General features: G+C 58.3%; 48 protein-coding genes and 1 pseudogene. 14 read left to right on the top strand and 35 right to left on the bottom strand.

What is annotated here, in order from left to right:
• Positions 1-140 precede the first annotated feature (140 nt).
• From ACVWZJ_RS09060 to psbE, 6 genes are all read right to left on the bottom strand, one after another.
• Positions 141-254 carry a photosystem I reaction center subunit VIII gene (locus tag ACVWZJ_RS09060; protein WP_011433114.1) on the bottom strand — a complete coding sequence of 38 codons (114 nt, stop codon included), beginning with the start codon at positions 252-254 and terminating at the stop codon, positions 141-143.
• Positions 255-292: 38 nt separating this feature from the next.
• Positions 293-763, bottom strand: coding sequence for a photosystem I reaction center protein subunit XI (locus tag ACVWZJ_RS09055; RefSeq protein ID WP_011433113.1), 471 nt, complete (start codon positions 761-763; stop codon positions 293-295).
• Between the two features lie 526 nt (positions 764-1,289).
• Positions 1,290-1,409, bottom strand: coding sequence for a photosystem II reaction center protein J (locus ACVWZJ_RS09050; protein WP_011433112.1), 120 nt, complete (start codon positions 1,407-1,409; stop codon positions 1,290-1,292).
• Positions 1,410-1,552: 143 nt separating this feature from the next.
• Positions 1,553-1,678, bottom strand: a complete 126-nt coding sequence (locus ACVWZJ_RS09045; protein WP_011433111.1) for a photosystem II reaction center protein L — start codon at positions 1,676-1,678, stop codon at positions 1,553-1,555.
• Positions 1,679-1,683: 5 nt separating this feature from the next.
• Positions 1,684-1,815: a cytochrome b559 subunit beta gene (gene psbF, locus ACVWZJ_RS09040; RefSeq protein WP_011433110.1), complete on the bottom strand. Its 132-nt coding sequence runs from the start codon at positions 1,813-1,815 to the stop codon at positions 1,684-1,686.
• 76 nt (positions 1,816-1,891) lie between these two features.
• Positions 1,892-2,137: a cytochrome b559 subunit alpha gene (psbE, locus tag ACVWZJ_RS09035; RefSeq protein ID WP_011433109.1), complete on the bottom strand. Its 246-nt coding sequence runs from the start codon at positions 2,135-2,137 to the stop codon at positions 1,892-1,894.
• A 309-nt stretch (positions 2,138-2,446) separates the two neighbouring features.
• Between psbE and ACVWZJ_RS09030 the strand changes: the two genes are divergently transcribed.
• Positions 2,447-4,132, top strand: coding sequence for an S-layer homology domain-containing protein (locus ACVWZJ_RS09030; protein ID WP_011433108.1), 1,686 nt, complete (start codon positions 2,447-2,449; stop codon positions 4,130-4,132).
• 18 nt (positions 4,133-4,150) lie between these two features.
• On the opposite strand, the gene ACVWZJ_RS09025 is transcribed toward ACVWZJ_RS09030, so the two are convergent.
• Entirely contained in the window at positions 4,151-5,878 is a 1,728-nt protein-coding gene (locus ACVWZJ_RS09025) for a Ppx/GppA phosphatase family protein (RefSeq protein ID WP_011433107.1), read from the bottom strand.
• A 192-nt stretch (positions 5,879-6,070) separates the two neighbouring features.
• Here ACVWZJ_RS09025 and thrS point away from each other — a divergent pair, with 192 nt between their 5' ends.
• Positions 6,071-7,882 (top strand): threonine--tRNA ligase, encoded by a 1,812-nt coding sequence (gene thrS / locus ACVWZJ_RS09020; protein WP_011433106.1) that lies wholly within the window; start codon positions 6,071-6,073, stop codon positions 7,880-7,882.
• A gap of 491 nt (positions 7,883-8,373) precedes the next feature.
• Positions 8,374-8,622: pseudogene (locus ACVWZJ_RS09015) on the top strand (sugar ABC transporter ATP-binding protein); the annotation flags it as partial.
• Here ACVWZJ_RS09015 and malQ read toward each other — a convergent pair.
• The 10 genes from malQ to ACVWZJ_RS08965 form a co-directional block, all read right to left on the bottom strand.
• The gene (malQ, locus tag ACVWZJ_RS09010) at positions 8,619-10,220 is read right to left on the bottom strand and encodes a 4-alpha-glucanotransferase (RefSeq protein ID WP_041436456.1); all 1,602 of its coding nucleotides are present in this window, start codon (positions 10,218-10,220) and stop codon (positions 8,619-8,621) included. The pseudogene ACVWZJ_RS09015 and the gene malQ overlap by 4 nt on opposite strands.
• Positions 10,221-10,375: 155 nt before the next feature.
• Positions 10,376-11,248, bottom strand: coding sequence for a polysaccharide deacetylase family protein (locus tag ACVWZJ_RS09005; RefSeq protein ID WP_011433102.1), 873 nt, complete (start codon positions 11,246-11,248; stop codon positions 10,376-10,378).
• 40 nt (positions 11,249-11,288) lie between these two features.
• Positions 11,289-11,906 (bottom strand): orotate phosphoribosyltransferase, encoded by a 618-nt coding sequence (gene pyrE / locus ACVWZJ_RS09000; RefSeq protein ID WP_011433101.1) that lies wholly within the window; start codon positions 11,904-11,906, stop codon positions 11,289-11,291.
• Between the two features lie 195 nt (positions 11,907-12,101).
• On the bottom strand, positions 12,102-12,647 hold the full coding sequence (locus ACVWZJ_RS08995) for a GTP-binding protein (protein WP_457395853.1): 546 nt from the start codon (positions 12,645-12,647) through the stop codon (positions 12,102-12,104).
• 248 nt (positions 12,648-12,895) lie between these two features.
• Positions 12,896-13,447, bottom strand: a complete 552-nt coding sequence (locus tag ACVWZJ_RS08990) for a protoglobin domain-containing protein (RefSeq protein WP_414356696.1) — start codon at positions 13,445-13,447, stop codon at positions 12,896-12,898.
• A 55-nt stretch (positions 13,448-13,502) separates the two neighbouring features.
• Positions 13,503-13,871 (bottom strand): roadblock/LC7 domain-containing protein, encoded by a 369-nt coding sequence (locus tag ACVWZJ_RS08985; protein ID WP_011433098.1) that lies wholly within the window; start codon positions 13,869-13,871, stop codon positions 13,503-13,505.
• A gap of 80 nt (positions 13,872-13,951) precedes the next feature.
• Complete coding sequence (locus ACVWZJ_RS08980) at positions 13,952-14,836, bottom strand: DUF4388 domain-containing protein (RefSeq protein ID WP_457395850.1); 885 nt, start codon at positions 14,834-14,836, stop codon at positions 13,952-13,954.
• Between the two features lie 386 nt (positions 14,837-15,222).
• Positions 15,223-16,104 carry a DUF4388 domain-containing protein gene (locus tag ACVWZJ_RS08975; RefSeq protein ID WP_457395848.1) on the bottom strand — a complete coding sequence of 294 codons (882 nt, stop codon included), beginning with the start codon at positions 16,102-16,104 and terminating at the stop codon, positions 15,223-15,225.
• A 278-nt stretch (positions 16,105-16,382) separates the two neighbouring features.
• Positions 16,383-18,986 carry a heavy metal translocating P-type ATPase gene (locus ACVWZJ_RS08970; protein WP_457395846.1) on the bottom strand — a complete coding sequence of 868 codons (2,604 nt, stop codon included), beginning with the start codon at positions 18,984-18,986 and terminating at the stop codon, positions 16,383-16,385.
• 168 nt (positions 18,987-19,154) lie between these two features.
• Positions 19,155-20,150, bottom strand: coding sequence for an aldo/keto reductase (locus ACVWZJ_RS08965; protein ID WP_457395844.1), 996 nt, complete (start codon positions 20,148-20,150; stop codon positions 19,155-19,157).
• A gap of 230 nt (positions 20,151-20,380) precedes the next feature.
• On the opposite strand from ACVWZJ_RS08965, the gene ACVWZJ_RS08960 reads away from it, so the two are divergent.
• Together ACVWZJ_RS08960 and ACVWZJ_RS08955 are read left to right on the top strand one after the other, a co-directional pair.
• Positions 20,381-20,908: a hypothetical protein gene (locus tag ACVWZJ_RS08960; protein ID WP_414329187.1), complete on the top strand. Its 528-nt coding sequence runs from the start codon at positions 20,381-20,383 to the stop codon at positions 20,906-20,908.
• A gap of 46 nt (positions 20,909-20,954) precedes the next feature.
• Positions 20,955-22,589: a CTP synthase gene (locus ACVWZJ_RS08955; protein ID WP_457395842.1), complete on the top strand. Its 1,635-nt coding sequence runs from the start codon at positions 20,955-20,957 to the stop codon at positions 22,587-22,589.
• Positions 22,590-22,710: 121 nt separating this feature from the next.
• On the opposite strand, the gene ACVWZJ_RS08950 is transcribed toward ACVWZJ_RS08955, so the two are convergent.
• Positions 22,711-23,652, bottom strand: coding sequence for a sigma-70 family RNA polymerase sigma factor (locus ACVWZJ_RS08950; RefSeq protein WP_457395840.1), 942 nt, complete (start codon positions 23,650-23,652; stop codon positions 22,711-22,713).
• A 289-nt stretch (positions 23,653-23,941) separates the two neighbouring features.
• Between ACVWZJ_RS08950 and ACVWZJ_RS08945 the strand changes: the two genes are divergently transcribed.
• From ACVWZJ_RS08945 to ACVWZJ_RS08925, 5 genes are all read left to right on the top strand, one after another.
• Complete coding sequence (locus ACVWZJ_RS08945; protein ID WP_041437321.1) at positions 23,942-24,127, top strand: DUF2256 domain-containing protein; 186 nt, start codon at positions 23,942-23,944, stop codon at positions 24,125-24,127.
• Positions 24,128-24,176: 49 nt separating this feature from the next.
• Positions 24,177-24,653: a phosphate-starvation-inducible PsiE family protein gene (locus tag ACVWZJ_RS08940; RefSeq protein WP_457395838.1), complete on the top strand. Its 477-nt coding sequence runs from the start codon at positions 24,177-24,179 to the stop codon at positions 24,651-24,653.
• 221 nt (positions 24,654-24,874) lie between these two features.
• Positions 24,875-25,354 carry a peptidylprolyl isomerase gene (locus ACVWZJ_RS08935; RefSeq protein WP_414356714.1) on the top strand — a complete coding sequence of 160 codons (480 nt, stop codon included), beginning with the start codon at positions 24,875-24,877 and terminating at the stop codon, positions 25,352-25,354.
• 110 nt (positions 25,355-25,464) lie between these two features.
• Positions 25,465-26,739 (top strand): gas vesicle protein GvpJ, encoded by a 1,275-nt coding sequence (gvpJ, locus tag ACVWZJ_RS08930; RefSeq protein WP_457395836.1) that lies wholly within the window; start codon positions 25,465-25,467, stop codon positions 26,737-26,739.
• 123 nt (positions 26,740-26,862) lie between these two features.
• The gene (locus tag ACVWZJ_RS08925) at positions 26,863-28,446 is read left to right on the top strand and encodes an NAD(P)H-quinone oxidoreductase subunit N (protein ID WP_457395865.1); all 1,584 of its coding nucleotides are present in this window, start codon (positions 26,863-26,865) and stop codon (positions 28,444-28,446) included.
• A gap of 11 nt (positions 28,447-28,457) precedes the next feature.
• Here the strand turns inward: ACVWZJ_RS08925 and ACVWZJ_RS08920 are convergent, their stop codons facing one another.
• The 14 genes from ACVWZJ_RS08920 to ACVWZJ_RS08855 form a co-directional block, all read right to left on the bottom strand.
• Entirely contained in the window at positions 28,458-28,703 is a 246-nt protein-coding gene (locus ACVWZJ_RS08920; RefSeq protein WP_202943694.1) for an alanyl-tRNA editing protein, read from the bottom strand.
• Positions 28,704-28,710: 7 nt separating this feature from the next.
• Positions 28,711-29,166 (bottom strand): alanyl-tRNA editing protein, encoded by a 456-nt coding sequence (locus ACVWZJ_RS08915; protein ID WP_202943693.1) that lies wholly within the window; start codon positions 29,164-29,166, stop codon positions 28,711-28,713.
• Between the two features lie 60 nt (positions 29,167-29,226).
• Entirely contained in the window at positions 29,227-30,039 is an 813-nt protein-coding gene (gene phnE / locus ACVWZJ_RS08910; RefSeq protein ID WP_011433084.1) for a phosphonate ABC transporter, permease protein PhnE, read from the bottom strand.
• The gene (phnE, locus tag ACVWZJ_RS08905; RefSeq protein WP_457384349.1) at positions 30,039-30,848 is read right to left on the bottom strand and encodes a phosphonate ABC transporter, permease protein PhnE; all 810 of its coding nucleotides are present in this window, start codon (positions 30,846-30,848) and stop codon (positions 30,039-30,041) included. The genes phnE (ACVWZJ_RS08910) and phnE (ACVWZJ_RS08905) overlap by 1 nt, the downstream gene beginning before the upstream one ends.
• Before the next feature lie 14 nt (positions 30,849-30,862).
• The gene (gene phnC, locus ACVWZJ_RS08900; RefSeq protein WP_457387128.1) at positions 30,863-31,717 is read right to left on the bottom strand and encodes a phosphonate ABC transporter ATP-binding protein; all 855 of its coding nucleotides are present in this window, start codon (positions 31,715-31,717) and stop codon (positions 30,863-30,865) included.
• Positions 31,718-31,858: 141 nt separating this feature from the next.
• Positions 31,859-32,836 carry a phosphate/phosphite/phosphonate ABC transporter substrate-binding protein gene (phnD, locus tag ACVWZJ_RS08895; RefSeq protein WP_457395833.1) on the bottom strand — a complete coding sequence of 326 codons (978 nt, stop codon included), beginning with the start codon at positions 32,834-32,836 and terminating at the stop codon, positions 31,859-31,861.
• 349 nt (positions 32,837-33,185) lie between these two features.
• Positions 33,186-34,142 (bottom strand): phosphate/phosphite/phosphonate ABC transporter substrate-binding protein, encoded by a 957-nt coding sequence (gene phnD / locus ACVWZJ_RS08890; protein WP_457395863.1) that lies wholly within the window; start codon positions 34,140-34,142, stop codon positions 33,186-33,188.
• Between the two features lie 257 nt (positions 34,143-34,399).
• Entirely contained in the window at positions 34,400-35,545 is a 1,146-nt protein-coding gene (locus tag ACVWZJ_RS08885; protein ID WP_457395861.1) for an ABC transporter substrate-binding protein, read from the bottom strand.
• 298 nt (positions 35,546-35,843) lie between these two features.
• Entirely contained in the window at positions 35,844-36,413 is a 570-nt protein-coding gene (locus ACVWZJ_RS08880; protein ID WP_011433078.1) for a photosystem I assembly protein Ycf4, read from the bottom strand.
• A 303-nt stretch (positions 36,414-36,716) separates the two neighbouring features.
• On the bottom strand, positions 36,717-37,790 hold the full coding sequence (locus ACVWZJ_RS08875; protein WP_457387123.1) for an S-layer homology domain-containing protein: 1,074 nt from the start codon (positions 37,788-37,790) through the stop codon (positions 36,717-36,719).
• Between the two features lie 35 nt (positions 37,791-37,825).
• The gene (locus tag ACVWZJ_RS08870) at positions 37,826-38,140 is read right to left on the bottom strand and encodes a DUF3181 family protein (RefSeq protein WP_414357902.1); all 315 of its coding nucleotides are present in this window, start codon (positions 38,138-38,140) and stop codon (positions 37,826-37,828) included.
• Positions 38,141-38,203: 63 nt separating this feature from the next.
• Positions 38,204-38,833 (bottom strand): hypothetical protein, encoded by a 630-nt coding sequence (locus ACVWZJ_RS08865; protein ID WP_457395831.1) that lies wholly within the window; start codon positions 38,831-38,833, stop codon positions 38,204-38,206.
• Between the two features lie 35 nt (positions 38,834-38,868).
• Positions 38,869-39,477 carry an anti-sigma factor family protein gene (locus ACVWZJ_RS08860; protein ID WP_457395829.1) on the bottom strand — a complete coding sequence of 203 codons (609 nt, stop codon included), beginning with the start codon at positions 39,475-39,477 and terminating at the stop codon, positions 38,869-38,871.
• 2 nt (positions 39,478-39,479) lie between these two features.
• Positions 39,480-40,142 carry a sigma-70 family RNA polymerase sigma factor gene (locus tag ACVWZJ_RS08855; protein WP_457395859.1) on the bottom strand — a complete coding sequence of 221 codons (663 nt, stop codon included), beginning with the start codon at positions 40,140-40,142 and terminating at the stop codon, positions 39,480-39,482.
• A gap of 273 nt (positions 40,143-40,415) precedes the next feature.
• Between ACVWZJ_RS08855 and ACVWZJ_RS08850 the strand changes: the two genes are divergently transcribed.
• The 4 genes from ACVWZJ_RS08850 to ACVWZJ_RS08835 all read left to right on the top strand — a co-directional run bounded on the left by ACVWZJ_RS08850 (position 40,416) and on the right by ACVWZJ_RS08835 (position 44,964).
• Positions 40,416-41,123: a Crp/Fnr family transcriptional regulator gene (locus tag ACVWZJ_RS08850; RefSeq protein WP_414382146.1), complete on the top strand. Its 708-nt coding sequence runs from the start codon at positions 40,416-40,418 to the stop codon at positions 41,121-41,123.
• A gap of 19 nt (positions 41,124-41,142) precedes the next feature.
• Positions 41,143-41,637 (top strand): DUF427 domain-containing protein, encoded by a 495-nt coding sequence (locus tag ACVWZJ_RS08845; protein WP_011433071.1) that lies wholly within the window; start codon positions 41,143-41,145, stop codon positions 41,635-41,637.
• A gap of 128 nt (positions 41,638-41,765) precedes the next feature.
• Complete coding sequence (locus tag ACVWZJ_RS08840; RefSeq protein WP_457395827.1) at positions 41,766-43,865, top strand: SH3 domain-containing protein; 2,100 nt, start codon at positions 41,766-41,768, stop codon at positions 43,863-43,865.
• A 115-nt stretch (positions 43,866-43,980) separates the two neighbouring features.
• On the top strand, positions 43,981-44,964 hold the full coding sequence (locus ACVWZJ_RS08835) for an energy-coupling factor transporter transmembrane component T family protein (protein ID WP_414349697.1): 984 nt from the start codon (positions 43,981-43,983) through the stop codon (positions 44,962-44,964).
• Between the two features lie 24 nt (positions 44,965-44,988).
• Here ACVWZJ_RS08835 and ACVWZJ_RS08830 read toward each other — a convergent pair whose 3' ends face one another.
• The 3 genes from ACVWZJ_RS08830 to ACVWZJ_RS08820 all read right to left on the bottom strand — a co-directional run bounded on the left by ACVWZJ_RS08830 (position 44,989) and on the right by ACVWZJ_RS08820 (position 51,372).
• Entirely contained in the window at positions 44,989-47,931 is a 2,943-nt protein-coding gene (locus tag ACVWZJ_RS08830; protein WP_457395825.1) for a GAF domain-containing protein, read from the bottom strand.
• Between the two features lie 356 nt (positions 47,932-48,287).
• Entirely contained in the window at positions 48,288-48,863 is a 576-nt protein-coding gene (locus tag ACVWZJ_RS08825) for an NADPH-dependent FMN reductase (protein ID WP_457395857.1), read from the bottom strand.
• A 187-nt stretch (positions 48,864-49,050) separates the two neighbouring features.
• Complete coding sequence (locus ACVWZJ_RS08820) at positions 49,051-51,372, bottom strand: spermidine synthase (protein WP_457395823.1); 2,322 nt, start codon at positions 51,370-51,372, stop codon at positions 49,051-49,053.
• Between the last annotated feature and the right edge of the window lie 278 nt (positions 51,373-51,650).

Genomic DNA, 51,650 nt, shown 5'->3' with positions numbered 1-51,650 from the left:
CAGGACTTGGGTCATGGTTCTATCATAACTTCCGCATTCCTCCCGACACTGACCCTACGGGTACAGTGCGGGGCTCCTGCGATTTCTAGCTGAAATAATTGAAATTAATCAGCACTAGTGAGTATCAAAGCACTCCGGGACTAGTCCCGCTCAATGTACAAAAAAAGCACTGCCATGCCCACTGCAGGAAGCAGCCAACCAACAATGGGGATAAAAATCCAAGGAAGATAAGCAGCAGCGTAAGAACCGGTCATGATTTTGCTCCTCTCAAGTGACTTGACAAACTTGACAACTAATTCACCAGCCCTCGAAAGATGGCGTCGATCCCGGCAAAGTTCTCCAGCAGGAAATAGGCAGCGAACACGCCACCCATACCTCCCAAGAAAAATCCTGCCGTCAGATCCCCCCAACCCCGAGCTGTAGCCAGAGGAGCGGCCCCCGGTGTTTCTGGCTTGTTTCCGAAGGTAACGCTGCCATAGGCCGACATGCAGGCGGTTCCCAGCAGCACAATCGCCATCGCCGTAACCAGCCCGCCTAAGTTAGCTGCCTCAGGGTAATCCCGCAGCGGCCCCAGCACAATTTCTGGCCCTACCAAGAAATAGCCATGGGCCAGCCCAATTTCTAGACCCCGCAACAGCGGCGATAAGCCAGGACGGTTGATGGGGAGATTGTTGATGAACAGACGGGTGACAGGAGAATCGCTGATGGGCGTCGAAAGATGCCCCTCGCAGGGATCGTCGTTAAAGGTGCGAATGTAATCCATGTCCGAATGTCCTGCCTGGAATTTTGCGATTCATTCTACGGGGCCTAAGTTACCCTCTCGGCAACCACCACCCGGATCGTTAAAAAAGTTCATGCTCGCTTAACACAGAGATAGCTCTTCTAAATAAGTTTGAGACATAAGTTTGAGACATTCCCTCGCAGAACCTGTCCTCAGCAATTCGCGCTCTTGCCCATGATCCCTGACCTGCTAACGCGAACTTCACCCTCTCCAGGGGGAGAAGAGAGAAGTCCAGATTCACCGCCTGGTTGTAACCAGTGGTGAGGAATAGCGGCAGCTTTTTCGGACTGTGTATTGAGTATTAAGTTGAGTATTAAGGTCTGCAATGAAGTGGGATCCCTGCTGGGCAAGGGATCGATATTGCGCTGTGGTAGGTAGCCCCGAAAAAAGTGGTAGATACACTGGCCATGGGTCAACAAAGCCTAACTGAATTCGGCTAGGTCGTAAAAACAATGGGACCCTTTACCCCTACCTATTGGGGGCTACTACCAGACCGAAAACCTCAAACCTACAGACTAGAGCCTAGGCCCACATAGGAGCCATAGAAAAAGAGCCCAACTACCGTGATCACACCCAAACCGGCAACCACAGCCACTATCCACAAAGGGATCCTTGCTTGACTGGTCATAGCAACTGGTCTCCAAAAGAACTAAAGACGGAACTAGCAGCAATTACATTTTCGGTAATAAGGGAACAAAAGCTGGCCAAAAGCCAACTGTATCCCTTGCCAGCCCCTTTCAACTCTAAGAAGAGCAGAGTGGGATCCTGGCCTCAGTTGAGAAAATAGCTGGAGAACAACAGCCCAACCACAAACACCAGCAGCAAACCCAAGTAAAGGGAAGTGCGGTTTAGCTCGACAGGTTGGGAGTTGGGATTCCTTTCGGGTTGATCAGCCATTGGGTTCACCGTTGAATAAACTGCATTGCAGCAATGGCTCCCAAGAAGAAAACCGTTGGGATCGCCAAGGTATGCACCGCCAGCCAACGGACGGTAAAAACAGGGTAAAAAACGGGTTCATCAGATTTAGTGGCCATAGATATCACCCTACGCAAAAAGCTCAATCAACTTACAAATTGCAACAACGAATAGTCCACTTACCCACGGGCACTCCTAGCGAGTCAGCCTCTCCAACTCCTCCAGAGCATTGAAGCGATCGCTGACGATCGGCAACTCCTGGCGTTCTGCCGTGAAATACTCATTGGGGCGTGGGGTGCCAAAAATATCATAGGCCAGGCCGGTGCTCACAAAAAGCCAGCCTGCCAAAAACAAAGCGGGAATGGTCAGGGCGTGAATAACCCAGTAGCGGACACTGGTAATGATATCGACAAAAGGTCGCTCTCCGGTGCTGCCAGCCATGAAACTCCTCCCTAGGGTAGGGGCAAAAGTGCTTTCTGAACTTTCTGAGTCTATAACACAATGATAAGGATTTGGATGCACAACTACAAGTTACGAGACCCTTGCTTAGGCCCTTTGCTGTCAAGCCGGATCCCGTCTTGCATAGGTAAAATCTCCTAAGGGATCCCTGCGGCGAACCTTCTTACCCGAGTTTTCAGAGTCTCACTGCCAAAGGGCGCAATCCCAAGGGGCATCGAGGGCTTGAGGATGGGGCGGAAGTTTGAGATAAGCTGGCCCTGAGGGGATGTTGTTGGAACAGGAGTGACAGCTATGCGGTGCTCGTGGCCCCTAGCTCTGAGCTTGTGTTGGACGCTGGGCTGGTCGGGTGTCAGCTTGCCGGCTTGGTCCCAAGGGGTGGAGCAGCAAGCCTCGCTGGCCTGGACCGACCCCTACGTGGCGGCTCTGGAACGTCAGACAGATGTGGTGATCACCCAAGAACCCCTGTCAGCCACCCTGACCCGTCTGGAATTGGCCCAGTGGCTGACGGAGTTTTTCGGCTACATTCCCAATCCCAACCAGGTGCAGGAGATTCGCGACCTGGAGCCCAACACCCCCGACTATTGGACTGCCCAAGCCGTGCTGCAGGCGGGGGCCATGCGCCTATACGAGGGCAACGAGTTTCGCCCGCAAGGGGATATCACCCACCTGGAAGCCCTGGCCATTTTGGTGCGGGCTCTGCAATTGCCTGCTCCCACCCAGGCCGACATTGAGCGCTGGATGGCTCTGTACACCGATGCGGCTGATGTGCCGGAGGTAGGGCGGGCTTTTGTGGCCATGGCAGGCGAGGCGGGGCTGCTGGTGAATGTGCCGGATCCGGCCCGTCTTCAGCCCAATCGGGTGCTGAGGCGAGCAGAAGGGGCAGTGTTGTTGCATCAGGCCCTGGTATATCGCGGTCAGCTTCCGCCCTTGCCACCCCCTGTGGCCCAGTTGCGTCCCTCCCCAGCCCGGGTGGCCGAGACTGTCCAACCCGAAATCTTCCAAACGCGGATCACTCCCGAGGGAGGAAGTGTTCCTGCAGGGGGAACCTTGACCATTGAAGCGCAGGCCACTCCCAACGGCAGGGCTACGGTTGATATCGGCGGCGTGGTTCAGGGTCTGCCGATGCAGGAGGTGCAGCCCGGCTACTACCGCGCAGTTTATAGCCTTGGTCCTCAGGATGCCGTCTTTGGCCCCGACATCAGTATTCAGTTGACCCTCAATGGCGTCAGTACCCGCGTTCAACGGCGGCTACCTCAACTGGCCTTGGGCAATGTTGCTCCTCCGCCAGTGGAATCAGTATTTCCGCCCCCAGCTCCTCTGCCGCAGCCAGCCCCTCTGACTGCAGCCAGCAATCGCTATCCGCGCATTGAGGCCATTCGCTTGGATCCCCAGCGCGACTTGGTGGAAGGGGACATTCTCACCATTGCCATTTGGGGGGAATCTGGAGGGATCGCCCAGTTTGATCTGGGGAATCTGGCCCTGAACCAGCCGATGCGGGAGGTACGACCCAACCACTACGAAGGCACCTACGTGGTAGCCCCCACCCACCAGGCCAACAATCCCACCTTGAGGATTGTGCTCACCAAGGACGGCCTCAGCCAGGAACATCGGGAGATTTTTCCTTTTTCCATCGATGGCTCCAGAGGAACCCGCTCCACCATTCAGCCGGTTTCCGCACCCGTCGCCACGGGACTGCCCCAGATTTTCAGTGTCACCACCAACAGCACCAATCTGCGCATGGGAGAAATTCTCAAAGTCACCATGCGAGGGGATCCGGGGGGGCGGGCTGCTTTTCGGATTATTGGGATAACGCCCGAAGTTGAAATGCGGGAGGTGGCGCCGGGCCTATACGAAACCCAGCAGCAGTTGCCCTTCAACATGCAGCCGGTCAACAACGGCATCATCGAGGTGATTTTGCAAAGAGGGGGCCAAAAGACCACCCAAACCAGCCCCTCGCCCATTACCATCGCCCCTTAGCTAGGATCCCCGAGAAGGCTAAACTGCTGCCTCAAAGGGATCGGCGCTGCGCTGGATCTGCGTAGAGAGCTTGGGGATTACCTGCAGGTTGAACTGTTGCTCGAAGACTTTTTTCTTCTCGTTTAAGCTCCACAACTCTAGGGCACAGTCGTCCTTGGGATGCCTGGGATCCAAAATCAACTCCATGCGGCGGGGGCCTTCTCCCAGGAGCTGAAAACGGCAGTGCAGGGCTTGAATGGCCTGCAGGCGGCGGCGATCCAAAGCACAGGCTATGCGCAGCAGGGGGCTCAGTTCCAGCACCACTTGGCGATCCCGCTCGTCGCTGAGGCGCTGGAAGTTCTCGTGCTTCTTCTTGGGGGGCGACTTGCGGTGGTAGCGGGCCAAGTTGGCGATCACCTCCACCTCTTCTTCGTTGAAGCCCAAGAGTTCTCCATGGCGGATCAGGTAGTAGGAGTGCTTGTGGTGGGCGGCATGGCTGATGAAGTGGCCGCAGTTGTGCAGCATGGCCGCCGCCCAGAGAAGAGCCCGCTCCCGGGATCCCCAGCCATGCAGGATGCCGCGGGTTTGATCGAAAAGGCTGAGGGCAAACTCGGCCACCCGCTCGGCATAGGGGATCTCCACCTGGTATTTTTCCGCCAGCTTGAGCACACTGCGCCGCCGCACCGAGCTGTGGTAGCGCAGCCGATCCTCAATCAGCCCTTGGCCGATCATCCAGTCCACGATCAGCCCTTCCCGCAGAGCCCGTTCGCAAAACTGGATCCGCTCCACCCCCAGCAGGGTCATCACTTCTTCCAAGATGACCGCCCCGGCTAGGATGATCTCCCCCCGCCTTTCCCCCAGGCCGGGCAGCTTTTGCCGTTCGGCCACCGTGAGGGAGCGCAGCTCTTTGATGTAGCCGCGCAGGGCTTCCAGGCTGAACTCATACCCCTGCAGGCGATGGGGGAGAGCGCCCAACCGACGGCGGGCATCCAACTGGGCCAGGCACTCGACGGTGCCAGAGGTGCCCACCAAAGGCAGGGATCCCTGTTGTTGTGAAGAGGCAAGGATCCGCTTCATCTGCTCGATGGGGGATTCCAGCATGCCGCGGATGTGCTGGCGCAGGGCTTGCAGTTCGCCAGAAGTGGGCGGGTCGTGGTGCAAAAAAGCCTGGGTCAGACGCACTGCCCCTACCTTGACGCTGCGCAGAAACTCCGGCTCTTGGCCATTGCCCAAAATCAGCTCGGTGGAGCCGCCACCAATATCCACCACCGCGTGCAGCCGGTTGTGGAACTCCATCGCCGAGAGCACCCCCAGGTAGATGCGGCGGGCCTCTTCCTGCCCCGAGATTAACTCCACCCGCAGGCCCAGCTCCCGTTCAATCCGCTTCAAAAACTCCAGCCCATTGGGGGCCTCGCGCACAGCACTGGTAGCCACGGCAACAATATCCTGCACCTGAAAGCTCTCAGCAATGCGGCAAAACCGCTCCAGAGCCGTCCGGGCCCGTTCCATAGCTGCAGGCGTGAGGGCGCCCGTCTGGCTGCAAAACTCCCCCAGCCGGACGGTGGCTTTTTCGCGGGAGATGATGGTGAAGCTGGGGATACGGGGATTGATGCGCACCACCACCATGTGGAGAGAGTTGCTGCCCACATCGATGGCCGCCAGAACGGGGGCAGCCCAAGATTCAGGACGAGAAGCCGGGCCGGTTTCGGAAACTGGGGGAGCAGAGGCGACAGGGCATTCCGTGAAGTTGGTGGGCGAAGAGATCATGGCTCGGGTGTGGGGGTCAACCCCTTTAGGATACTGTGTACTTTCCCCCCTTGTTCCGGGCCGAGTCGTGAGGTGAGGTTCGCGGTTGACTCGGCAAACAGGGGAATTGATTAGCTGGGGATCCCTGCCGCTCTCGCCCCAGCCTAAGATAGGGACACAGTATTTGATTTGTTTGTTTCAAAGTAGGTTCCGATGTCTCAGCCAGCCGAATCACCTCAGAAGGCCAACAGCACCCTCAAACTGCTGCGCACTCACGAGTCTCCCAAACTGGAGCGCATCCGCCACACCACTTCCCATGTCCTGGCTATGGCGGTGCAAAAGCTGTTTCCCAAGGCCCAGGTGACCATCGGCCCCACAACCGACTACGGCTTCTACTACGATTTTGACCATCCCGAGCCCTTCACGCCGGAAGATCTGGATCGCATCAAAAAAGAGATGCAGGCAATCATCAAAAAGGGCCTGCCGGTGATCCGCGAGGAGGTGAGCCGTGAAGAGGCCAGGCGCCGCATCGAAGCCCTCGGAGAACCCTACAAGCTGGAGATCTTAGACAGCATTCCCGAAGGGGAGGTCATCAGCATTTACCACTTGGGGAATGAATGGTGGGATCTCTGTGCCGGTCCCCACGTGGAAAACACCCAAGAGCTCAACCCCAAAGCTTTCGATCTGCTCAGCGTGGCCGGCGCTTATTGGCGGGGGGATGAAACCAAGCCGCAGCTCCAACGCATCTACGGCACCGCCTGGGAAACTCCAGAGGAGCTGAAGGAATACAAGCGGCGGCTGGAGGAGGCCAAACGGCGGGATCACCGCAAGCTGGGCAAAGAACTGGGTCTCTTCCTGTTTTCCGATGAAGTGGGTCCGGGCTTGCCCCTTTGGACTCCGAAAGGAACTACCCTACGCTGGGTGCTGGAGGATTTTCTCAAGCAGGAGCAGCTCAAGCGGGGCTACCTGCCGGTGGTTACCCCTCATATTGCCCGTGTGGACTTGTTCAAGATCTCCGGCCACTGGCAAAAGTATCGGGAAGATATGTTTCCCATGATGGCGGAGAATGAGCAGGCGCGTGCGGCTGAACAGGGCTTTGTCATGAAGCCGATGAACTGTCCTTTTCACATCCAAATCTATAAATCAGAGCTGAGATCCTACCGCGATTTGCCGCTGCGCTATGCCGAGTTCGGCACCGTCTATCGCTACGAACAATCGGGGGAATTGGGGGGCTTGACCCGCGTTCGCGGCTTTACGGTGGACGACGCCCACTTGTTCGTTCGTCCCGATCAGTTGGAAGAAGAGTTTCTCAAGGTTGTCGATCTCATTCTGGTGGTTTTCGACAAGCTCAAACTCAAAGATTTTCGCGCCCGCCTCAGCTTCCGCGATCCCAAGTCTGACAAATATCTGGGATCCCCTGAGGACTGGGACAGGGCCGAGAATGCCATCCGTCGCGCTGTAGAGAAGCTCTCGATGCCTCATTTTGAAGGGATCGGCGAAGCAGCCTTCTATGGGCCAAAGCTGGATTTTATTTTCCGCGACGCCCTGGATCGGGAGTGGCAACTGGGCACGGTGCAGGTGGATTACCAAAACCCACAGCGCTTTGATCTGCAATACGTAGCTGAGGACGGATCCCGGCAACGCCCGGTGATGATCCACCGCGCTCCCTTTGGCTCGCTGGAGCGGCTGATTGGGATCCTCATCGAAGAATACGCTGGGGATTTTCCCTTCTGGCTGGCCCCGGAACAGGTGCGCATTTTGCCCGTTTCCGATCAGTATCTGGGCTACGCCACCCAAGTGCGGGATCAGCTGCGAGAGCAGGGGATCCGCGTCCACATCGATGCCGACAGCGATCGTTTGCCCAAAAAAATCCGCAATGCCGAGAAGGCCCGGATCCCCTTCATGCTGATCGTGGGGGAACAGGAACAAGCGGCAGGAACGGTGAGCGTGCGCCAGCGCCATGGACAGGAGCTGGGATCCCTGACGGTGGCAGACTTCCTGGATCAGGTGCAGGCGCTCAACTAGCCGGTTGCGGCAATGGAGGGCAGTGGAGTTTTCAGAACTTGAGGATCCCAGATGCCGGGGAGCTCAAGAAAGGGCCTGAATGTCCCTTTCTAAAGAAAAGCCAGCCGACGGCCGTGTTGACGGCCCGCCGCTATTCTGGCGGCAATGCCCAGAAGATCGTTGTGGGGCGGGAGCATGACTCTAGTCAATAATAAGCTCAACTATACTGAAAATAATGTATAATATGTTCAGTACGGATTACTACCAGTTGATCTTTCTGTTTACTTTCGAGTCTGCCAACATGGTAGCCAAAGCAAAGCAGAAAATTGGTAGTAAGACGACACGGAAACTGCGCTTTGGGTATTCTACTCAAAGCTTTGCGGGATACCGCCATTCTGTTTGGACTCCGTCCCGCTAACGCGAATGGAAACAAACAGAATGCTATCGCTGCATAGTTGAACAGTGATGTTCAGCAGTGTTCAGCGTAAATGTATCAGCTTTCCTGTGGATCCAAGGTGCTGGTGGCTGCCCAGCCGACGCGGGGGGTGGATGTGGGGGCCATCGAGGCCATTCATCGCCGCATCCTGCAGGCACGGGATCAGGGCATGGGGGTGCTGCTGGTATCGGCGGATTTGAATGAGGTGATCAGCTTGTCGGATCGCATTTTGGTGATCCATGAGGGCCGCCTGGTAGGAGAACTCAGGCCTGAAGAGGCCACCGAAGAGCGGATCGGGCTGCTGATGGGCGGGATCCAGCATTAGACGAGGCTGGGGGCAGCTTGAGAAGACCCTGCCGCCCGTTCTTGGGCTAGGGCTGCTCGCCGTTGCTCCAACTCTTGAGGAGAGATGCGCCCATAGGTCACGCTCATCTCGGCCAGCCGCTGGATCATGTCCTGCCGCAGCATGTCCTCGCGGTAGCGCCAGGCCCAGTTGTTCTCGGTGGTGCCGGGGAAGTTCATGCGCGCCTCTGCCCCCAGCCCCATCACATCCTGCAGGGGAATGATGGCCAGGTCGGCTACGGAAGAAAGGGCCAAGCGGATCAGATCCCAATGGATGCCCCCGGATCCCTGGCAGCCCAAATAGCGCAGCAGGTTTTGTTTTTCCCACTCCGAGCGATCCGGGTCATGAAACCAGCCCACCACCGTGTTGTTGTCGTGGGTGCCGGTGTAAACGACAAAGTTGCGCTCATAGGCATGGGGCAAATAGGGGTTATCGGGCCCAGAGCCGAAGGCAAAGAGCAACACCTTCATGCCGGGCAAGCCAAATTGATCCCGCAGTTGCAACACCTCCGGCGTAATGTTTCCCAGATCTTCGGCAATCACCGGGATTTCCCCCAACTTGTCGGCCAGGGCCTGAAAGAAATCTGCTCCCGGCCCTTTTTGCCACTCCCCTTCCACAGCCGTTTCCGCATCGCCCGGAATGGCCCAGTAGCTCTCGAAGCCGCGAAAGTGGTCGATGCGCACACAATCCACTTGCTTGAGAATGGCCTGCATGCGTTTGATCCACCAGTCGTAGCCACGGGCCTTGAGCACTTCCCAGTTGTAGAGGGGGTTGCCCCAGCGCTGCCCGGTGGGGCTGAAATAGTCCGGCGGCACACCGGCTACTTGTAAAGGCCGTCCCTGTTCATCCAGGTGAAACAGCTCCCGGTTGGCCCACACGTCGGCACTGTTGGGGGCAACGTAGATGGGCACATCCCCGATGAGCTGCACTTGATGCCGATGAGCATACTCCCTTAGGGATCCCCACTGCTGGGCAAACAGATACTGCCAAAACATCTGCTCGGTAATGGCATCGGCATAGCGATCGCGAGCCTCTTGCAAAGCCGGCGGATCCCGTCGCACCAAGGCCGGATCCCATTGGTTCCACTCTTGCTCGCCGTACACATCCTTGAGGGCCATGAACAGGGCATAGTCGGGCAACCAATCGGCTTCGGCAGCACAATAGGCTTGGAAAGCTTCCCAATCGGGGCCGGAAGCTTTTTCTTTGAAGGTTGCCCAGGCGCGGTGCAGCAGGCCCAGCTTGAAGGGGATCACGGTTTCGTAGTCCACCCGCTCGGCAGACCCGGCTTGGATCGTTGGCCATTGGGGCAGGTCCTGCCAACTGTCGGGCTCTAGCCAGCCGGCTTTTACCAACAGCTCCGGGCTGATGAGCAGCGGGTTGCCGGCAATGGAGGAAAAGCTCATGTAGGGGGAGTTGCCCCAGCCGGTCGGCCCAAGAGGAAGAACCTGCCAGAGGCGTTGGCCGCTCTCCACCAGAAAGTCCACAAAGCGATAAGCCGATGGCCCCAGATCGCCGATACCAAATGGCCCCGGTAGCGAGGTGGGGTGCAGGAGGATCCCACTGAGTCTGCCCATGCGCATGGCCAAGCCCTTTTGCCCTAGGTGGTTTCACCGCCTATGCTGTCACTTCTGGAGCCACGGTGGACAGCTCCAGACAAGACAAAATTAGAACAAAGTTAAAAAATGAGCAGGATCCAAGGCCAAGACGCGCTTTTCCCTCTGGCCAGGGGATCCCGTCAGGCCACCTCGGGGGCAGGGCAGGCTTGGGCGTACCAGTTGTAGAGACCATCGCCGGTGGTGAGCCAAGTATGAGGGCGAGATTGGATGTGCTGCAAGGCTTTTTTCAGGGATCCCATCCGCAGAGGCTGCCCGACAATAAAGGGGTGCAGGCCGATGGCCATGATGCGAGGGGAGCGTTCCCCATCTTGCCAGAGTTGATCAAACTGGTCGATGAGGGCCTGGGCAAAGGCTTCTGCCGACAGGCGGGCGCTCAGACAGAGGCTGATGTCGTTGGCCTCCAGGGTGTAGGGGATCCCCAAGAGGGGGCCGGCGGCAGTTGGGAACCAGTAGGGTTGGTCGTCGTTTACCCAGTCGGTGGTGTAGCGGATCCCGGCAGCCTTGAGCAGGTCAAAAGTATTCTCGCTAACGGAAAACCCCGGTGTCAGCCAGCCCCAGGGTCGGGATCCGGAAACCTTCTCCAAAAGGGACAAGCTGCGCTCGATGAGCTCTTGTTCGGCTTCGCGGGCCAGGCCGCTGTGGCCGGTGGAGTTGTTCCAGCCGTGGGCCAACACCGACCAGCCGTATTGGCGGATCCCTTCGATGATGGGGGGGTAAAGCTGCACCATTTCTGCATTCAAGGCGGCAGTCACCGGGATCCCCAGCTCGGCAAACAGCTCAAACAAGCGCCAAATGCCCACCCGATTGCCGTAGTCCCGCCAGCCATAGTTGGCGATCTCAGGGGAGCTGGTGAGATGGGGTTGAATGGCTGTGCCCAGCTTGCCAAAGGTGAAGTGCTCGATGTTCATCACCACGTACACAGCCACCCGCGCCTGATCCGGTAGGCTTGGCAGATTTCGGCTGGGCAGAGCTGAGTAGGCAGGGGGCAGCATGTCCGCTCTCCAAAGCTTTGATGCTCACCAAGGGGGCAGGCTAGTCCTTTGATTTTCCTGAGGTCAAGGCCCGATGGCAAGCCTGCACTTCTGGAAGGGTGAATAGGCGACGAAAGGGGATCCCTGCTTCTCGGCAGCGGTCTTCTGCCCCTTCCAGCCGATCCACCAAAGCCAGGATCCCTTCCGCCCGGTAGCCGGCTGCCCGCACCCGTTCGACAGCCTTCAAAGCAGAACTGCCGGTGGTCACCACATCTTCCAGGATCCACACCCGACTGCCTGCCGGCAACTCCGGCCCCTCGATCCAGGCTTGCGTGCCGTGCCCCTTGGGCTCTTTGCGCACGATTAGGGCGGCTAGGTTGGCAGGCTCAGCCCTCAGGGAGGCCAAACTCACCGCCGTCACCAGGGGATCTGCCCCCAGCGTCATTCCGGCCACTGCCTCGGTTTCGGGCGGCAACAGTCGGTGCAGCAGGGATCCCACCCAATAAGCTCCTTGGGGGTGAAGGGTAACCGGTTTGCAGTTGATGTAGTAGGGGCTCTTCTGTCCAGAAGTGAGGGTAAAGGAGCCTTCTCGATAGGCCAGTTGGGCAAGGAGGTACAACAGTTTCTCCCGCGCTTCCTCTGGGGAAAGGGTCAGGGGAGAGCAGTCAAGAAGCAACACAGCAGGGATCCCCTTGGTTCAATAGCTGATGGGAAAGAGCACTCAGGACATTTTATTATCCGGCCAATCTCCACCGAATCCAATCTCCCGTTTTTCGGCTTCACGGGAGGGATCCCTGTCACGCAAAAGATACGCCTGTCTTGGCTAGGGCCAATGTTGCTGAAGTTCTAGACCGGCGGATACCTGAAAATCTGTTCAAACAACCACCTGGGGCATCATTTGCTCAACCAACAGAAGCAACGTGTTGGCAACAGAAGCCGGCTCCTGGGCATTCAAAGTTGTGTGCGGAACTGAACCGTCCTGATTCCCCAAAATTAACAAAATGTCTTCTGGATCCCAGGCATTGGGTTGATCGACGTGGGTGATCCCAATCACGCAGGGGGCACTTGTCCTGGCTTTCATAAAAGATTGAATAGCTTGGGCGTTGCGAAATTGGCCCGGCAAGTGCGCAGGCACCAGAAGAACATAGCCGTGGGCGCGCTTAATTAAAATATCCCACATAAAGTTAAAGCGAGACTGGCCGGGAGTGCCGTAGAGATGCAGCCACATCTCTTCTTCCTCCTCTCCAATTCTCAAACGGCCAAAATCCATGCTTACCGTTGTGGTTTTCTTCAGTTCTGCCACCTCGTCCGTTGCTTTGCAATCGGTGTCTACTACCTCAATCTCGCTAATCGTGCGAATAAAGGTAGACTTTCCAGCTCCCACCGGCCCTGTTACAACAATTCGCAAGATATTTCCCATAAACCAGCCTCAGACTAAGCTCTAGCGACAAAGCTGAATAAAACTCGGGGGAGTGCACCGATGTGCCGCACGGGAGGTAAAACTATCCCCAGCTTGTTTCTCAGATAATTCTCAGATAGTTTGAATAGAGATACTGACAACAGCTTTGCTTCGTGGAGATTCCGGAAACTCAGATGCCTCAGCCTAATCAGAAGTCAGAGAAATTAAGCAAGTAGAGCAAGCAAGAGTCTACTCTAACTCAAATTAACTCAAATTAAACTGTTAGCACCATTGGCGATTAATCGTTTGAACAAAGCCTCACTCATGCCTGTTTCCTGTTGCACTGCATTGTAGGCCACCTCAAGGTAGGCTTGCTCAATAAAGGAGAGGTCAATCATACAGACCTTGCTCAAGCTGGTGCGCAACTGCTCAGGCTTGCCTTCTTTCACCAACCGCCGACTGACCTCCTGCACAACTGTGGCCATAGCAGGCACAACATGTTGGGGGCCGATGCCAACGCGCACATGAACTATGCCGATTTTCCAGCGGCGATCCGCATACTGGGGGCCCCAATTGTCCATGCCCGTGAACATTTCCTTGAACCAGTCAGCAAAAGTTTGGCCCAGCCGCTGCCGGTTGTGCTTGGCTATCACTGCCGCCATTTCGGCATCGCGATCCAGATAGCCGTAAAAGGCGTCTGACATTTCCGCCGCGATACTGCCGCCCCAGTCAGCACTTTGCTGCAAAACTTTCTTGTCATCATCTGTGAATTGCGTGCGTGAGATCAGGACTTGGAGCAGCTCCGAAGGTTTAATGGCCATAGTTCCCTCAACGTCAGGATAGGATCTAAAGACTTAGCTTCCACATTTGATTTTCTTACTTCATTGCCTCTGCAATGCTTGCCGCGACTCGCTTAATTTCCAAAAAGAGCAAGCCTTGCTTGACTTCATGACTGGCAATTGTCAGCAAGACGGCATCGGGGCCACAACTGGTTAAAACCCCGTATCCTTTTTCCCCCTGTACAAAAACTCTCTCTATGGCTCCGCGCCCTAGCTCTCTCCCAATCCGTTCGCCCAAAGAAAGCATGGCAGCCGACATAGCAGAGGTTCTCTCTTCATCCATACCCACAGGCAGTGTGGAAGCCAAAGGTAACCCGTCAGGGGTGACCACTGCTGCTCCCTGGACTTCTGGCGTATTGGCAACATAGCTCTGGAGGATCGCCTGCAAAGAGGACAGATTAGCCATCCTACATCTCCCTGCTGATTCCCTATTTCTAATGTTTCTACCCGAAAGCCGAAAACATGACTGCAAATATCCCTATGCTTTTATTTTTCGCGCATGCCCTTGAGGAGGGTGGCTAATCGACTGACCAGAGAAGGCTTGACGGGGCCGCCCTCATCCTGGAGACCAGGCACCCTTGCCCCCAGCCTCTCCCTCACCGGCTCGGGATTCACCTCCTCAGCAATCGACTTGGACAGCTCCCAGTGACCAGACCGAGCCAGAACCGTTGGCCCCTCACAGGGACTGATCAACCCCAGCTTGGCCAGACGGGCACAGGCATAGCGCACCTCCAGCAGGTCTGCCCCCAGTGCTTGAGCCAAAGCCGTCAGCTTGCGAGAAGGCGACACCTGCTCCAGGATCCCCCACTCCAGCGCAGAAAGTTTGAACAGAGGCAGTTCGGTGCTGGTACGCCAAAAGCAACTATCGGGTTCTGGCAGGTCTTTTTCGGGGCGCTGCTCCAGCTTGAGCTGCTGCAGGGCTTCCAGGACGGCAGCGGTGGCGCCCTTGCTCAGGCCGGTCATTTCTCGGTAGGGCATGGGCACATTGGGCAGGAAGCTGAACTGGCCGGATTCGAGGGCAAAGAGGCTGTAGAGGCCGGTTTGCAGTTGATGGCGAAAGAGCTTGGCCAAATCTACGGGCGAGATCAACCCTTGCCGCTGCAGGCAACGCCCCAGAGGCTCTTCCGAGCCGCAAAAGGAAGCCAGCTTTTCGACCACCCGCTCGCTCACCAAACCAGAGTCGGCTAGCAGGCTCTCCAGGCGGTGCTCTTTTTGAGGTGGCAAGGCAGCGATGACCCGACCCTGATAAAACCAGATCCTGTAGATGCCGCCGGGCGCCCAAATACAGAGCTGCCCTGTTTTGCTGCCTCTTTCGATCAGTTGCAGCAGATCGGGCAAGGAAAATTCTTGGAGGTCTCCAACTATGGCCATAAGAACTCTCTATGAACCTCGCTTCGATGGAATAGGTGAAAAATCAATGCTTCAGTGATTTTTTGGACATCCCTATTCTTGTACATGGACTCTCGGACAACAACCGTGTATCAACGGCTGTGTTCTTTGTAGCTAGGTACTCTGCGCGCCAGCAGTTACACTTACTATCTGGGAAAATCTATCAAGGAATACAATTAGGCAGCACTCGGAAGCCCTTCACAGAAGAGTTCTAGTTTCCTTTGTTTCAGCTTTGTGTTGGATCATGTCGCTTCGTAAGATAGAACTCCTATTTTTGCTTTCTCTGTGAGCGGAAGTTAGAGAAAAGTTATAGACCCTTCCAAGTTCTTTACAAAGCCAGAGGATTGTTCTCCCTCTGTCGGTTTGCCTCACTTTTCGCGCATGCCCTTGAGGAGGGTGGTTAATCGACTGACCAGAGAAGGCTTGACGGGGCCGCCCTCATCCTGGAGACCAGGCACCCTTGCCCCCAGCCTCTCCCTCACCGGCTCGGGATTCACCTCCTCAGCAATCGACTTGGACAGCTCCAAGCGACCAGACCGAGCCAGAACCGTTGGCCCCTCACAAGGACTGATCAACCCCAGCTTCGCCAGACGGGCGCAGGCATAGCGCACCTCCAGCAGGTCTGCCCCCAGTGCTCGAGCCAAAGCCGTCAGCTTGCGGGAAGGCGACACCTGCTCCAGGATCCCCCACTCCAGCGCAGAAAGCTTGAACAGAGGCAGTTCGGTGCTGGTACGCCAAAAGCAACTATCGGGTTCGGGCAGGTCTTTTTCGGGGCGTTGCTCCAGCTTGAGCTGCTGCAGGGCTTCCAGGACGGCAGCGGTGGCGCTTTTGCTGAGGCCAGTCATTTCTCGGTAGGGCATGGGCACGTTGGGCAGGAAGCTGAACTGGCCGGATTCGAGGGCGAAGAGGCTGTAGAGGCCGGTTTGCAGTTGATGGCGAAAGAGCTTGGCCAAATCTACGGGCGAGATCAACCCTTGCCGCTGCAGGCAACGCCCCAGAGGCTCCTCCAAGCCCCTAGCGACCAACTGGCTGACCACCTGCTCGTCCACCAAGCCAAAGCGCGTCAGCAGGCTTTCCAAACGATGCTTTTCTTCAGGGGTGAGGGCGGCAACCACCCGACCTTGGTAAAACCAAATCCGCTGAATGCCATTGGGTGCCCAGATGGATAATTGCCCTGCTTTCTTACCCTTTTCCATTAAATGCAACAGGTCGCATAAGGAAAATTCCTGAAGATCTCCAAGCATCGCCATACTTTTGCTCCCTTCACCGCTGCAAGATGCGCTTTCTCAGTATTTTCACGGTTTTTGCTTTGCTAAGCAAGAAACCAGAAGATGCGCTTACAGCTTGGTTTCGGCCTAATCTTACAACCAAATCCTCAAAAGTTAAAGCGGATTAATCTTTTTAATCAAATGTAATCGAAGTTGCCGAATTTTTGGCTTGGACGCAGCGGAAATTGTGTCAGAAGCTCGGTAAAACCTCGGAAGACTTAACGATCGATACTTAGTCATTCGTAATTTTTAACACTTTTTTAGCTGCGGCTACTCGAAGATCTACGGGGTACAAAAGTTCGCCTCAAGAGGAGTGAATTGAGGATTACACTGAGGGAACTCAAGGCCATGAGACCCCCAGCGATTGCCGGGCTAAGCCCAATGCCAAAGGGGGGTAGGAGCACGCCTGCTGCCACTGGGATCCCTACCAGGTTGTAGCCAAAGGCCCAGAGGAGGTTCTGCTGGATCTTGCGGAAGGTGGCGCGGCTGAGGCGGATAGCTTCCACCACATCCCAGAGGCGGTTGCGCATGAGGATGATATCGGCGGTTTCTAAGGCCGCATCAGTGGCTGAGTGCAGGGCGATGCCCACATCGGCTTGGGCCAAAGCCGGAGCGTCGTTAATGCCATCTCCCACCATGGCAACTCTCTGGCCTTGGGTCTGCAGGTCGCGGATGACTTGAGCTTTGTCTGCCGGGTGAACCTCGGCGATAACGCGGATCCCGGGCACTTGCAGAGCTTCGGCTACCTGCTTGGCCACCTCAGCCCGATCGCCAGTAAGCAGCATCACCTGCAAGCCCATCTTTTGCAGTTGTCGCAGTGTTGCCTGCGCATCAGGCCGCAAGGGATCCTGGGCTGCCAGCAGCCCCACCAGGGATCCCCCTAGAGCCACGCCCACCACCGTTTTGCCGGCTGCCAATAGCGCCTCGGCCTGGGCCTGGGTCTCTGGGGAAATTGGGATCCCCAAAGCAGCCAGCCCATCCAGGGATCCCAATACCACTGCCTGCCCTTCCACTTGGGCAGCAACCCCTATCCCCGGTTGGGTTTGAAACTCGCCGGCGGAGAGCAACGGCAAACCCTGGGTGCGGGCGGCTTGCAAAATGGCTTGCGCCAGAGGGTGGCGAGTGCCGCTTTCCACTGTGGCCGCCAGTTGGAGTAGGCGATTGGGATCCAGGGAGGGGTCAAGGCTGAGACAGTCCGTCAGGTGGGGATCCCCTTGGGTGAGGGTGCCGGTTTTGTCGAAGACCACCGTTTGCAAGCGATGGGCTTTCTCCAGAACATCTCCCCCTCGGATGAGCAAACCCCGCTCGGCTCCCAAGCCAGTACCCACCAGGATGGCCATCGGCGTAGCCAATCCCAAAGCACAGGGGCAGGCCACCACCAAAACGGCAATGGCCATCTTGAGGCTGCTGAGCAGAGGTGTGGGGTGAGGGGGATGGTCGCTCAGATGCAGATGGGAGTGCAGGCTGAACCCCTCCAGGACAAAGTGCTCCGCACCGTCGCTCCCCCAGAGTGGGATCCCAATCCAGTACCAGAACCCAAAGGTGAGAATGGCCAGCGTGACCACCCCATAGGTGAAGTAGCCCGCCACCTGGTCGGCTATCCCTTGGATGGGGGCCTTGCGAGCTTGGGCCTCTTCCACCAGGCGAATGATCTGGGCCAAGGTGGTGTCTTTCCCGGTGCGCGTCGCCCGGCACAGCAGCAACCCCGATTGGTTCAGCGTTCCCGCCACCACGGGATCCCCCACTTGTTTCAGCACCGGCAAGGGTTCCCCTGTCAACATCCCCTCGTTGACCGTGGCCTGGCCGGCAATGACTTCTCCATCCACCGGGATCTGTTCGCCGGCCCGCACTTGGAGCCAATCCCCCACTCGCACCTGTTCGATAGGACACCATTCTCCCGTCTGGGATCCCAGATCCAGGTTCCCCTCTGGGCTGGAAGCCAGAGATCCCGCCTTCTCTGCAGGCTGAACCCGCCGAGCCAAACTGGGACACAAGCTCACCAGCGATTGCAGGCTGCTGGCCGCCCGCAGGCGGCTGTGCTGTTCCAAGGCCCGTCCCAACAGGATGAAGCTGAGCATCATGACGGGCTCGTCGAAAAAGCACTCCCAGCCCACCTGAGGGGCCAACAACCCCACCAGACTGGCCAGGTAGGCCGATCCGGATCCCAAGGTAACCAAGGTGTTCATGTTGGGGGCCAGCCGCCGCGCCCCTCTCCAACCATCCAGGACAATGCCGCGAGCTGGGCCGACAAAAGTCAAGGTCGCCAAGCCCCAGTGCAGCCAGACATCATTCAGGAGGGGCAAGCCCAGACGGGCGAAGAGATCCAAGTGTCCGGCGGCAGAAATCAGCAGCAAAAAAGCGGCGGTGAGCGCTTGGCGAATGTGGTGTCGGGTCTGCTGTCGCTGCCGAGAGAGGGGATCCGCAGGCACATCCAAGGCTTCTTCCCACCCACCGGGAGGGGAAGAGGGATCTTGAGAGTGCTCCGCACCGCTGACGCGAACGGAACTCCCGCCGGAGAGGGCCTCACCCTCTGAACTGTAGCGGCTGGGAAACCCTGCCTCTGTCAAAATCTGGGCCAGGTGCTGCGGGTCGGGCCGGATCCCAGGGGCAAACTCCACAAGGGCCGACTCGGTAACCAGGTTAACGCTGGCCTTGACCACCCCCGGCTGTCTCAGCAGGGCCTGCTCAACGGTGCGAACGCAGCCGGCACAACTCATGCCCCCCACGTGGAGAATCAGGGATCCCGCCTGAGAAGGCGCTGTGGGCCCATTCTGGTCAGCTGGATCCCTTGGCCTGTCTGCCTTATGGGCCTTATGGGTCAGAGTGCTCCGCACCGCTGACGCGAATGCATCTGGGATGGCCATCTCTGTTCTCCCGTGGTTAACAGCCCCCTCGCCCTACTGGCCAGTTATGTAGCGGTAGGACAGGGCTCTACATCCCATTTTTTGCCAAACTCAATCGTAGGACTGGGATCCCGGCGACAAAGTGCTCCCCACCGCTAACGCAAACGGCAAGGGAACAGAAAGCAACAACTAGGCAGCGCGGGCAGGCGGGGACATAAAGCTGGGGGGAATGGACTCGGGAACATACCTTTGCAAAATATCCTCGATGGTCTGCATCGCTTCCGCATCCAACGACCAGCCCCAAAGGCCGGATATCGCTTCCAGATGATGGGGTTTGCGCGCCCCCCACAGTGCCACACTCACCCCTGGTTGATCCAGCAGCCAGCGCACCGCCAACTGAGCCAAGGTCTTGCCATAGCGATCCTGAGCAAACTGGCTCAATGCCTCTGCCGCCTTTAGGTACTGGGAGTAGCGCGGTTCAACAAACTTGGGGTCGATCCCGGCGCGCATGTCCCCTGGGGGGAAGGTGGTTTGCGGCGTCATCCGTCCGCTCAGCAGACCTCGGCAGAGGGGACTGTACACCAAAGTGTGAATGCCGTGCTCTCGACAGTAGGGCAAGACCTCTGCTTCAATCTGCCGCTCGAACAGGTTGTAGGGGGGCTGGGCGGTGTGCAGAGGAGCCACCTGGCGAAACCGATCCATCTGTTCGGGGGAAAAGTTGCTGACCCCAATGGCGCGGATCTTGCCCTGCTGCAGCAACTGCCCCAGAAACGCCGCCGTTTCTTCGATCGGTTCCAAGGGATCCGGCCAATGAATTTGGTAGAGATCGATCACATCTGTTTGCAAGCGGCGCAGAGAATCCTCCAGTTCTTGGGCCAAGCGAGGCAGGCTGGAGTTGCGCACCACTTTGTTGTTTGTCCACTCCAGTCCCGCTTTGGTGGCGAGAACCACCCGATCGCGGCAACCTGAGTCTTTGATCGCTTGCCCCAGCACTTCCTCCGAAACACCCAGTCCGTAGATGGGAGCGGTGTCGAAGGTGGTTATGCCCAAATCAATGGCTTTGCGAATCGTGGTGTAAGATTCCTGGCGGTCGGAAGGGCCCCACCAGCCGCCGCCCATCGCCCAAGTGCCCAGGCCCACCCGGCTCAACCTTAGCCCTGCATCTGCGAGGGTGACGAACTCCATGGCTGCTCCTGCTGAACCCCGATCCTCCCACTGTGGCCAGGGATCCTCTCCAAAAATCTAGCAGACATTGCTGACAGCAGCCGAGGTTGCGTGAACGACCCAAGCCTGTGACCGGGGTTGGAAGGAGAGGAGAGGCTTTTGACTCTGCTGTTGTAAGGAACTGAATCGATAGGATCCCATTCAAGAGCTGCAGCGTCTCTCAACCCAGAACTTTTGCGAGGAATGGCTCCATGAAGCCCACTTTTCTTGTCTCTACTGTCAGCTCCGTCGGTATGGCTCTCCTGTGGGGATCCCTTCTGGCTGGAAGGGCTGCCCAAGCGCAGGTGATCACCCCTCTTTTCCCCTCTGGAACTCCCATCCCCGTCGAACCCTTGCCCCCCAGCCCGGACATTCCCACCCTGCCCATTGTGCCGGATCCCCGGCCTGTGCCGGCAACCCCTGCTCCCCAGCGACCGCTGCCCAGGGGGAGTTTTGAGGAGATCAGCCGCTACTTCCGCGATCTCAACCGCGCCAAAAACCTGGCCCGCCAAGCTGCCGAGATTGCCAATGGGGGCCTACAACGCTATCGCGCCGAAGCTTCCATGCACGGGGCAGCCATCGACTCGCCGTTTGAAGAGTTTGAAGACGCCTGGATCTTCACCTTCCGGGGGGGAGAGCCCGGCTTCGTCCAGCCCAGCATTGAAACCCAGGTGCGGGTGGACAGGCGCACCTTTCAAACCACCATCCTCTACAACGGCCCCATCCGCTCTCTGCGCTAAGGGATCCCTGGCATAATCAAAAGGCAAAAGGGAAGGGATCCAGGCCATGACCAAGTTTGTCTTCGTCACCGGTGGAGTGGTCTCCAGCATCGGCAAAGGCATTGTAGCGGCCAGCTTGGGTCGCCTCCTCAAATCCCGCAACTACACGGTGTCGATTTTGAAGCTGGATCCCTACATCAATGTGGATCCCGGCACCATGAGTCCCTACCAGCATGGAGAAGTGTTCGTCACCGACGACGGCGCCGAGACGGACTTGGACTTGGGCCACTACGAGCGCTTCACCGACACCAACATGTCCAAGCTCAACAATGTTACCACCGGCGCCATCTACCAGGCGGTGATCCACAAAGAGCGGCGGGGGGATTATCAGGGCAGCACGGTGCAGGTGATCCCCCATGTTACCCAAGAGATTAAAGAGCGCATCCGGCGGGTGGCCCGCGAGACCAACCCCGACGTGGTGCTGGTGGAGGTGGGGGGCACGGTGGGAGATATCGAGTCTTTGCCCTTTTTGGAGGCCATCCGCCAATTTCGCAAGGATGTGGGCCGGGCCAACGTGGCCTATGTGCATGTTACCCTGGTGCCTTTGATCAAGGCGGCAGGGGAGATGAAAACCAAGCCCACCCAGCACTCGGTGAAGGAGCTGCGCTCTATTGGTATCCAGCCGGACGTGTTGGTGTGCCGCTGCGAGCAGCCCCTGCCCCGCAGCATCAAAGAGAAGATCTCCGAGTTTTGTGACGTGCCGGTAGAATGCGTCATCCAGGCGCAGGATGCCCCCAGCATCTACGACGTGCCTCTGGTGCTGGAGCAGGAGGGGTTGGCGCAGCGGGTTTTGGAGATCCTCAACTTGGATCCGCAGCAGCCAGATCTACGGGAGTGGGAGCTCCTGGTGCAGCGGCTGCACCACCCCCAAGAGCAGGTGGAGATTGCCATTGTCGGCAAATACGTGCGCCTTACGGATGCCTATCTTTCGGTGGCCGAGGCCCTGCGCCATGCCGGGTTGGCCCTCAATGCCGGCGTCACGCTGCGCTGGATCTCTTCTGAGGAAGTCGAGGAGCGGGGGCCGGAAGCCCTACTGGCTGGTGTGGATGGGGTAGTGGTGCCGGGGGGGTTTGGCAATCGCGGCATCGAGGGCAAGGTGGCTACCATCCGCTACGTGCGCGAGCAAGGCATTCCCTTTCTGGGCCTGTGTCTGGGCATGCAATGCGCGGTGATCGACTGGGGATGTCACATTGCCCACCTGGAGCGGGCCAACAGCTACGAGTTTGACCCCGATACCCCCCACCCGGTGATCAGCCTCTTGCCGGAGCAGAAAGATGTGGAAGATCTGGGAGGAACCCTGCGGCTGGGCCTCTATCCCTGTCGCATCATGCCCAATACCCTAGCGGCCAAGCTCTATGGCGAGACCATCATCTACGAGCGGCACCGCCATCGCTATGAGTTTAACAATGCCTACCGCAGCCTTTTTCTGGACTCTGGTTATATCATCAGCGGAGTCTCGCCGGATAACCGCTTGGTGGAGATTATCGAGCTGCCCAGCCACCCCTTTTTCATCGCCACCCAGTTCCATCCGGAGTTTCGCTCCCGCCCCAACCGCCCCCACCCCCTCTTTTTGGGGTTGATCGAAGCTGCCCTGCGCAGCCGCCCTCAGCCTCACCCCCTGCAGTTGCAGAAGATGGGCTAGTTGACAGATCCCTTGTCCAAAAGTGGGGGCACGCCTCTGGTCCTGGTTCTGCAGAGCTTTGCTGAACATAAACTGCTGCGGAATCCTGGGTTTCGCCTGTGGAGCAGCCGTGGCCTACTGCCTAAAACGAGGTCATCCAATCTGCCAAAATTTCCTGTCGGCGTGGATGACGCAGTTTGCGCATGGCTCGTGCTTGAATTTGTCGGACGCGCTCTCGAGACAGGCCGAAGAGCTGACCAATTTCGGAGAGAGTGTGCAGGTGGCCATCTTTCAGCCCATAGCGGAGCTTGAGGATTTCTTGCTCTCGGGGGCTGAGCTGCTCCAGCATTTCTTCCAGTTGGGCAGACAGCAGGTGCAAGTCCATTTGCGATTCGGGAGTGGGGCCGTTGGCGGCCTCGATAAGCTGCATCAGCTCCGTATCTTCCTCTTTGCCGACCGGAGTATGCAGCGAAAGAGTTTGGCGACCGGCTTCCAAGAGGGTTAAGAGAGCGTCCAGCTTGTCGGGGGAAATCTCCAGAGCTTTGGCAATCTCTGCTTGGGTGGGGCGACGGTTTAGGGCTTCGGTCAGCTCCCGCCGGATCCGCTTCACCTGGTTGAGCTTTTCTACCATATGCACCGGGATCCGCACCAGGCGCCCCTGATTGGCAACGGCGCGGGTGATCCCTTGGCGAATCCACCAGTAGGCGTAGGTGGAAAACTTGTAGCCGCGTTCGTACTCAAATTTTTCTGCGGCTCGGATCAGGCCAATGGTGCCTTCTTGAATCAGATCCAGAAACGGCACACCGCGATTTAAGTACTTTTTGGCAATCGAGACCACCAGGCGCAGGTTGGCCCTAACCAATTCCCGTTTCGCCCGTTCCCCGGCGGCTCCCCCCTCTGCAATCAGCCGTCCCAATTTCACTTCCTGCTCGGCACTGAGGAGTGGGTAGCGAGCCATTTCCCGCAAAAATATGCCCACCGAGTCCTCCGAAAGCGAGGCTTGGGTCGCTCGGTTGCCGGGTTTGCTGAGCCGTACCTCAACCCGTTTCGGTGGGGGGGGACAATTCTGAACAGCTACATCCATCCCATTCGGTTAAGACTTCATACAAACTCACATCCACAAGCGGATGTTGGAAACTTTGCTTGGATACAGGACAGAACCGGTTGACCCTTCAGCAAACCCAGCTCCCTGCAGACACAGGGCAGAGATCTCGCCGGATTTCAAGAGGCTACTCGGTTTCTCTTCTCAGAAGGTTCAGAATTTAGCTTTTGCTAAGGTGGGGCGCAGGCCAAGCACCCCCGTGATGGTAACGGTCAGCATCCGGTAGGATTGTTAAAGTGACTACAGAGTTGACCTTGTTTTGCAGTGCACCATGCCACGCCAACGGAAGAAATCGGATTTGCCCAGCAAGATTTGTCTCACCTGTCAGCGACCCTTCACCTGGCGCAAAAAGTGGGCCGACTGTTGGTCGGAGGTGAAATACTGTTCTGAGCGATGTCGCAATCATCGCCCCAAGGGATCCCTGCCTGCTTCCCGGCAAGACGGTTGGGACGGATAATGTTGTCTCAGGATCAGGACATAAGGGTTTGGATCTGTCGGGGTTGGTGATGCGGTTTCTCAAGTGGCTGTTGCACAATCCCCACGAGACGGAAGAGGAGGATCCTTTTTTGCGGGCCATTGCCCGCATCGAAAGCCTGATCTCGAAGCTGCTTTCAATTTTGATGATCGGGCTAATCACAGTAGCAGTGGTGGACTTGGCCCGGTTCTTGGTGGCAGATTTGTTGACCGAGCCAACTGGGTTTTTCTCCACCACTTTAATCGAGATCTTCGGCCTCTTTTTAAATATTTTGATTGCGCTGGAAATTCTAGAGAACATCACCGCCTACTTGCAAAAGCAAGTGGTACAGGTGGAGTTGGTAATCGTCACCTCTTTGATTGCGGTGGCCCGCAAGATCATCATTTTTGATTTCGAGAAGCTGGGGGGGTTGGAGCTCATTGGCTTGGGGGCAGCAACGTTGGCCCTCTCGGTGAGTTATTGGCTGGTGCGGCGAGCCAAGCCTCCATCCAAGTCCGGGGAAGATTAAGCTTGGACAGAATCCTGGTACGATGGGGATGGAGCTTTCCTGCAAGAATTGTGCGTGCGCGATCTAAGTTGGCCAGCCTGGTGAAGTTAGCTGTGCTGATGGTGGTGCTTTGGGTGGGGTTGAGTGCTCTCCCTGTTTTGGCCCGCCCGCATTCTTCTCGCGATTTGCTCCTGGCACAACACTTGGGCAAACCCGTGAAAACCTACAACAATCCCCCCCCGATGGTGATCGACCCGGCCAAGTCCTACACGGCCACGATGGAGACCACCGCCGGCACAATGGTTCTGGAGCTGTTCCCGCAAGAAGCTCCCCTCGCCGTCAACAATTTCGTCTTTTTGGCCAACGACCACTTCTACGATGGCGTCATCTTTCACCGCGTGATTCGGGGCTTCATGATCCAGGGCGGGGATCCCACGGGCACGGGGCGGGGTGGGCCGGGGTACCGCTTTCCCGATGAGCCGGTGCAACGTCCCTACAGCCGTGGCACTTTGGCGATGGCCAATGCTGGCCCCAACACCAACGGCAGCCAGTTTTTTATCATGCACGCCGACTATCCGCTGCCGCCCAACTACACGATCTTCGGGCAATTGATCGAGGGAGAGGATGTGTTGGATAAAATTGCAACGGCTCCCACCGGCCCCCAGGATCGCCCGCTGAAACCGGTGGAGATCAAGTCGGTTCGCATCTTGGAATCCAATTAGGTTGGGCCAATCGGGTGGAACAGTTTGGTTAAATTAACTTGGCCTCTGGCCCCATTTTTGCAACTTGCCCCCAGGGGGACTCAGGTATGGAGTTCGCTAGGCCCCGGCGAATGTCCCCCCGCATTCTGGTTCTGGATTTTGATGGTGTGCTCTGCGATGGGCGGGCGGAGTATTTTGCTTCCTCCTGCCGCGTTTGTGCTCAGGTGTGGGGCCTGGCTCCTGCTCAGCTAGAGCCGCTGCGTCCTGCTTTTGACCGTCTGCGCCCGCTGATCGAGACCGGCTGGGAGATGCCTCTGTTGTTGTGGGGGCTACAGGAAGGGATCCGGGAGGAAGACTTGCGCCAAGACTGGCCCAGCTGGCGGCAGCGGTTGTTGCAGCAGGTGGGGGTCTCCGAGCTAGGTTTGGCCCAAGTGCTGGATGGCGTGCGGGATCGCTGGATTGCAGAGGATCTGCAGGGGTGGCTGGGGCTGCACCGGTTTTATCCGGGGGTGGCGGCTTGGCTACGCCAGGTTCAGGCTGCAGGGGAGCCGCGCTTGGCCATCCTCAGCACCAAAGAGGGACGGTTCATCCAGCAGCTCTTGGGCCGAGCAGGGATCCAACTGCCACGCCACCGCATTCTGGGCAAGGAGGTGCGCGCCCCCAAGGCCACCACTTTACAGCGGCTACTGGCTGCCGCCCAACTGCCGGCTGAGGAGCTGTGGTTTGTGGAGGATCGCCTGCAAACGCTGCGCCAGGTGCAGAGGGTGCCGGAGCTGGAGCAGGTTCTCTTGTTTTTGGCCGACTGGGGCTACAACCTACCAGAGGAAAGGGAAGAGGCCGCTCGGGATCCCCGTCTCCATTTGCTCAGCCTGGAACAGCTTTGCCAGCCCTTTGACCGTTGGATTGCCTCTTCTCCCCCGCCGCGCTTTTCTATCAGTCCCGCCAGCTCGGAAGACTTGAGCCAGGCTCGGCCCACCCCTGGCCGGAAACGCCCGGAAGCCGGTTTGGCCTCTCTGGTGCTGACCTTGGTGGAGCTGTTGCGGCAGTTGATGGAGGCGCAGGTGGTGCGGCAAATGGAGGCCGAGCGCCTTTCTGCAGAGCAGATTGAGCGGGCCGGCAGCAGCCTACAAGCCTTGCGGGAGCAAATTCGACAAATCTGCAGCCTGTTGGAGATCGACCCAGCGGATTTGAACCTGGAGCTCGGAGATCTGGGCACCCTCCTGCCCCGCCAGGGGGACTACTACCCCGGACAACCCCACCGCGAGGGATCCGTGCTGGAACTGTTGGATCGGCTGATCCACACCGGCATCGTCATCGATGGGGAGATCGACCTGGGGCTGGCGGACTTGGATCTGATCCACGCCCGCCTGAAGCTGGTGCTCACCTCCAGCGCCAAGCTCTACTGAGCCCGTGGATTGAGAGTGCTGATGGAGACGATTGGGAGAAGAGATGCCGGAAGCGGAAAGAGAGACCGGAAATCGCGGTATGCTGGCTGTGGATCCCCTTCATCTGTCTTCATGTCTTCCCCTATGGATGTCTTTGCCCCAACCGGAAACCTGTATGCCGGTGCCATTTGGCCAGAAGTGGTGGTTACCCTCACCCTCTTGCTCGTCTTGGTGGTGGATTTGGTCGGTGGTTCGGCGGCGCGCAAAAGTCTTCCAGCCCTCTCCATCTTTGGCTTGATCGGGGCCTTGGTGACCTTGGTGTTGCAGTGGCAGCAGCCCCAGTTGGAGAGCTTCTTGGGCAGCTTTGCAGCGGATCCCGTCAGCATTCTCTTCCGTGGCCTGGTGGTGGGGACGGCGGTACTGACCGTGATGATGGCGGAGCGCTACATCTCTCAGTCCGGAGCGCCCACAGGCGAGTTTTATGTGTTGCTGCTCACGGCCACCTTGGGGGGCATGTTCCTCTCCGGGGCGACGGACTTGATCCTGGTGTTTGTATCTCTGGAAACCCTGGGCATTGCCAGCTACCTGATGGCCGGCTACACCAAGCGGGATCCGCGTTCTTCCGAGGCAGCCCTGAAATATCTCTTGATCGGGGCCAGCAGCACGGCCATTTTCCTCTACGGTATGTCGCTGCTCTACGGCCTTTCGGGTGGGCAAACGAAGCTGGAAGCCATTGCCTCCTCTATGGGGGATGCCGGCTTAGCAGGGATCATCGCTTTGGTCCTCTGCATTGGTGGTATCGGGTTTAAGTTGGCGGCAGTGCCCTTTCACCAGTGGACTCCTGATGTCTACGAGGGATCCCCAACGCCGGTGGTGGCCTTTTTGTCGGTGGGATCCAAAGCGGCAGGCTTTGCCTTGGCGGTGCGCTTTCTGGCCACCGTGTTTCCGGCCATGACGGAAGAGTGGCGGGCGGTGCTCTCGGTGCTGGCCATTTTGACCATGGTGCTGGGGAATGTGGTGGCCATTGCCCAAACCCGCCTCAAACGGCTACTGGCCTATTCCTCGATTGGGCAAGCGGGCTTCGTCATGATTGGTCTGGTGGTGGGCACAGAAGCAGGCTACGCCAGCTTGATCTTCTATCTGCTGGTCTACCTGGTCATGAACCTGGGGGCCTTCTTGTGCATTACCCTGTTCAGCCTGAAAACCGGTACCGACGAAATTAACGAGTACAGCGGCCTTTACCAGAAGGATCCCTTCCTCACCCTGTGCTTGAGCATTTGTTTGCTTTCGTTGGGTGGGTTGCCGCCTCTGGCGGGCTTCTTCGGCAAGTTGTACCTGTTCTGGGCCGGTTGGCAGGCGGGGGCCTATACCCTGGTGTTGGTGGGGTTGGTCACCAGTGTTATCTCCATTTACTACTACGTGCGGGTGGTGAAAACGATTGTGGTGAAAGAGCCGCAAGAGATGTCGGTTTCGGTGCAAAATTACCCCGAGACCAACTGGCAGGCAGAAGGTATGCCTGCTCTGCGGGTCGGTATGGTGTTGACTCTGGTGGCCACCATCTTTGCCGGGATTCTCTCCAACCCCTTGTTTACCTTGTCCATCCAGGCGGTGGAGCAAAGCCCGTTCTTAGGGTTCCCGACAGCACAAGCGCCCATTCCAGAGTCGGCGAGTCTTCAGGTGGCAGTCGATGGATCTTTGGGTTCATTGACTCAGCCCAGCCAAGGGTAGTCTGTAGTTTTTCAGGGATCCACCAAGCTGACCACAATGCGTCGGTTTTGCTTGCCTTTGCTTTCGATCTTGCTCACCACCAACTTGCCAATTTCTCCTGTCGCCCGTACATGAGTGCCGCCGCAGGGTTGCAAGTCCACATTCTCAATTTCCAGCAAGCGCACTTGCCCCTGTCCGGTGGGGGGCTTGACCGACATGGTGCGCACCAGGCTGGGATTGGCTTTTAGTTCTTCATCGCTAACCCAGCGGGGGTTCACGGCGTGGTTACCTTGTACCAAAGCATTGAGACGCACCCGTCAGGGTTTCTTTGTCGGGTTTTTCTCCAGGGATGTTAAAGTCCAATCGGCTTTTGCTTTCACCCACCTGACCCCCCGTAACGCCACCTTCTACCACTGCACAGAGCAGGTGTAGAGCCGTATGCATGCGCATGTGCCGATAGCGACGTTCCCAGTCGATGCTGGCGCTGACTGACTCCCCCAGACTGAGGGGTGGGGATCCCTCTGCCGGGATGTGGAGGATGCCCGTTTCCCCCTTTTGGGTATCGACAATCGGGATGACACGACCGTCCGATGTAATCAGGAATCCCGTATCGCCGGGTTGTCCACCGCCGGTGGGATAGAATACCGTCCGATCCAACTGGATCCCGTTATCCACAAGGGCAATTACCCGAGCCTGGCAGGTGGTGAGATAGGCCTCCGCCCGAAACAGTTCTTCCGTCATGAGTCATACAGTTGTGCTGTTGCAAACTGCCCTTCACCGTAGCCTATCCGGATCCCTGGGCTAAGTCAGGGCTTGCCGGGCCTTGGCGGAGATCCACTCGCTGATGAACACAGAAACGAAGATCACAAGCAGGATCATGCTCACCTGATTCCAGCGCAGGGTGTTGATGGAAGCATCTAGCTGTAGGCCAATTCCACCGGCACCGACCAATCCAACCACCGTAGACTCTCGCAAATTGATATCCCAACGGTAAATTGTTACCCCGAGGATGTTGGTGATCACCTGCGGCCAAATGGCATAGCTCAGTACCTGGGCACCGCTAGCCCCCGTGGAACGGATCGCTTCTACTGGTTCTTCGTTAATCTCTTCGATGCCTTCATAGATCAGCTTGCCCATAAATCCGACAGAGCGTAGGGCAATGGCTAAGGTTCCGGACAAGACCCCTGGCCCAAGAACAACCACCAGGATCAAAGCCCAAATCAGGGAGTTAACCGAACGGGTGCCGACGATGATGAACAGGGCGATGTAGCGCACCAGCAAATTGGGAGTGGTGTTGCGGGCTGCCAAAAAGGCCACCGGCACCGAAATCACAAAGGAAAGGGCCGTACCCAATGTGGCAATGGTGAGGGTATCCCAAAGGGGGCGCCAAAGCTGTGACATGTAGTCCCAACGGGGCGGTACCCCCCGCGAGAGCATTTCTCTTCCCTGGCGCGGTGCATCCAGCACAAAGCCCCAGGTGGTACGGTCTGCAATGAACTTAGCGCAGGCAAACATCAGTAACAGCAGAGCCAACCAGAAGGCATACTCAAGCAAAGTTTGCTTTTGATTGCGCCACTGCCAGGTCTTGATCCCACTGCTTTCCAGAACAGGCATTATTGCACCCTCTTGCGAATCCAACCAGAACTCAATTCCACCACCATCACCAGAGCGATAATCACAAGGATGATGGCAGAGGCCGTGTCATAGTCGTAGCGACGTAAGGAGGTGTTCAGGGTAGAGCCAATCCCACCGGCACCGACAATCCCCAGAATGGCCGCCTCCCGAATGTTGATGTCGAAACGATACAGAGTCAAGCCGATCATGCGGGGCAACACCTGCGGCACCACCGCGTAGCTGACCATTTGGAGCCAAGAAGCCCCCGTGGAGCGAATCGCCTCCACCTGTACTGCATCAATTTCTTCGATGTCTTCTGCCAAAAGCTTGCTGAAAAAACCCAAACTCCCAAAGATGAGGGTGAGCACTCCAGCAAAAGGCCCAAAGCCAAACATGACCACAAACAAAATGGCGATGATCACCTCTTGGAAGGTGCGCGACAGGGCAATCAGGCCACGACAAACCAGGTAGACCGGCATTGGCACCAAGTTGCGTGCGGCCCCAAACCCCACCGGAACCGCGACAATAAATCCTGCCACGGTGGAAATGGCGGCCATGGTCACACTTTCCAGCATCCCGGTGAAAATCAAGTTGCCGCGGGTGGTGAAATCGGGATGCAAAAAGGCCAACAAGAGACGGCCACTACGCTGCATACCGCGGGCTACCCGGGCTGGATCGAAATTGAGAGTAGAAAGCGCAAAGATCAGGTAAATGACCGCCCCAAGAATCAGTCCCCAGCGAACCCAAGGATTTTTAATCAAAGGTGGTGGCGACCATTGGCGCCCGCTCAGTGTCGTTGCCTGTGCCATGGGTGTGCTCCGCACTACTGACTTCTATTGACTTCTACTGACTTCTGCAAGGGATCCCTTAGTGGGTGGCTACTCCAGCCGAGACGGCTTCGTTTTTCTTCGGAGTCTTGGGCTGGGCCAGAAGCATTCCAATCTTCTTCGCCGTAGATTTCGTTTAAGACGCTGGGGGTGAGGCGATTGGGGGGGCCATCATACACCACTTCCCCAAACCGCAAACCGACGATCCGCTGGGCAAACATTTGCGCTAGAGGCACATCGTGAATGCTGATGATCACCGATAGGCCCCGCTCTGAAGCCAGCTCGTTGATCAGGCGCATAATTTGGCGGGAGGTTTTCGGGTCCAAACTGGCGGTCGGTTCATCCACCAATAGCAGCTCTGGGTTTTGCAGGAGAGCCCGGGCGATTCCCACCCGTTGCCGTTGCCCCCCAGACAAAGCATCTGCCCGCTTATCAGGAAAGTCCGACAATCCCACTCGATCCAGTAAGCGGAAGGCTTCGTCGATGGTGGCTTGGGGAAACTTGCGGAACCAGCTTTGCCAAAAATTGACGTAGCCCAACTGACCCGCAAGAACATTTTCCATCACGGTCAGGCGCTCCACGAGGGCATATTCCTGAAAGATCATGCCGATTTTGCGTCGTGCTTGCCGCAACTCCCGGGTGTTCAAGCGAGTGAGGTCGATTCCATTGAGCCAAATGCTGCCACTGGTCGGCTCCACCAAGCGGTTGATGCAACGGAGCAGCGTACTTTTCCCAGCACCCGAAGGACCAATCAAGGCCATCACCTGCCCATCGGGAACTTCTAAGGTCACCCCTTTCAGGGCCATATCGCCTGTGGGGTAACGTTTGCTGAGGGAGTCGATACGTAGCATCTTGATAACCTACTTGAAGTGGACATTTGCAATTGCGGGCCTTCTAGAACCAGATGTTTGCAATCTTGAGAGAATTTTGAAATCAGAAGGGATCCCCTATGGCTTGCCCTGAACAAGGGATCCCGATTCTGTTCAGCCCACCTATTGGGGAGGGGCATTTTCTTGAATCAGCCGGATCACTTCCCAATCTTCCTTGTAGGTGATGGGAGCAAAGGAAGCTCGGTCAAAGGCTTCTGCCAACTTAGTGCCTGCAAAGTCAAAGGTATAGAAGGCCTCGCGGATTTTCTCCTGCAGCTGTGGATCCAAATTGTGAGCATAGCCAAATGGGCCGCTGGGGAAAGTAGCCGATTTGTAGAGGGTACGAAACTGATCGCACTGCACTTGTCCGGCGATGCACATGCGGTTGAGCACATCGTTGGCAATGGGGGCCGCATCGTAGTCTCCGTTGAACACACCCAAAATGGAGTTTTCGTGCCCCCCAGAGAAATTGGCTTCGTAGTCCACACCGTCCTTAAAGCCAGTTTCCGCCTCGATCAAAATACGGGCGCTGATGTAGCCGGAATTGGAGGAGGGCTGGGTGAAAGCAATGCGGCGGCCTTTGATGTCTTCTAGTTTTTCCAAGCCACTATCGATGCGAGTGATCACTTCCATTTCGTAGCCAAAGCTACCATCTTCCTTGGCAAAAACGGCGAAAGGCACAAAGCCTGCTTGGTTCACAGCGCGGGGGGTACAGCCGGTGCAGGTGCCCATGATGTGTAAACGTCCGGCCCGCATTGCCTCGGTTTGGGCGGCCTCGGAATCAACTGGCACAAATTGCACATCTTTACCGGTCACTTGCTTGAGGTAGTCGGTAAATTCCTGCCAGGTTTCTGAATAAACGGCGGGATCCTCGGAAGAAGTGTAGGAGATGAGCAAAGTGTCAGGATTGACAATTTGAGCGGGATCCGTCGGAGTATCCGCCACCAGATCCCCATCGGCATCACAATAGCGCTCATCCATGCCTGCCGGACGAGGGCAAGATTGAGCTTGAGCAGATTGATAACCCACTAGCACAGCAACCAAACCAGCCAGGGCAAGGCTTTTGGATAACAGACGAGCCACAGAGCAAAACGCCAACATTGCAAAAATCTCCGAATGCAAGATGAAGCAAACCGTTATCAGCTAAAAAACACAAAAGTGGGCGAGAAGATCCAGCTAATCAAGAGACTTGATGTGAATTCATAAGCTACAGAACCCAAAGAAGATCTGCAAAACTCACGTCGCCTAACGAAACTTAATAATATAGTAGCGCTGTTTGACCCCTGTAGAGTTAAGACAGGTTTAATAGGAAGTTAAGAGTGGGTTATCACATACTCGTCGAGATGGGGTATGGACGGAACCAGCCAGTGCGATTTCTCTAGATTCAGCTCTAGATTCAGAACTATGTAAATCAGGGATCCTCTCTGGGCAGGGGATCCCTGAGGACTGCCTAAAGCGTATATTCCACGCCCTCTTCTTCCTGAATGCGACGGATGATCTCCCAGTTTTCTTGATAAGTAATCGGTGCAAAAGCTACCCGGTCAAAAGCTTGTCGCATGGCTGTGCCCTCAAACTCAAAAGTAAAGAAGGCTTCTCGGATCCTTTCTGCCAGCTCAGGGTGGAGATTGTGGGCATGGCCGAAAGAGCCGCTGGGGAAGGTCTCCGATTTGTAGAGGCTGCGGAACTGGCTACAATCCACTTGCTCGTTGAGGCACATGCGATTAAGCACATCGTTGGCAATGGGGGCGGCATCGTAGTCTCCGTTGAACACACCCAAAATGGAGTTTTGGTGGCTGCCAGAAAACTCGGCGATGTAGTCTCCTGCCTCATCATCCAAGCCTGTCTCTTGTTTGATCAAAATGCGAGCACTGATATAACCGGAGTTGGAGGAAGGATGGGTAAAAGCTACACGACGACCGGCAATATCATCGAGGGCTTGAATATCGCTATTCACATGAGTGATCACTTCCATCTCGTAGCCGATGGATCCATCTTCTTGTTGGAAAATGGCAAAGGGCACAAAGCCGGCAACATTCACGGCTACAGGAGTACAGCCTGTGCAGGTACCCATAATGTGTAGACGTCCAGCGCGCATTGCCTCGTACTGAGCAGCCTGAGAATCGGCAGGGACAAATTGCACCCGTCTACCGGTGACTTCCTCTAAGTGAGCGGTGAATTCAGCCCAGGTATTGGCATAGACAGCTGGCTCTTCTGAGGAGGTATAAGACACCAACAGCACTTCCGGATCTACCCACTCCGAGGGATCCTCCGGCAAATCGGCAACCAGATCCCCCACCCGATCACAGTAGCGGGCATCCATTTGAGGAGGGCGGGGACAGTCTAGACGAGCCTGAGAAAGGCTGCTGCCCAACCCCAAGGTGACAGCTCCCGCCAATCCAGCTCCCATCACCAGCTTTCCCAACGGGATCCGAGTTCCAAAAGAAGATAGTGTCATCATGAATAAAAGCTCCCAACTATGGCAATCAACAAGAGCATCTGACGAACCCAGAAGAGGTAAAAATTCCTCCTCTAGGCCCTAGAAGTCTTGCCTGAAAAGCAAAAACCATCTCAAATTCATTGAGATGGTTCATTCATTTGTATTTATGTCATATTACAGTTAATAAATTTTTAAGAAGAGTCTAGGATCTCGTTAAGGTTGCTCCATTAGCGCCCGCCAATCACAGCGATGTAGTTGGTCACCCATTCGTAGTAGGGCACACAATCCATCCGGCCATCCCCACAATCGGCCACCGGCGTCTTCCAGAAGGAGATGCGCTCAAAATTGTCGATGCCATTGGTTTGGCAACCTTCCGGCCCCAGCAGCTCACTGGCCTGACAAGCGGCTGGCACCACCGGCACCGACCCAAACCAAGCCGCCAGATCCCCTTGCACCTTCGGGTTCAAGGAATGTTCCATCCACAGGTAGGCACAGTTGGGGTGTTTGGCGGTAGCGCTGAGCATGGTGGTATCAGACCAGCCGGTGGCTCCCTCTTCCGGTACCACGCTGGCGATGGGCTGTTCCTCGTACTGCAACAGGTTCACCTGGAAGGGCCAAGAGCCGGAGGCCACCACTCCTTCGTTGACAAAATCATCCACCTGCACCGCCGCATCGTGCCAGTAGCGTCCAATCAGTTGCCGCTGCTGTCGCAACAGATCTAGGGCGGCATCAAACTGTTCACGGGTTAGCTCATAGGGATCCGTGATGCCCAATTCTGGGCGGTGGGCTTTCAGGTAGAGGGCGGCATCGGCAATGTAGATGGGGCCATCGTAGGCTTGGATGCGGCCTTTGTTGGATTTGCCATCTGCCAAGGTTTTCTCTTCAAACACCACATCCCAACTGGTGGGGGGTTCCGGAAAGACTTGTGTGTTGTACATCAACACATTGGATCCCCATTGGTAGGGCACGCCGTAATGCTTGCCATCCACAGTATGCCAGGGAGCATCCTGCAGGCGCGGGTCGATGGTCTCCCAACTGGGGATCAGGCGGGGGTTAATCTGCTGTACCCGTTCCCCTTTGATCAGGCGTAGGGTGGCATCGCCGGAGGCCGTCACCAGATCAAAGCCGCCCTCATTCATCAGGGCTACCATCTCATCGGAGGTTGCCGCCACCTTAACGCTGACTTGGCAGCCGGTTTCTTTCTCAAAGCCGGTCACCCAGTCATAGGCGGGATCCGTTTCCCCCCGTTCGATATAGCCTGCCCAAGCCACAATCGAGACCGCCCCTTCTGGACGACCCAAGCGATACAGGGGCCCACGGGCAGCATGAGCGGAATGGGGGGTCAGCAGCAACGTGAGCAAGGCCAAGCCCAATAAGAGCAGAAGAGTTAGCCAGAGGCGAAACAGAATAGACCCCAGCTTCTTGGCCTGTAGGGGAATGAAGGGGTTCAGGTTGGCCATCACAGGCTTCTCCCAGGCAACAACTGCGCTGGCATCAAGGGTAGATCATTCCTCGAAGAGATCCCGCTACATTGAAAACAATCTCGACAACTCTCTATTCGACTCCACAGTTCTGGATCCCCCTCAATGGTTTCACTGTTGCCCAAGGATGGGATTCCGTCTCGCTCAAGCGACCAGCAGGGCGGGGTCAAAGCAATGGCACCGCAGGGAATCAAATGCCCTCTAGGCTGACGTTGAGAAAGCGGGCGATCTCGGCTGCCTGGTTTTCGATCTCCGTCAGGGGGGGAGGCTGGCCCACTCCGGTGAGGGGGATGTCGCCACGTCCTTTCACCCGCAAGTAGATGGCTCGGCGGGGGTTAAGCCCCTCTCTCAGCTCCACCCGTAAGCTTTGCACATCGGCAAAGTCATACTCCAGGCGGACTTCACGGTTTTTGCCCGGAAAGCCCTGGCGCACCAGCGTTATCTTTTGCGTGCGCCGGTCGAACTCGTTGTAGCCGCCTCCCAAGTTCCAATACAAACTCAGCCACTGGTATAGCCCCGCCAGGGATCCGAGCACCCCGTAAAAGAGCATGGCAATGCCCTGGGGAATAAACACCAGGCTGGCGGGATCGGAAAAGGGGAGCAAATTGCGGTGGAGATAGCTGGAAAGGCCGGCCAAGGTAAAGCCCAGCCCTCCCCCCGTCAGCGCCACCGCCCAAAAGTACACGCTGGGCCGCCGCGACCCAATCACGGTGTAGCGCAGCAGATCGGCAGAACGGATTTCAGGAACAATGGCGGACACAGTTGGGATCCCTGCAGGTTTTCCAAGGCTGGCTTCCCCCATTCTATAGGCTATGGGCGGCAAGGGTTTTCCCCAGCAGAGGGGCGCTCAGGGGACTGGCAAGAGCTAGAGCCGCCTGGGGAATGGGGGCGGAAGTCCTCTGCGCTGTACAGCCCCTCTCCCGAAGGGAGTTAGGGATAGTTTTTATTGTTATGGCTCCTTTTGCTCCCTGTAAGAGCCGTAGCAGGGATCCCTGCTGGGGTTCTGAGGCGTTCTATCTGCTGACAGAGCCCAACAGCATACGCCAATGGGATCCCTCTCACCTCAGGGTTGGGTTTGGCGTGGGGTAACGATCCTGCCCTCCCCTGGGGCAACTTCCGAGGAACGGGGGCGGGCCGGCGCAGAGGGCTCATCAACGGCATTCGAGGGAGAGGCAGGGTTGGGATCCGGCTCGGGAGAAGCCGTCTGCTCCGGTTCTGCGGCAGGGGGAGAAGGCTGAGGCTCAGGGGTTGGGTCTGGCAAGGCTGGCGGCTGGGGTATGGCGTCTTGGGCCGTTCGTTCCCCAAAAGCCGACAGGGCGATGGCGGCTTCCCCGCGGCTGACCGGCTCGAAGGGGTTGAAGGTGCGGATAGGGCCAAAGGTGCGCAGCACGGTGGAGGCATTCTCTAGGCTGCGATCGGCTACCAGAGCAGGAATGGCTTCAGGAGGAATTTGCGCCGCATCGGTGAACCCCCAGCGCTCCTCCAGCTCCGCTCGGGATCCCTTGATCTGGCCGGGAGGTAAGTCCAGAGGCACCTTCATGCGGATCAACTCCGCCCGCGACAGCAGGCTGTTGGGGCGAAACTCTCGATTGGCATCTCCGGCAATTATGCCGGCAGCTCCCAGGGCTTGAATGTAGCGAAAGTTGGGATCCTCTTCCGGCACATCCAAAAAGAGGGGGCGTTCCGAGGGGGATCCCAGGCGGATTTGCCGGCTGGGCTCATCGGCGTGGATGGCGTTGTTGGCCAACACCAGCCAACGGGCAAATTCTCCGCGACGAACGCTGCGCTGCGGCTGAAATTCGCTGCTGGAGATATCGGCAAAAACTCCCAACCGATCTAGGTATCCCACCGAACGGGCCACCAGAGATCCGGGCTCCAAGTCTGTAAAGCGGCTGCTGTCCTGGCTGGGCAGAGGTGAAGAGGGGGCGGGAGCAGTGGGGATCGAGATAGAGGGTGGGATGGATCCCGGCGAAGGTTGAGGCGAGGGAGATGCCGGCAGCTCAGATTGGGCTGTGGGCGGGCCCACTGGGCGTACAGCGCGCTCTAGCTGTTCTCCCCACTCGGTTCCCTGACAGGCCGACAACAGCCAGAGCAGCGGAATAAGGCTGCCGAGCTTGAGCCAGGGGCCAGGCCGCATAGGTTTAGACTGATGATGCACCGCTCCACCTTTCTCTATTGAGCCCATTTGCGGCTAAACTCCTCCAGCACATCCAGCAGGTTAAGCAGGCTTTGCATCGGCAGGAGATCGGCCAGGGGCAATTCTTTGCGCCCACCCCCCACTTTCACCGGGATCCCTTGCAAGATCTCTGTGACGGCGTCCTCATCCACCTTGCCTGCCATCACCTGGGGTGCCAGTCGCTCCGCCAAAAGGGTATGCAGGTGGGCATCGCGCAGGTAAAGATGCCAGCGGGCCACATCGATGTAAACTTCTTTACCAATGGCAGCGGCCAATTGCTCAATTTCTGGGTTGCTGGGCACTTTGGCCATCCCTCAGCTCCGTTGGTGGTTGCGTCTGCCCTTGCTCAATCATAGCCTGAACCCAAGGGATCCTCAGGGAGAGCTGGCAGCCGAGCGGTCGGGTAGAGGTAGGGCGAAGTTCTCTTGCAGCTGCCGCAGCATCAACAGGTGTTCCAGAGCTAGGCGATCCCGTTCTGTCCGCAACTGGCTCAGTTGGGCCTGAATTTGGCGGATATCGGCCTCGTCGGAGTCCCAGGTTTGCAAGAGGCGGTAGAGGCGCTCTTGTTGGTCGGCAATTTGCCGGTTTAGGCGGGCTAGACGGCGGCTGAACTCCACATCCATTTCCTCTGCCAGCTCGGGATCCGGCAGCAGGGCCAAGCGATCCCAATGGATGCCCAGGTCGGCCAAGCTTGGCGGGGGCGGATCCAACTCCTTGAGAAGGGGGAAGTCCGGAAAGGGCGATAGCTCCGTCTTGGGAGGGGCCCATTGGTTTTGATCGGGGGCAGGGGTGAGACGGGATCCGGGTGAAGGCAGGTTTGTGGGCTGGGGGGCAGGCTCCTGTCCACTGGGAGAGGAGTGCAACTGCTTCGGACTCCGTCCCGCCGGCGCGAACGGCGCTGCCAGATGGCTACTGCTGGGATCTGCCTGGGCCGACAGGGATCCCAGACTGCATAGCCAAAGGCAGACTCCTAGCCCACAAGCCCAGCGAACTGCTTTTTCCACCCTGCGCTCCTCAGTCTTTCTCAAGCCTGCTCAGGTCATTCCCAGCCCACCAAGGACTCCGTCCCGTTGATGCGAACGGCTCCGGTCCCGTTGGCGGGGCGAGATCCACGGTTGGGGATTGTCTCAAACAAAATCGAGTAGGCATCTTGCTTTTGCCCCGGCTCGAAAAGATAGCGTTGGGCAACACGAGCAGAGGCAGGCACGATGGCCACGCGCACCGGCGGATCTTCCAGCGATACCAAAGGCTGGGGATGAGACCAACGCCATCCCACCCAGCCCGCCCCTGCCAAGGCCACTACAGCCGCTGCCACCCGTCCCCAAGGGGTGCCCTTACGTTGCCGCCAGCCCAGGTCGAGCATTGGCCGCCGATCCAGCTCAGCGAACACACGGCTGATCAACAGCTCCGTCTGGGTGGAGTTCAAGGTTGGGGCCTTGAGATTGGCCAAACCGGCCTGCAGAGCTGCCAGTTGGCTGTACAGTTGCCGCGCCTGAGGATCGCTGGCCAGCCAATCTTCCACCTGCCGCGCCTCTTGAGACGACAATTCCCCATCCAAGTAGGCGCTCAACTGTTCAAAGCGCTCATCCACCACCGGCAGCTCTTGCTGGGGATCCCTGGGGTCGGGGTTGGGGTTGCCGCGAACCATGGTCATTCACCATTAAGGTAGGGTTTTAGGGTGGATTGTAGGCGGGCGCGGGCGCGCGCAATGCGAGACTTAACAGTGCCCAAAGACACCCCTGTGATCTCGGCAATTTCCTCATAAGCCATTCCCTGAATTTCCCGCAGCAGGATTGTCTGGCGAAAGGCCTGCGGCAGGTCGCGGACGGCTTGGTGCAATCGCTCGTAGAACTCGCAGGTGGCGAGGTGCTCATGGGGACTGGGGCTCTCGCTGGGCAGCTCCCACTCCATCTCGCTATCCCGCATCTGAATCGGCGCATCCAGAGAAAGGGGCTGCTGCTGTCGTTTGCGCTTGCGCAGCTCGTCGTAAAACAGGTTGGTGGCGATCCGCCCCAGCCAGCTGCGAAATTTTGCCGGCTCCTGTAGGCGTTTCAGGTGGCGGTAGGCCCGGATCCAAACTTCCTGGGCCAAATCATGCCGGTCGTGCCAGTCGGGAGCAAGATGGTAGAGCACCTTGTCCACATGGGCCTGATGGCGACGCATCAGCTCGGCAAAAGCCTCCCGATGGGGCTGGGGTCCCTGCTGACAGATCAGCACCAGATCCACATCAGCGAGCTTTTCGGGCCGCACAGGCACGTTCTTCACCAAGACCGACCAGCGCTGGCCACTGATGTCGCTGAGGGCAGCATCCATAGGCATCCATAAGTTCTAACAACAACAGCGGAGGGATCCCCTCCCAGACAGAACCTCTGTTGCCCAGACGAAACGGCAGAGTTTGGGTTCCCCCCACCCTCAACCGCAGGGTAGCTCTAGAGGCTCTGAGGGCCATACCGGCAAGACTCTACAGCAAGACCACCTCCTCACTAGATCTTGGCGCACATGGCGGGGTGGTGGATTGCAGGATAGCTCTTGAGTTGGTAACTGGGCTACAGTGGGCTTGCGGTATGGTGAAACGTCCGACCCGCCATGGCTTCCGATGCTCCTGTTGCCCTTCTCTCCGAGCTCAAGGCGGTGCCAATGTTGGCCGAACTTTCGGCGACGTCCTTGCAATGGTTGGGATCCCAGGTCAAGCTGCGGGATATCCCGGCGGGACAGGCCCTCTTCATGCAAGATGCCTGGGGCAGCGTAGTTTATCTGATCCTCGCCGGCTGGGCTAAGGTGCGGCGGGCTTTGCGGGCGCAAGACAGCACCAAAACCCTTGCCTTGCTGGGGCCGGGCGCTTGGGTGGGGGAAATGGCGGTACTGGACGAAGCTCCCCGCTCGCGAGATGTGCTGGCCCTAACCCCGCTGCGGGTGGCCGGGATCCCGGCGGCAACCTTCAAAGCGCTGATGTTGCGGGAGCCGCAACTGTGTTACCAGCTGGCCTGCAGCCTCTCCCGTCGCCTGCGCCTGGCCAACTTGCAGGCGGATCTTGACCAGCAGAGCCCCCCGCTGCGAGTGGTGCATACGCTGGTGCAACTGGCGGAAGCTTTTGGCGAGAAGACCCCCCAGGGGATGCGCATTGTCTACCCTCCCCCCCAGGATTTGGCCGATATCAGCCAAGTTAGCCGGGAGACAGCCCTGGCGGTACTGAGCCGTCTGCAGCAGCAGGGAGTTATTCAGCCTTTGCCGGAGCAACAGTCTTTGCTGCTGATCCGGTACGCCAAACTGCTGGAGGCCACCCGTCTGCTTTAGATATTGAAGATATTGACCCATGTCTCCCCAACCGATTTCTCCCCATCCAGGACAAGAATCTGTCTGGGACTATCCGCGCCCACCTCGTCTGGAGCCCACCACAGAACTGGTGGAAGTTCTCTTCAATGGCGAGCTCATTGCCCAAAGCCGCCGTTGCTACCGCGTCCTGGAAACCAGCCACCCGCCCACCTACTACATTCCCCCCACCGACGTTCGACTGCAGTATCTCCGCCCCAGCTCTCGCACCTCTTTCTGTGAGTTCAAAGGGGCTGCCTGCTACTGGACAGTTCAGGTCGGATCCCAAACAGCCGTAGATGCCGCCTGGAGCTATCCGGATCCCAGCCCGGCGTTTTTGCCCATCCGCGACTACCTTGCCTTTTATCCAGGCCGTGTGCAGGAGTGCCGGGTAGGTGGAGAACGAGTCCGGCCTCAACCCGGAGATTTCTACGGCGGTTGGATCACCTCAAAGGTCGTAGGCCCTTTCAAAGGAGAGCCGGGTAGCTGGAACTGGTAGGGGCGGAGCAGCGATTCCCGAGGGGGGATCCCTTTTACCGGGGAAAAGGACTACAGTTAAGTCGATGCGGGTCAGTTGTCCAAGGACTCCGTCCCGCTGGCACGAATCGGAGAGCGCGGACAAAAACCATGACGGTGCGGGTGCCCCTCGACTATTATCGGGTTTTGATGCTGTCGGCACGGGCAGATGAGCATCAGATTGAGCAGGCATACCGGGAGCGAATCGATCTCAAGCCGGGCGAGCGCTCCTGGCTGCTGGAGTTCTCGCCACAGGCTGTGGAAGCTCGCGCTCAAATGATCCAAGAGGCAGCTTCTGTGCTGCTTAACCCTGAGGCACGACGAAACTACGACGAACACCTCATACCAACGGATCCCACCTTGACGGTGGAGGAGGCGCACCTACCGGGAGTGCTGTGCTTGTATTGCGAAGCCGGAGAGTACCAGGCTGCGTTGGACTTGGCTCAACACCTGTTGGAGCAGGGCCACCCTGCTCGTTCCGATGCCATTTTGGCGCGGGCCATCGCTCGTCTGGAACTGGGTCGAGAAGCCTGGCAACAGGGATCCTACGAAGAGGCGGCGCGTTCTTTACAGGCGGGCTTGGCGGAGCTGGAGGAGTATCAGGCCTTTCCGCAGATGCAAGCGGAGATCCGCATCGATTTGGGCAAGCTGCGCCCCTATCGCATTTTGCAACTCCTCAGCCACGAGGCCCATGCTCCCGCCCCAGCCGGAAGAGAGACTCTTGTGCTCCGCACCGCTGATGGGAACGGGGAGCGACAGCAGGGACTGGCTCTCCTCAAAGCCATGCTGGACGAACGGGGCGGCATCGAGGGGATGGGGCAAGATGGCTCTGGCCTCAGCACCGAAGATTTCCTGCGCTTTATCCAACGGGTACGTCGCCACCTCACCCTCAAAGAACAGCAGGAGTTGTTCGAGCGGGAGGCTGAGCGTCCCTCGATGGTGGCCGCCTACTTGGCCGTGCAGGTGTTGCTGGCGGCAGGTTATCTGGAAAACCGCCCGGCTCTGGTGCGGCGTGCTCGCGGCTACCTGGCTCGTCTGGCGCAGCGGCAAGATGTACACCTGGAGCAAGCCATCTGTAGTCTGTTGCTGGGGCAGACCGAAGAGGCGCTCGCCCATCTGCGCTCCACCCAGGAAGTAGAGGCCTTGCAGTTTATCGAAGAACACTCCGCCGGTTCTCCCGACCATCTGCCGGGTCTGTGCCGCTTCACAGAAAAATGGTTTCAGGAGGAGGTGTTCCCGGAGTTCCGCGGTCTGGAAGCCGCCCAAGTGACGTTGCAAGCCTACTTCGACAACCCCCAAGTACAAGCTTACCTGGACGAAATGCCCAGCCGCGAAGACCCGCCGGCAGGGATGCTCTCTCCCAGTGCTCCGCACCGCTGTCGCGAACAAGCCCCCCATCCCCCACCTCATTTGCCTGCCGTGGTGGGTCCTGAGCCAACCCAGGAATTGTATCGCCCACCCGCCCCTTGGCAACAGGGGGTGCCAGAACCCCCGCGCCTCTCGGATTTGCCCTCTTACCGCAGCACCCCCAAGGCGGGCGTCTCTGCTCTTGCGGATGAGAGTTCTAGTGCTCCGCACCGCTGTCGCGAACGCGCCCAAGACCGTTCCCCTCAGGGGGACGGAGTCCAGGGCCTAAGGTCCGCTGGCGCGATCGGTTTGCAGGATGTGGAGCGTTACCGCCGCAGCCGCTTGGGGGGCCGTAAGCGTCCTACCTTTCCCGCTGGCGTTCGTTTGGGCTCCGCACCGCTGGCGCGAATGGCCGGGGTGGTCGGTGTGGGCATCCTCTCCCTATTGGTCATCTGGCAAATGTTGCGGGGCCTCTTCACGCCGCCGCCGGCACCACCGCTGGAGCAACCCCAGGTGCAAATTGAGCAGCCGCCGGTTGACATATCGCTACGCGACGCCTCCGCGAACGACAATCCCGGCCAGACGGAACTCACTCCCCCGCCTGAGCTAACCGGCCCTCTGGCGGAGTGGCAAGGAGTACAACAGGTGCGGGTGGTCTCCAACGATGGCCTCAACATTCGCCAGCAACCCAGCCTGACGGGAGCCATTGTCGGGACAGCCCCACGCCAAGCCCTGCTGCGGGTGGTGGAGGTGCAGGCTGGGGAGGGACAGGTGCCCGTCTGGCTGCGCATTGAGCGAGATGGCGCGCCCGGGGGATGGGTCGCCGCCCAGTCGGGCTCCACCCGTCTGGTGGAACGGCTCTAGCTCTCCCTTGCTGCCAGCTGTTATTGCTCCGCAACGCTGCTGCGACCGCGCTACGGGGACGGAGTTCTCGGTCCCGCCCTTTTAAGGGGTATAGTCTGCTTCCTTCTCAACTGTTGTGGATATTCTGCGCAATGCCCCGCTGGGGATTTATCTGGAAGAGCCTCGCACCTGGCTACATTGCCTGGATCCGCGGGTTAAGCTGGCCTGGCTGCTCAGCTTTCTCCTCAGCCCCATTTTGGCCGGCAATGGTTGGCGCTTGGCCGTGGTGGTGGCTCTTCTGCTGCTAACTGTGGCGGCCCGTCTGCCGCGCCGGGTTTGGTCGGGCCAACTCTCCCTGGTGCTGGCCCTGAGCCTGCTCACCTTTGGGATCACCAGCTTGGCGCCGGATGGATTGGGGGTTTTTCCCCAACCGCAACGGCAGGATATGCAGGTGGTGGGCTATGGGCTGACCGGGATCCCCGCTGTTCCCGTTAGCGGTGCAGGGCACTTCGACTTGGCCGTAGAACAGGGATCCCCAAACCGTGCCTGGCGGGCGCAAACCCGTGCCTGGCAAACTCCTTATCGCTACCGCCTGGTTCAGTTTTCCCTATTGGGACGAACCTTTCAGGTCTCCCGCCGTTCTCTATCGGTGGCGCTGCGGCTGGGCACCCTCATTTTTACGTTGCTCTACGCTACCCATTTGTTTCTGTTGACCACGGCCCCCGAAGAAATTGCCGAGGGGATCGGCCAATGGTTGCAGCCTCTCAAGCGTTGGAGATGGCCGATTGCCGAAGTAATTCTCACCCTCACCTTGGCGCTGCGCTTTCTGCCTTTGGTGATGGAAGAGGTGCAAAACTTGGCGCGGGCGGTGCGAACTCGGGATGTGCGCTGGGGATCCCTGAGTTTCCGGGGCGGGATGCAAACCCTGCTGGCCTTGGTGGAGCGCTTTTTTGAAAACTTGCTCCTGCGTGCCGAACAGACGGCTATGGCAATGCAGGCCCGTGGGCTGACCGGCCCAGACCATCCCCTGCGCTGGCACCGCCTACAACTGCGGCGGCTGGATCGCGGCCTACTGGCTCTACTGCCCCTGTTTTGGCTGCTCAGAACCTTGTCCCCCTAAGGTGACCGGCAACACAGCTTTTTCCTACCCAGGGGGATGGGGCTCGTCGCTGCCCATCGGCAGGAGCAGCCGAGAGACACAACGCCCATCGGAAGAGAGGTAAAAGGAGAGCTGGCCCCCCATCCGCTGCACCACCCGTTGACACAGGCTGAGTTCCAGACCAGGACTTACCGATAGAGGCGACTTGAGCAGAGGATCTGCGTAGATCACCTGCTCTGGCCCCAACTGAAGGGCGGCCATCAGGTGAGGGTCGAAGCTGCCCTGATCCACCACCAGCAGCTCTGCATAGCCAAAGGGCTCCGCATCGCTATCGCGAACGCTGGCTTGGCTCCACAGATCCAGCCGCCCCCCTTCCGGGCTGCGCAAAATAGCGGCTGTCAACACCTCCCAGAGCACCATCTCCAGTCGTTCGGGATCCCCCTGGATGGTAAGGCTCATGTCCCCATGGGCCCGCGGCCATAACTTGCGTTTTTGGGTCAGGGCCTCCACTCGGCGCAGGCTTTTGCGCACCAAGGTTGCCAAGGGCACCGACCGCGACTGCGGCTGCACCTGCCAAGTTTCCGACTGCAACAACGGCCTTGTGGAGACGGTCAGATCCCGCAGCCCTCTGCCAATTTCCACTACTTTTTGCCAGCGGGTGGCTTCGTCTCCGGGGATCTCCGGCACCTGACCCAGGCGGTGCAGGCTGTCCAGAAGGGCATTCTGCATATCCAGCAGGCGGCGGTGCTTGTACCAGTTCAACTCCCTGAGCACCTCCTGCCGCTCTTGCAAAGTTTGCATCCAGAGCAAGCGCCGCAGCGTCCAGCCGCAGGTCTGGGCGATCAGCATCACAGCCGCCCGCTCGTCGGGATCCCAAACCTTGCCCGCTTCTGCCCCCAAGATCAAAACTCCCAAAGCTCCCGCCTGCGAGGAGTTTGTCTCCCCCAGCGCCACCAGCAGCCAGGATCCCAGGCCGGCAGCAAAGTGCTCCGCACCGCTGACGCGACTGAGCCAAGTGCGGCTGGCAGGGGGGATCTGCTCCTGGGTGAGCGGGAGAGGTTCTGCTGACTGCAGCGCGTAGGCCAGTAGGGGATCTTGCAGATCGATCTCGGTGGAGCCGGTCTCCGTCCCGGCAGCGGTAGTAAAAGGCCCCTGGAGCTGAGCCCGGCTTTCCCCCGGCTGCCAACTGACCACCAGCGCCAGAGGGATCCCCAGCAATTGGGCCGTCTGTCGGACGGTGGTGGTGTACAGATCTGACAAGGTGGCCGAGTTTTGCAAGGTTAAACAAGTGGTGATCAGGCCCTTGAGCAACTGCTCTTGTCGTTGCCGGCGTTGTTCTGACCGAATTTGCCGCAGGATCACCCCCACCTGTTGGGCGATCCCCCGCAGCAGTTGCCGCTCTTCCCGGCTCCAGGCCCGTAGCTGGGGATGCAACACCAAGAGCAGCCCTTCCACAGGTGTGGTGGCGGTACCGCCGACCCCGGTGTGGGTCAGCATCAAGGAACGAACCCCTGCCAGTTCCTGCCGCCAAGAGAGCAGGCGCAGATCTTGGTCGTAGTTTTCTGCCACGACCACCTCGCTGCGCATGAGATCCTGCCAGTCCTGGTCGCTCAGAGGGCTGAGCTGCTGTGGCAAAGTCTGCTTGCCTTCCCTGCGGTACTCGTAGAAGAGGCGGGGGATGGGGCTGTCGAGATCCACCGTCAACACGGCCACTGCACCGACTTTCAGGCGCTGGGCCAGGCCGACAACGGCTTGCTGGAGAGCCTGTTGCAGCTCCGCCGGGTTGTAAAGCGAGCGGCCCACCTGTTGCACAAACTCTTGGTCATCGGCCAACTGGCGAATGCGGCGATCCAGATTTTCTAGGGGGGCAGCCAAGGCCAACCCATTGGCGGCAGCAGCTACCAACTGTCGCTCAGCGGCTTGCCAGGTACGGGGCACATCCGATTGCACCCAGATGAACCCCAGCAGATCCTTTTCCAGCAAAATCGGGGCCGCCAAAACGGCCTGGGCCCGCAACTGCTGCATCAGCTTGGGGGGAACCTCAGAGCGAGTCGTCCCTGTGCCGCCCACCACCACCTGGCCATCGGCGAGGGTGTAGTACATGTCCCCCAATTCCCGCAGCGAAAGGCTGACCTCCCCTGTTGGCCCTGCTCCGACTTTAGCCCCTTTGGGAACAGGGGGCTGAGAGGACTCCGTCCCCCCGCTGTTGCCAACAGCTTTGGGGACGCTCCCGTGGGGAACGAACTGACCCTGGCTGCGCTCGTGCCAATACACCTGAATGTGGACAGCGCCCAGAAAAGACTGTAACTCCTGCCTCACCAGGCTGACCCGTTCCTGCAGGGATCCCACCTGGCGCATCGCCGTTCCCAACCTCAGGAGCGGATCCTCAAGGCGCTTTTCGGTCTGCTGTTGCCAAGCGTTTTCCAACTCTTGCAGAGAAGCTGCCAACTGCCCCAGCAAAATTCCCAAGAGAGCCTTTTCGTCCTCACGGGTGGTAACCCCCCACATTTGGGATCCCAGCATCAGGATCCCCAAGCAGCGCCGCCGTCCCACTGCCGTTCGCGACAGCGGGCCGTAGGCCGAGAAGGGATAAATGAAACAGCCCTGGATCCCGCCCAGTCGCCTGGCCTCCCGCTGCCAAATGCCCATGCGCGGTTCCTGAGAGAGGTCGGGCAGGCTGATCGGTCGCTGCTCGATCACCACCTGCTCCAGGATCTCCCCCGGCTGTAGAGGATGCACCGCCCGCAGTAGGGTTTGATCCTCAAGAAGGGTCACTCCCCCCTGACCCACCAACTGGTGATTTGGATAGTCGTAAAAGGCCAGCCAGATCAGCGGCGCCCCAAACACCGCCTTGACATACTCCAGCGTGAGCTGAACGAGGGTGTTGGCATCGCTCTGCTCCCGCATCTGCTGCAAGGTTGCTTGCAGGGCCACCAGGGGAGATATTGGCCCAGCTCTATCGGAATGAGGGGGAACAGACTGAACCATACCTGTGTGGAGCTATTCTGCGGGTTCCTCTGCAAGTCAATGCCCTCTCAGCCAGATCTCCGTCGGATCTGAGCCTTATTTGTTGCTGGGCAACGCTGAGGCAACAGGTGAGAAGAAGAGAGCCCGGACTTGTTGCTGTTTGGAACAACTTTGGCATACTCTCCGCCCCAAGGGGCAGGGATTCTCGACGTCGGGCGTTCGCCCCATCCTCGACGCAGTGAAAGATTTGGTTTTCATCTCTCACCCAGCCCCAGTGTAGTCTGTCTGCAGCCGTCCTTCATGGCTTCCTAACTTCCCTGGGGTTGGTCGCGGAACGCTTGGAGAGTGTCTCAATCTAGTTTGGAATGACTGTAATTTCAGGAAGGCTTCACCACTGGGATCCCGCGCAGCTTGTGAGTATGGGTCACCAAGCTCTGGACAAAGTGTTGAAAGCGCTGTTTTAGCTTCTCGTCTTTGAGATTGCCTTGCTCGTCAAAAGCGTTCCAAGCCCGACCGATGGCGATCTGCTCGGGGATTACCCAGCCATGCACCCAACGCACAATCAAGCGCATCTGGTTCAGGGTATTGCTGTTGCTCTCGCCGCCCAAAACGCTGATTAACCCAAAGACCTTACCCTCCAGTTGCTCAAAACTCAACAGATCCAGTGCATTTTTCAGGCTGCCGCTGATGCCGCCGTGGTACTCCGGGCTGGCTAGGATGATCCCATCCGCCCGCTTCATGGTTGCTTGTAAGACCGCCACATCGGGATAATCCGCATAGGACTCCGAGCCATCCACAAAGGGCAACTTCATCTGCCGCAGATCGAGGATGTGCAACGGGATCCCCAACTTCTCAAACTCGCGCCGCGCCACCTCCAGCGCCTGGTACGTCAGGGAATTGGGCCGCAAGCTGCCCCCGATTGCCACGAAACGAGCCGCAGAGGTTTCAGCCATGGTGGTTTGAGGATTGCCAGTGAGGGCTTGTAGAGGAGACATGGGCCGGACTCCCGAGCAGACATCAGTTACGTTGCAAACAATCATAACTCATACCAACTTCGAGTTGTAAAGATTTCCTTAACTTTTCTGCTCCGCAACGCTAACACGTTTGCCGAAGGGTCGCGTAGCGATAGCAGCCGGATTCCTATCCAGAACTGGGGATCTGGATACCCTTTAGCAAAGGGATCCGGGGCCAACGGATCACCTGCAGCAGGTTGGAAAAGTCATCCCGCCAGACGGGATCCCCGGCCTGGGGCAAAAGGGGCTGCCAGGGATCCAGTTCCTGCAGGACTCCAGAGTTTTGGGCCAAAGGGCTCCGCCCTGCTGAGGCGGTCGTCGAAGCGTCGCGCGGCGATAACAGCACCCAGTGGGAAGGGGCCAGCCCCGCCTGGCGTTGCTCAGGGGAGAGATCCCGGTGGTCTTGGTGCCAAGCGTGGAGCTGCAGGGATCCGGCCAGGCCGGCCAACACCGGGGCCAAGTCGAGGTGGCGGTTGGTGATGTTGAAGAGCAGCCAGCCGTGGGGCTTGAGCTTGCTGAGGTAGAGGGCCAAAGCCTCTTGCGTGAGCAAATGCACCGGCACTGCGTCAGAGCTGAAGGCGTCCATCACCATCAGGTCATAGCTGCCCTCTGGGATCCCCTTGAGGCTGAGCCGGGCATCGCCGAGGATGACCTGCACCTGCGCCCGTGCCTGAGCCCACCGGAGATAGGAAAAATAGCGGCTCGCCCAATCGACCACGGTGGGATCCAACTCGAAAAACGTCCACTCATCCCCTGGCTCGGCATAGGCGGCCAACGTGCCGATCCCCAGCCCCAACACCGCAATGGCGGGCGTGGGATCCACAGTCTGGGCTCTGAACGCCGCAAACACCTGCCCAACCGGCCCAGACCGAGAAAAATAGGTCAGCGGCTCCAGCGCTTTTTCCGGATCCAAGTTTTGGCTGCCGTGTAGAGTGGTGCCGTGCAGAAGGCCACGAAAGGATCCCTGCTCAGTCCGGTACTCCACGATCCGGTTGAGGCCGAAGGCGCTGCGCTCGCTGTGGATCACCTGCAGTCCCGGCTGCAGCCAGGGTTGCCCCAGCAGCACAACCAACCCCGCCATTGCTCCCACCCAACCGACCTTGGCCTGCCAGCCAGGGGCTCCGCTCTGCTGCTGTGAACGGCTCTCCCCTGACACCAACAGCGCCAGCACCGCCCAGCCCAACGCCAAACCCACCCCAGCGCCCACCTGCAGCAACGCCTGCGGTCGAAAGTGCAACAGCAGCAAAGGCAGGAGCAGCCCCAGCCCCAGCCACAGGCCCACCCGCCCCCCCTGCGCCCCCAGCACTGCCAGCGACATCCCCAGCAACAGGGGATATTCCAGCACTGTCTCAAACACCTGCGGTGCCAAGAGAGCAGAGAACATTCCCCCTAAGCTCCCCCCCAAAGCCAGCCACAGGTAAAACTGCGTCAACTGCTCCACCGGCGGGCGACGGCAAGCCAACCGGCTGTGGCAGCCCCAGCTCACCAGCCCAAAGGTGGTCAGATGCAGCGGCAAAAGCAAAAAACCCGGCCTCACCCAGCCCAAGACCTGTGTCCCCACCGCCCCGCAGGCCAGAAGAGCTGTCGTTCCCAAAACCCCCTTATTGGGGTGGATCCCCCCGAAAGCCAGCATGAATGTCAGCAGATAGATCCCCAGGGGGATGGCCCACAACAGGGGCACCGCCGCCACGTCGGTGGTCAACAGAGTGGTGACCGCCACCAACAGGCCCGCCGGCAAAAAAGCCAGCCCCGCCCAGCGCCAACGCTCTCGCCAGGAAACAGCCCAATTCCCCAGAGCAGCGCTGGATCCCTGGGAATCCGCCCCACGTTCTTGTGGCTCGGCAACGCCGTTGCAACTGAGCAGCAGACCCACCCCGCTCAGCAGCACCAGGGCTGCCACCAGCGCGTAGGATCCCGTCCACAGGAGAGTTTGCCAAGCCAAAGACAGACGAGGCTCCAACACCAGCGGGTACCCCAGCAGCCCGCCCAAGCTGCCGGCATTGCTGGCCACATAGAGAAAATAGGGATCCAAAGCCTCCCGTTGCCCCGCGACCCCTCTTGCCGCCAACCCCCGTTGCAGCAACGGCGTCGTCGCCGACAGGAGAAACAGCGGCACCCCAGCTCCCAAAGTCAAGTTTGCCAACAGAGCGAGAGGGGGCCACCATCCTTCCGGTTGGCCGGGGATCCCCAGCTGAAAGGGCAGAAGCCTCAGCCCGACCAGCAGCAAGATCCCGTGGATCAGCACCCCCATCCTGGGATTGAGCCCGCGCCCCAGCCGGTCTGCCCACAGGTAGCCCAGCAGCAGGGTGGCCTGAAAAAAGGCCAGGCAGGTATTCCACACCAGGGGGGATCCCCCCCACAGCGGCAACAGCAACTTGCCCAGCAGCAACTGTCCCCAAAAGAGGCAAAAAGCGCTACCAAACAAGCTGAGGCCAACTAGCCAAACCAAAGCCGACCCACCGCAAAACCCTCAACTGCCAGTATTCCCCACTTTCTCCCGGAAGCTTGAGATGGGATGTTGTAGCCGCTTGGTGGTGCCCCTTGGGATCACCCAACTCAGAGGAAGGCCGATCCTTGTTCCTCGATTCAAGTGCGCCAACGGGTGGAAGGGGGCCACCCTCCGCCAGTACTCTCAGCTAGAAATCGCAGGAGCCCCGCACTGTACCCGTAGGGTCAGTGCCGGGAGGAATGCGAGGTTACAATAGAACCATGACCCAAGTCCTGACC

The organism is Thermostichus sp. OS-CIW-29 (genome assembly GCF_054058195.1).
Note: the sequence above shows the minus strand (reverse complement) of the source record. Positions and strands in the feature narration are given on the sequence as shown.

Excerpts from the sequence above, each read along its gene's own strand:
- ACVWZJ_RS09060 (WP_011433114.1), bottom strand. The coding sequence starts at position 254 with ATGACCGGTTCTTACGCTGCTGCTTATCTTCCTTGGATTTTTATCCCC.
- ACVWZJ_RS09055 (WP_011433113.1), bottom strand. The coding sequence starts at position 763 with ATGGATTACATTCGCACCTTTAACGACGATCCCTGCGAGGGGCATCTT.
- ACVWZJ_RS09050 (WP_011433112.1), bottom strand. The coding sequence starts at position 1,409 with ATGACCAGTCAAGCAAGGATCCCTTTGTGGATAGTGGCTGTGGTTGCC.
- ACVWZJ_RS09045 (WP_011433111.1), bottom strand. The coding sequence starts at position 1,678 with ATGGCTGATCAACCCGAAAGGAATCCCAACTCCCAACCTGTCGAGCTA.
- psbF (WP_011433110.1), bottom strand. The coding sequence starts at position 1,815 with ATGGCCACTAAATCTGATGAACCCGTTTTTTACCCTGTTTTTACCGTC.
- psbE (WP_011433109.1), bottom strand. The coding sequence starts at position 2,137 with ATGGCTGGCAGCACCGGAGAGCGACCTTTTGTCGATATCATTACCAGT.
- ACVWZJ_RS09030 (WP_011433108.1), top strand. The coding sequence starts at position 2,447 with ATGCGGTGCTCGTGGCCCCTAGCTCTGAGCTTGTGTTGGACGCTGGGC.
- ACVWZJ_RS09025 (WP_011433107.1), bottom strand. The coding sequence starts at position 5,878 with ATGATCTCTTCGCCCACCAACTTCACGGAATGCCCTGTCGCCTCTGCT.
- thrS (WP_011433106.1), top strand. The coding sequence starts at position 6,071 with ATGTCTCAGCCAGCCGAATCACCTCAGAAGGCCAACAGCACCCTCAAA.
- malQ (WP_041436456.1), bottom strand. The coding sequence starts at position 10,220 with ATGCGCATGGGCAGACTCAGTGGGATCCTCCTGCACCCCACCTCGCTA.
- ACVWZJ_RS09005 (WP_011433102.1), bottom strand. The coding sequence starts at position 11,248 with ATGCTGCCCCCTGCCTACTCAGCTCTGCCCAGCCGAAATCTGCCAAGC.
- ACVWZJ_RS08995 (WP_457395853.1), bottom strand. The coding sequence starts at position 12,647 with ATGGGAAATATCTTGCGAATTGTTGTAACAGGGCCGGTGGGAGCTGGA.
- ACVWZJ_RS08990 (WP_414356696.1), bottom strand. The coding sequence starts at position 13,447 with ATGGCCATTAAACCTTCGGAGCTGCTCCAAGTCCTGATCTCACGCACG.
- ACVWZJ_RS08985 (WP_011433098.1), bottom strand. The coding sequence starts at position 13,871 with ATGGCTAATCTGTCCTCTTTGCAGGCGATCCTCCAGAGCTATGTTGCC.
- ACVWZJ_RS08980 (WP_457395850.1), bottom strand. The coding sequence starts at position 14,836 with ATGGCCATAGTTGGAGACCTCCAAGAATTTTCCTTGCCCGATCTGCTG.
- ACVWZJ_RS08975 (WP_457395848.1), bottom strand. The coding sequence starts at position 16,104 with ATGGCGATGCTTGGAGATCTTCAGGAATTTTCCTTATGCGACCTGTTG.
- ACVWZJ_RS08970 (WP_457395846.1), bottom strand. The coding sequence starts at position 18,986 with ATGGCCATCCCAGATGCATTCGCGTCAGCGGTGCGGAGCACTCTGACC.
- ACVWZJ_RS08965 (WP_457395844.1), bottom strand. The coding sequence starts at position 20,150 with ATGGAGTTCGTCACCCTCGCAGATGCAGGGCTAAGGTTGAGCCGGGTG.
- ACVWZJ_RS08960 (WP_414329187.1), top strand. The coding sequence starts at position 20,381 with ATGAAGCCCACTTTTCTTGTCTCTACTGTCAGCTCCGTCGGTATGGCT.
- ACVWZJ_RS08955 (WP_457395842.1), top strand. The coding sequence starts at position 20,955 with ATGACCAAGTTTGTCTTCGTCACCGGTGGAGTGGTCTCCAGCATCGGC.
- ACVWZJ_RS08950 (WP_457395840.1), bottom strand. The coding sequence starts at position 23,652 with ATGGATGTAGCTGTTCAGAATTGTCCCCCCCCACCGAAACGGGTTGAG.
- ACVWZJ_RS08945 (WP_041437321.1), top strand. The coding sequence starts at position 23,942 with ATGCCACGCCAACGGAAGAAATCGGATTTGCCCAGCAAGATTTGTCTC.
- ACVWZJ_RS08940 (WP_457395838.1), top strand. The coding sequence starts at position 24,177 with ATGCGGTTTCTCAAGTGGCTGTTGCACAATCCCCACGAGACGGAAGAG.
- ACVWZJ_RS08935 (WP_414356714.1), top strand. The coding sequence starts at position 24,875 with ATGGTGATCGACCCGGCCAAGTCCTACACGGCCACGATGGAGACCACC.
- gvpJ (WP_457395836.1), top strand. The coding sequence starts at position 25,465 with ATGTCCCCCCGCATTCTGGTTCTGGATTTTGATGGTGTGCTCTGCGAT.
- ACVWZJ_RS08925 (WP_457395865.1), top strand. The coding sequence starts at position 26,863 with ATGGATGTCTTTGCCCCAACCGGAAACCTGTATGCCGGTGCCATTTGG.
- ACVWZJ_RS08915 (WP_202943693.1), bottom strand. The coding sequence starts at position 29,166 with ATGACGGAAGAACTGTTTCGGGCGGAGGCCTATCTCACCACCTGCCAG.
- phnE (WP_011433084.1), bottom strand. The coding sequence starts at position 30,039 with ATGCCTGTTCTGGAAAGCAGTGGGATCAAGACCTGGCAGTGGCGCAAT.
- phnE (WP_457384349.1), bottom strand. The coding sequence starts at position 30,848 with ATGGCACAGGCAACGACACTGAGCGGGCGCCAATGGTCGCCACCACCT.
- phnC (WP_457387128.1), bottom strand. The coding sequence starts at position 31,717 with ATGCTACGTATCGACTCCCTCAGCAAACGTTACCCCACAGGCGATATG.
- phnD (WP_457395833.1), bottom strand. The coding sequence starts at position 32,836 with ATGTTGGCGTTTTGCTCTGTGGCTCGTCTGTTATCCAAAAGCCTTGCC.
- phnD (WP_457395863.1), bottom strand. The coding sequence starts at position 34,142 with ATGGGAGCTGGATTGGCGGGAGCTGTCACCTTGGGGTTGGGCAGCAGC.
- ACVWZJ_RS08875 (WP_457387123.1), bottom strand. The coding sequence starts at position 37,790 with ATGCGGCCTGGCCCCTGGCTCAAGCTCGGCAGCCTTATTCCGCTGCTC.
- ACVWZJ_RS08870 (WP_414357902.1), bottom strand. The coding sequence starts at position 38,140 with ATGGCCAAAGTGCCCAGCAACCCAGAAATTGAGCAATTGGCCGCTGCC.
- ACVWZJ_RS08860 (WP_457395829.1), bottom strand. The coding sequence starts at position 39,477 with ATGGTTCGCGGCAACCCCAACCCCGACCCCAGGGATCCCCAGCAAGAG.
- ACVWZJ_RS08855 (WP_457395859.1), bottom strand. The coding sequence starts at position 40,142 with ATGGATGCTGCCCTCAGCGACATCAGTGGCCAGCGCTGGTCGGTCTTG.
- ACVWZJ_RS08850 (WP_414382146.1), top strand. The coding sequence starts at position 40,416 with ATGGCTTCCGATGCTCCTGTTGCCCTTCTCTCCGAGCTCAAGGCGGTG.
- ACVWZJ_RS08845 (WP_011433071.1), top strand. The coding sequence starts at position 41,143 with ATGTCTCCCCAACCGATTTCTCCCCATCCAGGACAAGAATCTGTCTGG.
- ACVWZJ_RS08840 (WP_457395827.1), top strand. The coding sequence starts at position 41,766 with ATGACGGTGCGGGTGCCCCTCGACTATTATCGGGTTTTGATGCTGTCG.
- ACVWZJ_RS08830 (WP_457395825.1), bottom strand. The coding sequence starts at position 47,931 with ATGGTTCAGTCTGTTCCCCCTCATTCCGATAGAGCTGGGCCAATATCT.
- ACVWZJ_RS08825 (WP_457395857.1), bottom strand. The coding sequence starts at position 48,863 with ATGGCTGAAACCTCTGCGGCTCGTTTCGTGGCAATCGGGGGCAGCTTG.